Source organism: Streptomyces xylophagus (genome assembly GCF_000716435.1).
Taxonomy (GTDB): domain Bacteria; phylum Actinomycetota; class Actinomycetes; order Streptomycetales; family Streptomycetaceae; genus Streptomyces; species Streptomyces xylophagus.
In genome coordinates this window covers 57,537-113,185 of sequence record NZ_JNWO01000022.1, presented here as the reverse complement: position 1 = coordinate 113,185, position 55,649 = coordinate 57,537, and the positions used below count along the sequence as shown (strand labels likewise).

Sequence of the window (55,649 nt, the reverse complement as noted above, 5' to 3'; positions counted from 1 at the left end):
TTGCCTGCGAGAAACCTGTGAGCGTTGCCGGTGGGGGTGTCGGTTATCTTCACCGGCATGGACTCAGTGGAACCAAAGGTCTTCGAGCTCGACCGCGTCCATATGCAGGTCGATCACGGGATCTTCGAGCTGTTCCGGCGAAATCGCATCATCGGCTCGTACCGGACCCCGTTGAGATGGCTGAAGGTGCGGGCCGAGGCGCGCAGGGGTGGCGTGACCCGGCTGCACTTCGGCAACGTCGAGCAGCTCGACGAACCGATCTACGCGAGCACGACCAGCTCCAAGCGCCTGCTCGTCACCGTCGAGATCGCGACCGCCGACGAGCCGTTCTACCGCGCGTACTTCACAGAGCTGGCCCACCTGTCCGACCGCCCGATCGCCTCGTGACGACCGTCCGTCCAGAACCGCTACGACGACATCCCCGCCAGCGCTGCCCGCACCAGGGCGATCCCGTTGAGCGACACGGGAGTTGGCACCGGTGGACGAGATTACTGTGGTGCCGATTTTGCAGCCAAGTTTACGAAACTCGTCCATTCGTCCAGCGGAAACGCCAGCGTGGGACCGGACTTGGCTTTCGAGTCACGGATGTGGACCGTGGGTTGGGTTGGTTCCAGGGCGACTTCGAGGCAATCACCGCCCTGGCTGCCGCTGTAACTGGACTTGAACCAAGTGAGACCGGCGATCATAGCTCCCCTGCCATCTGCTCGATCAATTTCACTGAGTCGCCCGGGGTGAGCGCCTGCGTCCGGATCATGCCATAGCGCTGCTGGAAGTTGCCGACCTCTTCCCGGTCGTCGATCACGAAGCCGAAGGACTGCCCTTCGACGTAGGCGACCCACTGCCGTTCCTTCGTCTCCAGCAGGGTGAAGGGTCCGTCGAACCCGGCATGACCCTCGTACCGCGTCGGCATGACCTGGATCGATACGTTCCTCATCGCGGAGAGTTCCAGCAATCGCTCCAACTGCCCCTTGGCCACGACCGGCCCGCCCACGGGGCGGCGCAGCACCCACTCCTCGATGACGAGCGCGAGTGACACGGCCGGTACGCGGGTCAGCAGCTTCTGTCGCGCCAAGCGTGCCTGCACCCGGCTCTCGACCTCTTCGTCATCCAGCATCGGGCAGTACTCACCGAGCACCGCACGCGCGTACCCTTCGGTCTGCACCAGCCCTTTGATCACATGTGCGTCGTACGACCAGACACTGACGGCCTCTGCCTCTAGGTCCAGGTACTCCCCGAACCACGACGGATGCGGACTCCGCTCCAAGTGCTCCGCCGCCGCCTCGATCGCCACCCTCTGTTGAAGGAACTCCGCCGACTTCGCCACGAACCGGGCACTCGGCATCCGTTCACCCCGCTCCACCATGGCCACCTGCGACGCCGAATACCCGACATACACGCCCAGTTGCTCGCGCGTACTGCCCTGCGCGGCCCGCAGCGCCCGCACCACCGCCCCGAACATCTTCATGCTCGACGAACCTTCGACACCGTCCTGCACAGCCAACCCCCTTGCCCGCACACTCCCTTGTGTGCCACCGAAAGTCCTGTTCAGGCTAGCCACATCTCACGCACCGTGAGGGCATGCACACGCAATCACCCCCCGAAGTGGTGCTCCAACTCCTCGCGGAACCAGAGGGGTTCGCAGCGGTACGCCAAGCCGTCCGCGCGCAACTCAACGACTGGGGGTACCCCGAACTCGCCGACGCCGCAACGCTCTGCGTGACCGAGATGCTGGCCAACGTCCATCGCCATGTGGACAACCCGGAGTGTGAGCTGCGGCTGAGCACGCTCACGGCAGGCGGCGTTCGGGTGGCCGTAAGCGACCGTTCGCCCGAACTGCCCGTCTGGTACACCGAACCCGACTGGGATACGGAGAGCGGACGGGGCATCTTCCTGATCGCGTCCGTGGCGGACCTGTGGGGTGTCACGCCCAGACAGGGCCGGGGCGGCAAGCGGGTGTGGGCGGAGTTCACAGCAGTGAAGTCTTGACCCGCCTGGTGAGCCCCGGCTTACGGTGGCCGCCGCCGAACAGGAGCCCGCGCCCATGACCAGCCCGTACGTGAAGGGGATCACCCGCGAGGAACACCTCGCGCATCTCCGGCTGCACCCCGACGCGAGCCATCTCCAGATCCCCGAGTGGGCTGACGTGAAGCCCGACTGGACGGCGGAGAGCGTCGGTTGGTTCGAGGGGGAGGTGATGGTCGCCGTCGCGCTGGTGCTGTACCGGGCGTTCCCCGGCACCGGGCGCTGTCTCGCCTACCTCCCCGACGGACCCGCGATCGACTGGCACAGCCAGCGCCCGGAACTGTTCCTCGACCCGCTCATCGCGCACCTGGAGAAAGAGGGCGCGTTCTCGGTCCGCATCGGCCCACCGCTCGTCGTCCGGCACTGGGACGCGGCCACCGTCGCGGCGGGCGTCGCCGACCCCGCCGTACGGCACCTGCGGGAGCTGCCCACGGACGGGATCGACGGGTACGCGCTGGACGCCGCCGACCGGCTGAAGCGGCTGGGGTGGCGGCGGTGCAAGGAGAACGACGGGAGCGGGTTCGGGCTCGGCCAGCCTCGGTACGGGTGCCACATCCCCTTGGCGGGCCGGTCGGTGAACGAACTGCGCGCCGGCCTCGCACCCCACTGGTTGCAGTCGCTGCAGACGGCCGAGGCGGGCGGTGTCGGGGTCTTCTGGGGTTCGGCCGACGACCTGCCCTCCTTCCACCGCCTGTACCGGGCCACGGCGGAACGCGACGGCTTCAAGGCCCGCCCCCTCGACTACTTCCGCCGCATGTGGCAGGCCCTCAACGCCGAGGAGTCCGACCGGCTGCGGATCTACCTCGCCGAGTACGACGACGAGGTACTGTCCTCTGCCCTCATGATCAGCGTCGGCCCCCGAGTCTGGCACTCGTACCCCGCGTCCGGCCGCCGAGGACGCGAACTCCGCCCCAGCAGCCTCCTGTTGTGGCGCATGCTCTGCGAGGCCCTGGACTCGGGCGCCGAGACATACGACCTCCGCTCCATCACCCCGTCCCTCATAGCCGAGGACCACCTGGTCGCCCGCCTCCTCTTCAAGACCGGCGCGGGCGGCAGAGCAGTGGAGTACCTGGGCGAATGGGAACGCCCGGTGGGAAGCCAGGGGAAGATGCTGCAACGGGCGTTGGGGGTGTATCTGGGGCGCAGATAGGCACGGCGAAGCCGGCCTATCAGGGGCGCGGGGAACTGCGCGCCCAGCCCCCACCGCCCCGCAGCCGACATCCGACCGAGCGGGGTCCGGGGGCGCAGCCCCCGGGGATGGGACGGGTAGGGGCGGCGGGGGCGATCAACGCCCCTGCAACCGCGCCGCCACCCCCCGAACCTCCGGCAACCGCGCCAACAACGCCGCCCCAGGGCAACTCGTCATATACCCGTCCTTGTGCCCCGCGAGAACGGGCAGGATCGCCGTCGTACCGGAGGCATACCGGCTGAGGCTGTTGCTGGACACAAGGTGGGCCTTGCCACGCGGATCCACATCCGCGAGCCCCAACTTCCACGCCGCCAGCGCCGCAATCGCATCCGTCATCGCCCGCGGCACCGCCATCCCCGCCGTGAACGTCCCGATCGCCGCGATCCCCGCCGTCCGGTGATTGAAGCCCTGCGTATGCGCCCCGGTGACGGCCCGGTCGACACCCCCCGCCCGACCCTCGTAGATCGTCCCGCAGTGGTCGACGAGGAAGTTGTAGCCGATGTCGTCCCAGTCCCGGACACCGGTCTGGCCGGCGTAGAGGTAGCGGATGATGCGGGGCGCGTCCGCGCATGCGTAGCCGTTCGGCGAGTCGGTGTGGTGGACGAAGACGGCGACGACCTTGTCGTCGTAGCGCGGCGGCGGCTGCGCGTGCCGGGAGAGGGCGTCGAGCCAGGCCGAGCGCGGCACGATGCGCGGCTTGGGCGCTGTGTGCGGGGCGGCCGCCGGGCGGGCCGCGACCGGTCGCCGTACGGCCGCCGTCGCCTTGCGTCCGATGCCGTTCGCGCACAGCGCCAGCACCAGGACGGCGGCGAGGCCGGGCAGACAGGCCAGCATCAGGAGCGCGGGACGGGGTATTCGTACCCGGCGCCGGCGCCGTGCACCCGGCGTTCTTCTCAGAACACGCATGATCACACTCTCGGCCGGATTCCGTCCGCCCGCGATGTGTGCTGTGCCACCCGGTGGAACCATCGTCCTGGTCCGGCACGTTTCTGGGGGTACACGCACGCGTGGTCGGTTCCCGGGGACCACGCGCGCGTGACTGATCAGTGGGCCCGTTCCTCGCGTACTAAGGGTTCCGAGAGAAAGGCGGCTCCGTGGACCTGCTCGACCTGCTGTTGTTGCTGGTGATCCTCGCCTACGCGGCGTCCGGGTACCGGCGCGGCCTAGTCGCCGGATGTGTGTCGCTCGCCGGGTTCGTGGGCGGTGCGGTCGTCGGCGTATGGGTGCTGCCGTGGGTGATGGACCTGGTGACACCGGGGACGACGGCGGCCACGGTGACCGCCGTGCTCACCGTGCTGGCCCCGGCGGTGGTGGGGCACGAACTGGCGGGGCGGCTGGCGCTCAAGCTGCGCAAGGAGCTGGACCAGGGTCCGCTGCGGGTGGCCGACGGGATCGGCGGGGCCGCGGCGAACTCGGTGGCGGTGATGATCGTGGCCTGGGTGGCCGCGAGCGTGCTGGGCGCGTCCTCGTCCGCGACGGTCACGACGGCGATCCAGGACTCGACGCTGCTGGGCAGCGTGCAGAAGCTCATGCCGGACACGACACCGACGTGGTTCTCGCGGGCGACCTCCGCGCTCACCGAGGCGGGCTTCCCGCAGGTCTTCAACCCGTTCGAGAACGCGTCGACGGCCGAGGTCGCCAAGCCCACCGGCGACAGCGTCACGGCCGCCGCGACGAACGCCTCCAAGCGGAGCACGGTCAAGATCGAGGGCTCCTCGGGCACCCAGGGCCGCGAGGGCAGCGGCTTCGTGTTCTCCCCGCAGCACGTGATGACCAACGCGCACGTGGTGGCCGGCATCGACAACCCGACCGTCCGTATCGGCGGGGTCGGGCGGTCGTACGAGGCACGGGTGGTCCTCTTCGACCCGAGCAAGGACGTGGCCGTGCTGTACGTGCCGGGGCTGTCCGCGCCGGTGCTGCGCTTCGACGACAGCGCGGCGCGCGGCGACTCGGCCGTGGTGGCCGGCTATCCGCAGGACGGCGACCTGAACCTCCAGGCCGCGACCGTCGCCAACCGGGTCAACGCGACCGGGCAGAACATCTACAACAACGGGACCGTCACCCGCGAGATCTACTCGATCCGCTCCACGGTCCGCCCCGGCAACTCCGGCGGCCCCCTCCTGACGACCGACGGCAAGGTCTACGGCGTCGTCTTCGCCCGCTCCACCCAGGACGACGAGACGGGGTACGTGCTGACGGCCGACGAGGTCTCCGGCGACGCACAGCGCGCGGCGACCGCGACGGCCGAGGTGGACACGGGCGACCTGGTCACCTCATAGACCCATAGGCTCATACAGGGCGGCCCATGAACACGTCGTCCACGTACTTCCCGTCGAGCAGGAACTCCTCGGGCAGTACGCCTTCGACGACGAACCCCTCGGCCTCGTAGAGCTTCCGCGCCGGGGTGTTGTGCCCGAGCACGCGCAAGGTGAGCCGCCGGGCGCCGCGCCGCCGGGTCTCGTCGACGGCGGCCCGGATCAGCGCCCTCCCGACCCCATGTCCGCGCGCCTCCTCGGCGACGGCGAGCCCCTGGATCTGCCGGACGTGCGCGTTGCAGGCGAGCGGGGTGGCAAAGGCCAGCCGGATGTAGCCGACGATCCGGCGGTCGAGTTCGGCGACCAGATGATCGCCGGGCGCGTGCCGCTCGTCGAAGAAGGGAGCGTACGGCGGCTGCGGCCGGGGCATGACGGCATGCAGGTGGGACCAGGTGGCGCGGTCCAACCGGCCGAGTTCCTCGTCGTCGTCGGGCAGGGCGATGCGTATGTACGGCTCGGACATGTGAGCCACAGTACGGCGGGGGCGGCGCCGTCCTCATGGGGGTTTTATGGATCAACGAGGCAGGATGGACGCCATGGAACGCTCGCGAATCGCGGTGACCGGCGCCTCCGGTCTGATCGGCAGCGCACTGGTGCGGTCCCTGACCGCGGACGGGCACGAGGTGGTGCGCCTGGTGCGGCGGGCCGCCAAGGGCGCGGACGAGGTGTGCTGGGACCCCGAGGGGCAGTACGTGGACGCGGCGGCGCTCGACGGGTGCGACGCGGTGGTCAATCTGGCCGGTGCGGGCGTCGGCGACCACCGCTGGACGGACGCCTACAAGAAGACGGTCCGGGACAGCCGGGTGCTGGGCACGGCGGCGCTCGCGGAGGCCGTGGCCGCGCTGGACCGGCCACCGCGGGTGTGGGTGAACGGCAGCGCGATCGGCTTCTACGGCGAGACGGGCGACCGTGCCGTGGACGAGGACGCGCCTCCCGGGGACGGCTTTCTGCCCTCGCTGTGCGTGGAGTGGGAGGAGGCGACGACGCCCGTTCAGGAGGCGGGCGTCCGGACGGTGTTCGCGCGGACCGGTCTTGTCGTGGCGCGCGAGGGCGGGGCGTGGGCCAAGCTGTTCCCCCTCTACAAGGCGGGCCTGGGTGGGCGGTTCGGCGACGGGCGGCAGTACTGGTCGTTCGTCGCGCTGCACGACGAGGTGGCGGCGATCCGGCACCTCATCGACACCGAGGGCCTGGCGGGACCCTTCAACCTCACCGCGCCGAACCCGCTGACGAACCGTGAGATCTCGGCGGCGATGGGCCGGGTGATGCGCCGCCCGTCCCTCTTCACCGTGCCGGCGCCCGCGCTGAAGCTGGTCCTCGGCGAGATGTCCGGGGATGTGCTGGGGAGTCAACGGGTGCTGCCGAAGCGGCTGTTGGAGTCGGGGTTCACGTTCGCGTTCCCGGAGATCGAGGGGGCGATCCGGGCGGCGCTGTGACCGTCCGGGACCTGAACCACGGCGGATGATGACGCACGGCGACCGTATGCGACCGTTGTGCGACCGTGCCCTGCGTATGCGCGACTGCCCTTGACCGATCACGGCCCTAACCTCGACCCGAACTCGGGTATCCCTGGAGGCTGTTGGGGGCATGACGTCTCCACCGGCCGCGCAACCTCGAGGAGGGGCACGTGCTTGAGCCCGCGTACCAGGCGGACGTAGTCGTCGTGGGAGCCGGGGTCGCCGGACTCGCCGCGGCGCATCGGCTGATCAGCGCAGGAGTAACGACCGCAGTCCTGGAGGCCGCCCCTTACGTGGGGGGCCGTATGTCGACCGAGAAGGTCGACGGGTTCCGGCTCGACCGGATCGGACAGTTCCTGTCCACCTCGTACCCCGAACTCCGCCTGACCCCGGGCCTCGACGCCCTGGTCCTGCGCCCCTTCGCACCGGGAGTCCTCCTCCACAGCGACGGCCGCCACCACCACGCGGGCACCCCGGCGCCCGGAGGGAGCGCACGGGGCGCACTCCACGCGGTACGCGCCCTGGCGAGCGCCCCTCGGGTGGGGGCGGTACGGAGGGGTTCCCTCTGGGGCGGGCCAAGGGCTCGGGGGCGGGCGGGCTCCGCTTGGGGCGGCCCGATCGTGAGGGGGTTCGGGGGCGTCGCCTGGGCTGCGGCGGCACCCGGGGGCGGGGCGGGCACTTCCGGGAGCGCGGCGACATTCAGGGACCGGGCGGGAGCCTCCGGGAACGGGGCGATGCCCCAGAACCGGACAGGAACCCCTGCGGACGCGCCCGGCGCCGGCGACCGGACAGAAGCCTCCGGGGACGAGTCCGCGCCCAAGGGCCGCACCGGAACTTCCACGGGTGCCCCTACGCCCAAGGACCGGACCGCTTCCCGGGGGACGCTCAGGGACCGGGCAGGAACTTCCCGGGGCCGGCCGGCTCCCGGCGATCGAACGGACTCCTCCTGGGGCGGCCCCACGCTCAAGGACCGGGCCGTGGTCGGCCGGGCGGCCTCAGCCATCCCCAGGTCCCGGTCCGGTGCCCCTCTCGGCGGCCCCGTCGACCAGGCTCGGCTCGGAACCGCGCTCACGCGGCTCGCGGGGACGCCTGTCGAACGCCTCCTGTCGCGGCCCGAGTTGCCCGCAGGGCAGGCGCTCGCGGCACGTGGGGTCCCCGCACGCACCGTCGACGGTTTCCTTCGCCCCCTGCTCGCCGCGCTGCTCTGTGACCCGGAGTTGACGACCTCCAGCCGGTGCGCGGACCTGGCGCTGCGGGCCTTCGCGGGCGGTCGGCTCTGCCTGCCGGAGGGCGGCGCGGAGATGCTGCCCGAGGTGCTCGCGGCAGCGCTGCCGCCGGGGACCGTGCACACGGGCGTGCGCGTGACGGCCGTATCGACGACGTCGGTGACCACCGCCGAGCACGGCGAGATCCGCTGCCGGGCCGTGCTCGTGGCGACGGACGCGCGCGCGGCGGCCGAACTCCTGCCCGGCCTGCGCGTACCCGACTTCCACCCGGTGACGGTGGTGCACCACACGACCGACGACCCGCCCGCGACCGGCGCCGCCCTGCTCCTCGACTCCGACCGCGGCGGCCCGGTCGCGCACACGGCGGTCGTCAGCGAGGTCGACCCAGGCCGGGCACCCGCCGGCCGCGCCCTCGTCTCCTCGACGGTCCTCGGCCCTCCCCCACCGGACGTCGACACCGCCGTACGCATGCATCTGTCCCGCCTCTACGGCACCTCGACCACCCGCTGGGAGACCCTCGCCGTCCACCACACCCCCACGGCCGTCCCGGTCATGCGCCCACCGCACGATCTACGCCGTCCCGTACGGCTGTTGGCCGGCCTGTACGTGTGCGGCGACCACCGGGACACCAGCACGGTCCAGGGGGCGCTGCATTCGGGCCACCGGGCGTCGTCCGCAATCCTGGCGGACCTGGGAGCGGCGGGCTCAATGCACAGGGCGGACCCACTGCCAACAACACAGGCCGCCTGAAAGGCTTTTAGGGGCGCGGGGAACTGCGCGACCAGCCACAACGGACCCGCGCAGTCCCCCGAACCGCACCCCTCGTCTCACCCAAACGCCGCGACCTTGTCGCGATACCCCCGCACCGGCGCAGCGTCCTTGTACGGCTCAAGCCGCCGCTCGAAATCCCGCACATACTCAACAGCCCGCACCGACCGCATCTCCGCCGCCTGCCCCGCCGCCTCCGCCCCCAACGCACAGGCCTGATCAAGCTCACCCAGCCCAAGCCGTGCGGAGGCGAGAACAACACGACAGAACAGCCGACTGCGCGCAAACGCAGGCGCCCGCAACTGCAACGACCGCTCCGCGTGCTGCGCAGCCGCCCGGAACTGCTGGAGATCCCGGTGCGCGTGCCCGAACTCGTCGGCGAGCTGCGCCTCGTCGAAGAACCGCGCCCAGTACGGCACTTCGTCCCCGCCGCGTGCCGCTTCGAGGGCGCGCTCGGCCCGCACGAGCGCCGAGGTGCACGCCCGCACCTCCCCGAGCACCCCGTGCGCCCGCGCCTCCACGGCGTGCAACAGCGCCTGCACGACGGGCGGCGCGCTGGTCCCGACCCCCTGCTGCGCCACCCGCGCCAGCTGCACGGCCTCCCGCCCGTGCCCGAGATAGACGGCCTGCCGGCTCATGGTGATGAGCACGTACGAGCCGTAGGCCCGGTCCCCCGCCGCCTGCGCGAGCCGCAGCGCCTGCACGAAGTACCGCTGCGCGAGCCCGTGCGCGGCGATGTCGTACGACGTCCAGCCCGCGAGCCGGGTGAGGTCGGCCGCCGCCGCGAACAGGCGCCGGCCGGTCTGTTCGCCGTAGGTGCCGCGCAGCATCGGTTCGGTCTCGTGCTCCAGGTAGCGCACGAGGGCCTGCCGGGCGTGGCCGCCGCCGTAGGCGTTGTCGAGGGTGCGGAAGAGTTCGCCGACCGAGCGGAGCGCGGAGATGTCGCCGCCGGTGACCTTCTGGCCGGGGCCGCGCTCGGCCGCCCCGCGCTGGCGGGGTACGGCGGGGCGGCCCTGCGGGGGCACCCGGTTCGCGGGTTCGGAGCGGCCGACCCGGTCGTCTGCGCGGCCGATCAGCCAGTCCCGGCTCGGCACCACGAGACCGGCCGGGGTGAAGGCGATCTTGCGCAGTTCGGCGTGGCTGCCGGAGTCCTTGCGCCACAGCCCGCTGACGATGTCGACGGCCTCCTCGGGCGTCGCGGCGAACTCGAGCCCCGCGTACACCGGCGCACAGGCGTCGAGCCCGAGGTCCTGCGCGGTGAGCCGGCGCCCGAGCCGCCGGGTGAAGACCTCGGCGATGAGGGCGGGGGTGGTGCCTCTGGGCTGCTGGCCGCGCAGCCACCGGGTGACGGATGTCTTGTCGTATCTGAGATCGAGTCCGTGCTCCAGACCGAGCTGGTCCACGCGACGGGCGAGACCTGCGTTGGAGAACCCCGCTTCTGCGATGAGCGCGGCGAGCTGACGGTTGGGAGTGCGCTGCGCGGGTCGTTCCGTCATCTGCGGTGCGGTCTCCTGCCTTTCGGGCCCCACAGCGGCCGATTCGGTCGCTGCTGCCCGGATTGCCTGTGAGCAGCCCTTTTGGCCTCGTGAACGGCGCGAATGTAGCGGAGCGTAAGCATCCCGTCGCACATTCCGACGTGCATTCATCCGATCGTGTGAGGATTGGTCGTAGGGCTGACGGTCCCGACCGCCCGGTGGGCTGTCAGCGGTCGGTCGTACAGTGGCGTAGGCATGTTTCGTGCCTTACGACTCGTAGGTTGCTGCCAGGGAGGCGCTTGCCGTGGGTGAGTTGCGGTTCGTCCGGATGGGGTTCGGCGCGGACGCGGTGGAGTACCAGGAGGCGTGGGACGAGCAGCGCCGGGTGCACACGGCCCGCTTCGCGGACGAGGTCCCCGACACCGTGCTGCTCCTGGAGCACCCGCCGGTCTACACGGCGGGCCGCCGCACGCAGGACAACGAGCGCCCGCTCGACGGCACCCCGGTCATCGACGTCGACCGCGGCGGCAAGATCACCTGGCACGGCCCGGGCCAGCTGGTCGGCTACCCGATCCAGAAGCTGCCCCGCCCGGTGGACGTCGTCGCGCACGTACGACGCCTGGAGGACGCGCTGATCCGCGTGTGCGCGGAGTTCGGCGTGGAGACCAGCCGCGTCGAGGGCCGCAGCGGCGTGTGGGTGCTCGGCGATCCCGTGGAGCAACGGCCGTCGATCGGCGGGCTGTCCCTCGATTTCGACCCCCGTCTGCACGACGAGGAGTTCGACCCCCGGATGAACGGCCCGGAGTACGCGCCCTCGAACGCCGGCCAGCGCCGCGAGGACCGCAAGATCGCCGCGATCGGCATCCGCGTGGCCAAGGGCGTCACGATGCACGGCTTCGCGCTGAACGTGAACCCGGACAACAGGTGGTTCGACCGCATCATCCCGTGCGGCATCCGCGACGCAGGCGTCGCCTCGCTCGCGGCCGAGTTGGGCCGTGACGTGACGATCGACGAGGTTCTGCCGGTGGTCGAGCGGCACCTGAAGGACGTACTGGAGCACGCGGATCTGAAGCCGCGGATCGTGGAGAAGGCGACCGCCTGACCCGGGAATGTGACTTTCCGCCCTGAGGTTGGCCTCAAGGCGGGGGCCTGAAATCACGGGCGTACCCTGGTGTACGCCGAAGAATCGAAGCTACAGGGAGCCGATGTGTCCGCAGTCACCCCAGACGGACGCAAGATGCTGCGCCTGGAGGTCCGGAACGCCCAGACCCCCATCGAGCGCAAGCCCGAGTGGATCAAGACCCGGGCGAAAATGGGCCCCGAGTACACGAAGATGCAAGCCCTCGTGAAGAGCGAGGGCCTGCACACGGTCTGCCAGGAAGCCGGCTGCCCCAACATCTACGAGTGCTGGGAGGACCGCGAGGCGACCTTCCTCATCGGCGGCGACCAGTGCACGCGGCGCTGCGACTTCTGCCAGATCGACACCGGCAAGCCCGAGGCCCTGGACCGCGACGAGCCGCGCCGGGTCGGCGAGTCCGTCGTCACGATGGACCTGAACTACGCCACGATCACCGGCGTCGCCCGCGACGACCTGGAGGACGGCGGCGCCTGGCTGTACGCGGAGACGGTCCGCCAGATCCACGAGCAGACGTCGTCCCGCGAGGCCGGCCGCACCAAGGTGGAGCTCCTGGCCCCCGACTTCAACGCGGTCCCGGAGCAGCTCGCCGAGGTCTTCTCGTCCCGCCCCGAGGTCTTCGCGCACAACGTCGAGACGGTCCCGCGCATCTTCAAGCGGATCCGCCCGGGCTTCCGTTACGACCGTTCCCTGAAGGTCATCACGGCCGCCCGCGACTACGGTCTGGTCACGAAGTCGAACCTGATCCTCGGCATGGGCGAGACCCGCGAGGAGGTCAGCGAGGCGCTGCGCCAACTGCACGAGGCGGGCTGCGAGTTGGTGACCATCACGCAGTACCTGCGGCCGTCGGTGCGGCACCACCCCGTGGAGCGCTGGGTGAAGCCGCACGAGTTCGTGGAGCTGAAGGAGGAGGCCGACCAGATCGGCTTCTCCGGGGTCATGTCCGGTCCGCTGGTGCGCTCTTCGTACCGCGCCGGGCGCCTCTACCAGATGGCAATTGAGAAGCGTGGCGCGTACGTCGCGTCCCAGGCGGTCTGAAGCAAGGCCGTGTGAATTCGCGCACAAGTGGCTACCAGCCAGTAACACCCGTGGTCGACGCGGTCCTGACCGTCCTCGCAGTTGAGGGCGCCCATCAGGGCCGCGTCAGCGTTTCGGCCCATCGCATCAAGGCTTCATTGGCGTTTGACCGGTCGGTCACGCCCTGGTAACACCAAACAGTGACACTGGACTTACAGCACGTAGCCCCATACCCAGAGCCGTTCCGAGGGGGGACCTCCACGATGCAGGCCGCACCCGTCCGCGCCACCGCCATCCCGTCCGTCACCGACGCCCTGCGCGCCGTCGAGTCACTGCTGATGAGCAGCGGCCAGCGGACCGCCCGCCGCAACGCGTGGACCTCCGTCCTGGAGGACCGCCGCCGCGCCAAGGACCGGGTCGAGGCACAGCTCGTCCTGGAGCAGTCGCTCACCGCGCACTCCTGACTCCCCACGCTCCGAATCCCCACCCTGTGGGCACCGCCGTCGTCGGCGCTCCCGCGGGCACGTAGACTTCCTCGCATGGCGAGGAAGGACACGACAGCGGAAAACGCTGCGAACCCCGGGCGACTCAAGCAGATCGCTCTGACGTACAAGATGACGCGCAAGGCCGACAAGACGATCGGTCTTGTACTCGCGGCTGTCGGAATTGCCACCTTCGGTGTCTTCCTCGCGATCGGCTTCTTGCTCGGTCACCCCATCTATCTGGGCATTCTCGGCCTGCTGCTCGCCTTCCTCGCGGCGGCGATCGTCTTCGGACGACGCGCCGAGCGCGCCGCCTTCGGGCAGATGGAGGGCCAGCCGGGCGCGGCCGCGGCGGTACTGGACAACATCGGCCGGGGCTGGACGACGACTCCGGCCGTGGCGATGAACCGCAGCCAGGACGTGGTGCACCGCGCGGTCGGCAAGGCCGGCATCGTGCTGGTCGCCGAGGGCAACCCGAACCGGGTGAAGTCCCTGCTGGCCGCCGAGAAGAAGAAGATGAACCGCATCGTCGCGGACGTCCCGGTGCACGACGTGATGGTCGGCACGGGCGAGGGCCAGATCCCGCTGAAGAAGGTCCGCACGACGATGCTGAAGCTCCCGCGCGTACTGACGGGCCCGCAGGTCACGGCGACCAACGACCGCCTCCGCGCGATGGGCGACCTCATGAGCAACATGCCGCTCCCCAAGGGCCCGATGCCGAAGGGCATGAAGCTCCCGAAGGGCGGCGGCGGCAAGGCCCGCTGACACCCCCGCATTTCGACTCCTACGACGTTGGGGGCGCCCGGATCACTCCGGGCGCCCCCAACGTCGTAGGACTGCCGACTCTACTTACCTGCCATCTTCTCCAGCTTGGCGATCTGCGCCGTGACGACCTCGTCCGGGACGGTGACGGTCTTCGGGTCCGTCATGTCGACCGCGAAGAACACCGCGAGCGTCGATCCGGACCGTACGACGGTGCACGCGGTCGGGGTGTCCGCGCCGAGCATCCCGCCATTCAGCCGGAAGGCCACCGCCCTGCCCGGGCGTCAGGGACGTCCGGGGGGCCTCGGCGTCCGGGGCTGCCAACGCCTGGATGGTGCAACCCGCCAAGCGACCGCCGCACACCCCGCATGTTTCCGGGTCACGCGCCCCTTCCCTTACGTCGTTCTCGCTCATGCTCATGCAGGGGGCCGGGCGCCCTCCGACGGACGTCCGGCCCACTCGATCTCACCTGCTTGTCGGCAGGCCGTCCTCTAACCGAGCCGCCCCGCGGGCACGGCAGCGTCCCCGTGCCACTTCTTGTGCACCCACAGCCGCTCCCCGGCCAACTCGGTCTGCGCCCAGGTGCCGGACAGGCTGCCGACCGCCGTGCCCTGCGGCAGCCGTGCGACGACCTTGGTCGGCTTCACTCCGCCGAACCGCCCGTACTCCAGCACCACGACACCCCGGTCGGTCGCAATCAGCACCCGTCGCGTCGTCAACGCAGCGGCAATCACGGCCCCGACCAGTGCGCCGAGTACACCCCCGAGCGCCCCGACCCCACTCGATGCCCCCGTGGCAATGGCCACGGCCCGGACCCCGATCAGCCCCACCAGAGGAAACCCGACCTGCGCCCAGGGATTGATCCCACCCTGCGCCAGCAGAACCCGCTCGACACGCTCGGCTGGTTCCAAGAAATCCTGGGACCGTTCAACAACCCTGGACAATATCTTCGGCGCCATAAAATGCCATCCAATCGATCAAAAAAGGTCAAACCAATCAAAGACGTCTCATGGAGGTGAGCGGCCGCGAAGTACTCCGGGCGAATTTGACGCCCCCGCCACGAAAGCCGAGGCCCGGTCTCGCTCCGCACGCTCATCCGACTCCAGCAGACCCTGGGCTAAACCAAGCCCAGAAGAAACTTCATGGCATTTTCTCGACCTGCTGGATCACGGGTCCACACAGCCCACCGGGACAGGTCGTCCCGAGCAAATACTTTCGCCCAGGTCTCCCAAATGTGCACCCTAAATCCATCACCGAAAAACCAGGCTTCGCCACAGCCATCAACCTCTTCGGCAAGACGCAATCCCAGACACCGCTGACGCAGCTCTCCAAGAGATTCGAACCCACCACGGCCGGCGACGTCCCAACTCATGCACTCGGCATGGAGCGCATCGGATTCAATCATCCCCTCAACGCTCCCGAAGACCTTGACGTATTCTCCGCCTTCCGCCTCGGGGAACATGAAATATACGACGCCGTCGAGATTCACCCACACACCTCTCGGCCGCCACGCAGATCTCCGCCACCGCGTGGGCCGTACGTGACCTGGTGAGCATCGGCGACCACAACGCCGACGGCGAACCCGACCTGCTCTGGCGCTCTGGTTCCTCCGGCAACCTCTACGTCTGCTACGGCATCGCGGACAGCGGCGGCGGCTCCACCATCGCGTCGCTCTCGACCGCGGCCGGTTCCCTGACCGGCGTCGATACGACGTACGCCATCGGCTGGACCGAGACCGCGAAGCCGACGCTCCACTTCTACGGCACCCCGGATGTCACGGGTGACGGCATCCCTGACATCTGGGCCCTCAACAGTGACGGCAGCGTCGACGTGTACACGGGTGGGAGCGCCTCGATCGGTACCACCGCGAAGGTCATCAGTGCGAACGCCACCTGGTTCACGAAGCTGGCCCTCGGCTGATCACCGGGCGTGGCCCCGTCAGGCCAACGTCCTGAACCCCCGGTCGTAATACACCATCGGGGAACCCTCCCCCAGTCGCACACCCGTCACCCGGCCGATCAGGACCGTATGGTCCCCGGCCGGGTGTCGTGCGTGGGGGGTGCAGTCCAGTTCGGACAGGGCCCGGTCGACCGTCGGCAGGCCGGCCGGGCTGACGCGCAGGCCGTCGGCGGCGAACTTGTCGGTGCCCTTGGTGGCGAAGCGCACGGCGAGCGGGCGGTGGGCCGGGGCCAGCACGCTCACGGCGAAGCGGTCGCAGGATTCGAACGTCGGTGCCGAGTCGGCGGAGTTCGCCAGGCACACCAGGATCATCGGCGGCTCCAGCGAGACCGAGCAGAACGAGCTGGCCGTGAATCCGCGGGGCGTGCCGTCCGCACAGCATGTGGTCACCACCACGACGCCCGAGGGGAAGCGGGCCATCGCCGCCCGGAACTCCTCGGGCGGCACCGCGGCTTCGGCTTCCAGTACTTCCTGACGCTCCGTCATGACGGTGCACCACCTGTTGGGCCCTGTGGGCCTTCGTGGAGGCCGCCGCGAGTTCAGTGGCCTCGGGACGGCCTCGGACACGGCTCACCGACGGTGATCGAGATCGTCACCCGGCTCCAGATCGACTATGCGGTCACCGTCCCGGACCGGCAACCGGGGCCGGGGCACTGGCGCAGGGGCAGGGGCAGGGGCAGGGGCAGAGACCTGGACCGCCACGGGCACCGGCACCGGCACCGGCACCCAGACCAGGACCGGCGCGGCCACCGGCACCGCACCGGCACGGCTACCGGCTCACCGAGACCGGCTCAGCTCAGCGCACCGCCCCCGCCCGCTCGTCGCCGGCCAGTGCCCAGGCGCCGTAGGCCGCGCCCGTCGTCTCGAAGGACAGCGCCACGTGCGAGGCGGCGCTGTTCACGTCGCGCCAGAAACGCTGCACCGGGTCGGACGAGGCCTGCCCGGAGGTGCCGCCGGCGCGGAAGACCCGGTCGACCGCCGAGACCAGCAGTTCCACCGCCAGCGCGAGGTCCCGGGCGCCCCGGACCGCCGCTTCCCCCTCCGGAGGGCACTCGGTGCCGTCGGCGACCGCCGCCGTCCGCAGGATCAGGAGTTCGGCGGCGTCCACCTCGGCGGCCGAGCGGGCCAGCGCGACCTGGGTCGAGGGCTTCTCGCCCACGGCCTGCCCACGGCGGTCGACGCGCGAACCGGTCCGCGCGATCCAGGCCCGCAGCGCGCCCCGCGCGGCGCCGACCAGCGGGGCGGCGAACGGCAGGGCGTTCACGGCGTACATCGGAACGATGTGACAGCGCGCGTCCGACGCGGGCGCCCGGCCCTCGTGCACGGCGGACCTCGCCAGGGTCCGGTGCTCGGGCACGAAGACGTCGGAGAGGACCAGGGTGTCGCTGCCCGTCCCGCGCATCCCTACGGTGAACCAGCTGTCCTCGATCGAGAAGTCGGCCCGCGGCACCGCGAAGAACCGCACCTCGGGCCGCGCCTCGGGATCCACCGGGCCCTCGGCGGGGACCGCCGCGCAGGCCAGCGCCCAGTCGGCGAAGTGCACCCCGCTGATGTACTTCCACTCACCGCTCAACCGCCAGCCGTCGGCCACGGGCTCCGCCTTGCCGGACGGCATGAGCGCGCCGGCCAGCAGCACGTCCGGACCGTCCGCCCAGATCTCCGCCTGGCCCTCGGCGGGGAGGAACGCCGCGTACCTCCCGGCGTACGCGGCCAGCGAAGCCGCCCATGCCGCCGACGTGCACCCCTCCCCCACCAGGCCGACCGCCGAGGTCAGTTCGGCGAAACCGCCCGCCTCGCCGCCGTGGGCCACCGGTACGAAGTGCCGCGCGAACCCCGCGTCCCGTACCCCCTCCACCACCTGTGGTGAGAGCCGCCGCGCGGTCTCCGCCTCCTCCGCGTACCGGGCCGCGATCTCGGCGACCATCGGCGCCCGGGTCACGATCGTCGACTTGTCGCCTGCTGCCATCCTGTCCACCACTGCCCACCACTTCCGTCGGGAACGGCGACAGTGTCCTGGGCCAGGACCTTCGCGGAGGGGACCCCGGGCCGTGACCGGCCGACGGTCACCCGCCCGGCACGCCAAAGGGGGCGGCCCGGGTCCTTCCGGGGCGCCCCCTCGGTCGTACGACTACTGCTAGATCCGCACTTCCACCGTGCGCGCCAACCGGTCGTGCAGCCCCCGCCCGTCCCGGTCCCAGATCAGGGCCGGGATCGCGATGCAGAGGAGGGCCGTGCGGAGCAGGGCGCGGAGGGGGCTCGGGCGGCCGGTGTCGAGGGCGGCCACGCGGAGGCCGAAGAGGCGCTTGCCCGGGGTGAAGCCGATCGTGCCGACCGTGAGGGCGCTCAGGACGAAGAAGACGAGGAGGGCCCAGTTGCCGGTGGCCCCCGGCTTGTAGCCGTGGGTGAGCAGGCCGTATGCGATCAACAGGCACAGAGCCCAGTCGACGGCGAGGGCGCCGAGGCGGCGGCCCGGGCGGGCGATGGAGCCGGGGCCGTCCTCGGGCAGGCCCAGCTGCTCGCCGCGGTAGCCGAAGTCGACACCTGCTCGTTCCGCGGCCTCGCGGGGCCCGGAGAGCCATGAGCCGATTGCATCCCTGTTGTCCACCCGTCCACGGTACTGCCCGCGTTCTGCCATACGGACAGGAGGGGCCAGGCGGCTCAAGACCGGTTAACTTGGGCGAAACAAATGGGTCACGCTTGAGAAATCCCCCGTCCCTAAGGTCGGCTCCAGCGTGTGCCACCGCACTGGCCGCACGAACGAACTACCACCCCGGCACGGACGGTCGGGAGTAGGAGGAGCTGGATGTTCCAGAACGCCGACGAGGCCAAGAAGTTCATCGCGGACGAGGACGTCAAGTTCGTCGACGTCCGATTCTGCGATCTGCCGGGTGTGATGCAGCACTTCACGCTGCCGGCGACGGCCTTCGACCCGGATGAGGAACTCGCCTTCGACGGCTCCTCGATCCGCGGCTTCCAGGCCATCCACGAGTCCGACATGGCGCTCCGCGCCGACCTGTCGACCGCGCGCGTGGACCCCTTCCGCCGCGACAAGACGGTCAACATCAACTTCTTCATCCACGACCCGATCACGGGCGAGCAGTACTCCCGTGACCCGCGCAACGTGGCGAAGAAGGCCGAGGCGTACCTCGCCTCCACCGGCATCGCCGACACCGCGTACTTCGGTCCCGAGGCCGAGTTCTACGTCTTCGACAGCGTGCGCTTCGAGACCAAGGCGAACGAGGCCTTCTACCACATCGACTCCGAGGCGGGCGCCTGGAACACCGGTGCGGTCGAGGACAACCGCGGTTACAAGGTCCGCTACAAGGGCGGCTACTTCCCGACCCCGCCGGTCGACCACTTCGCCGACCTGCGTGCGGAGATCTCCCTGGAGCTGGCCGCGTCCGGCCTCCAGGTCGAGCGCCAGCACCACGAGGTGGGCACCGCCGGCCAGGCCGAGATCAACTACAAGTTCAACACGCTGCTCGCCGCGGCCGACGACCTCCAGCTCTTCAAGTACATCGTGAAGAACGTGGCCTGGCGCAACGGCAAGACCGCGACCTTCATGCCGAAGCCGATCTTCGGTGACAACGGCTCGGGCATGCACGTCCACTCGTCGCTGTGGGCGGGCGGCTCCCCGCTCTTCTACGACGAGGCCGGCTACGCGGGTCTGTCGGACCTCGCCCGCTACTACATCGGCGGCATCCTCAAGCACGCCCCGTCGCTGCTCGCGTTCACCAACCCGACGGTGAACTCGTACCACCGCCTGGTGCCGGGCTTCGAGGCGCCGGTCAACCTGGTGTACTCGCAGCGCAACCGCTCCGCCGCGATGCGCATCCCGATCACTGGCTCCAACCCGAAGGCCAAGCGCGTCGAGTTCCGCGCGCCCGACTCCTCCGGCAACCCGTACCTCGCCTTCTCCGCCCTGCTGCTCGCGGGCCTGGACGGTATCAAGAACAAGATCGAGCCGGCCGAGCCGATCGACAAGGACCTCTACGAGCTGGCCCCCGAGGAGCACGCGGGCGTCGCCCAGGTCCCGACCTCCCTCCCGGCCGTCCTCGACCGCCTCGAGGCCGACCACGAGTTCCTGCTCGCGGGCGACGTCTTCACGCCAGACCTGATCGAGACGTGGATCGACTTCAAGCGCACGAACGAGATCGCGCCGCTGCAGCTGCGTCCGCACCCGCACGAGTTCGAGCTGTACTTCGACGTGTGATCCAACCGATCGAACCGATCGTCGGGTGCCCCCGTCTCTCTTCGGAGAGGCGGGGGCACCGTCGTACACACATTGATTTCCGGGAGGGGCAACGGGGATGGGACAGCAACAGGACGACGAAGACCGCGAGTTCGACCTCAAGTGGGCCGACGGGGCCGAGCACAAGGAGCCCTCCGCGCGGGCCCGGATGCTTGCGGCCCGGTGGAAGGAGAACCCTCCGGGGCCGGTGCCGTTCCGGGGTGAGCCCGAGGGGGTGGGGCCTCGGCGGTCCTCGTGGATATCGACGGTGGTCGTGCTGGGGAGCGTCGCCGCGGTCATCGTGTTGTTGGGGTACGTCAACTTCCGGGCGCCGTACTAGAGATGCGTGAGGACATCAGGCGTGGAGTGGCCGCCGCGGTGCGGCTCGCGCAGGGGGAACCGGTACGGGACGTGCTCGACGTCCGCGATCCGCGCGCGTGGCTCGGGCTGGACACGGGTGCGCGCGAGGACGAGTTCTTCTGCCCGCCGGACGTCGTGCCGTGGGACCGGATGGCCGGTGCCCGCGAGCTCACCGCCGTCCTGCGCGGCCCCGGCCCGCTGACCGAGTCCCAGCTCGCCCTGGCCCTGTGCCACCGGGACGGCCGGATCCGGCAGGCGGCGCTGGACCGGGCCGCCGGGCACCCCGTGCTGCTGCCCCTGGTCGTGCTGCGCTGCGCCGAGTGGGCTCCGCCGGTGCGCGACCGGGCCCGGCAGCGGCTGGCCGAGGGCCTCGACGCCGTGACCGCCGCCTCGCTCGCGCCGATGATCCTGCTCGTCGGCCGCCGCGACCGGGCCGATTTCGCCGTACGCCTGCTCGATGAGACCCTGCGCCGCGCCCCCCGCGACCGGCTCGTCGCGCTCTGCTTCAGTGCCGACCCCGCCGTACGCCGCTACGCCTACCGCCTCGCCGTCGAGGACGGCCTCCTCTCCCCCGCCGAACTCGCCCGCGCCGCTGCCCAGGACACCGACGCCGTCGTCCAGACCGTGTGCGCGGACGCCGCACTGGCCGCCGTAGCGAAGGGCGGGGCGTACGACGAGGTCTTCGGACCGCTGCTCGGGGCGCGCAGTCCCCGCGTTCGTTCCGCCGGGGTCACCGTGCTGCGGCCTGCCGGGCGGGCCGAGCTCGCAGTGGGGTTCCTGGCCGACCGGGCCCCGGTCGTGCGGGCCTGTGCCCGGTATGTCGTACGGCAGGACGGGGTCGATCCGCTGCCGTTGTACCGGGCGTGGTGCGCGGCGCCGGAGCCGGTGCCCGGGGCCGTGATCGGGCTGGCGGAGTGCGGTGGGCGGGCGGACGCCGAGCTGTTGTGGACGCTCGTCGGCCATCCGACGGGGGCGGTGCGAGCGCGGGCCGTGGCCGGGCTGCGGGTGCTGGACGTGGCGGACGTACGACGGTTGCGGCCGTTGCTGGACGATCCGGCGGCCGGGGTCGTGCGTGAGGTGACCGCCGCGCTGCTGCCGTCCGCGGAGCTGGTGCCCGAGGAGTGGCTGACGGAAAGGTTGGGGGCACGGTGGCCCCGGGCGGTGCGGGTCGCCGCGTTCCGGCTGCTCGACGCGCGGGGCGGGGGCGTCCGGCGAGAGGTGGCCGAGGCGCTGTTGGACGATCCGGACGTGAAGCTGCGCGGGTGGGCCGAGCACGCCGTAAAGCGGGGGTGAGGACGACACCCGGATTCACAGGGACCTTTTGCTCCGCCTAGGGCCGATCGGGACCGCTTCATGGGAAGGCGCGGGTGCACACTGGGCGGTGGGACGAGTGCCTGACTGCGGGGTGATGGCAGATGCAGAGCCGCTTCCGGAGCGACCGGCGGCTGACCGTGCGTATGGGTCTGACGCTGTTCCTGCTCGGGCTGTTGTACGTGGCGTTCGTGGCCGCGCTGATCGTGTTGCTGAAGTCCTGGGTGCTGGTCGTGGTGCTCGCCGGTGGGCTGCTCGTCGCGCAGTACTGGTTCTCCGACCGGATCGCGCTGTACGCGATGAAGGGGCGGATCGTGGAGCGGGAGGAGTATCCCGAACTCCACGGTGTGATCGACCGGCTGTGTGCCGTGGCCGATATGCCGAAACCTGTCGTCGCCGTGTCGGACATTGATATGCCCAACGCCTTCGCCACCGGGCGCAATGCCGACAACGCCGTTATCTGCGTGACCACCGGGTTGCTACGGCGGCTGGAGCCGGCCGAGCTGGAGGGTGTGCTCGCGCACGAGCTGTCGCACGTGGCGCACAAGGACGTGGCCGTGATCACGGTGGCTTCGTTCCTCGGGGTGCTCGCCGGGCTCATGGTCCGGTTCGCCTTCTACTCGCAGATCTTCCGGGGGCGGAAGGACCAGAACACGCTGGCCGTCTTCGCCGGGATCATGGGCGTCTCGGCGGCCGTCTACGCGATCAGCTTCCTGCTGATCCGGGCGCTGTCCCGGTACCGGGAGCTGGCGGCGGACCGGGCGGCGGCACTGCTCACCGGGAAGCCCTCGGCGCTGGCGTCCGCGCTCACCAAGGTCGACGGCGACATCGCCCGGATTCCGACGAAGGACCTGCGGACCGCGCAGGCCTTCAACGCCTTCTACTTCAGCCCGGCGACCGGCACCGAGCCCGGTATCTCCAAGTACTTCTCGACGCACCCGAGCCTGGAGCAGCGGCTCGACCAACTGGGGCGGATCTCCGCCGAGTTGGGTGAGGCTGCGGTGCCCGGCATCGACAAGGCGGACTGAGGATGGGGTTGTTGGACATCCTGCTCGGCCGTACGAAACCGGTCGCCCCCGATCTCGACCAGCTGTTCGCGCTGCCCTCGGCGGCGGTGACGCTGGAGGCGGCGGCCGGGTTCAGGGCGACCGGGCGCGGTGCGGTGTGCTTCGCGACGGTGGAGGGCGGGGCGTTCGAGCAGACGCACCGGGAGGTCCAGGCACTCCTTGACGCGGACGCCGAACGCACCGGTCCGCCGGTGGAGTTGACGCAGGACAAGTACGGCTACTCGTGGCTGGTCTCGCGCCGGACACCCGATCAGCTGTCGGCGCTCGTCAACGATCTGCACGCGGTGAACAGCGCGATGGAGGTCAACGGGTTCGGGCCCCAACTGCTGTGTTCGCTGGCGGGGTTCGAGGATGACGGGGGGCGGCGGCTCGCGCTCGTCTATCTCTACAAGCGCGGGACGTTCTTCCCGTTCGCGCCGCTGGCCGGTGACGGGCAGCGGCGCGACAGCTCGCTGGAACTCCAGGTCAAGTCGATGCTCGGCAACGACCTGCGGATCGAGCAGGATCTGAGCCGGTGGTTCCCGGTGTGGGGCGCCCCCGGGTTGTGACAACAGGGCGCCCCACAAGGTCACTTGCTCTGCTCGCGCTGCTGACGGCGGGACTCGATCGGGCGCTCGCGGCGGTAACGGCGCTCCCACTTGGCCTGCTTGTCACGGCGGTCGCGGTACGCGCGGTAGCTCGACGGGGTGGCTCCTGAGGAGGAACCTCCGGACGACGAGGACGACGTCGAGGAGGAGGACGAGGAGTTCCGCCCGTACTGGAGGTACAGGAAGAGGACGGCGACTGCGGCCAGCCACCAGACGTGGTTGCTGAAGCCGAAGAGGACCAGGACGACGGTTCCAGATAGGACGATGGTGCCCATGACGGGCCTCCGTGGGCGTGGGTGTGGTGTCTGAGCGATGTGAACGTGTCCGACAGGGCGCTGGGGTGGGCGGCCGACCGTCGGTGGGTTGGGTGCGAACGAGAGTAGCGCCGACTCCGCAGGGTGACGCCTCCCCTGCGTGAAACGGTGGTGACCTGCTCCGGAATGCGTCTCCAGCGTAGGGAGTCGGTCACTCGGTGTGCATCTTCTTTTCCCCGGGCTGGAGTTGGGGGTGTCGGACGTGGTGTCGGACGTGGTGTCAGATGCCCGGTGCCGCCGTGACCACGCCCGCCGCGACGGCCGCGTTGAGGGTCGCGTGGTCGGTGGTGGTCTGGGTGGCGTAGGCCGAGGCGAAGTCGGCCACGGCGTGTTCGAAGGTGTCGGTGCCGCCCAGGTACGCGGCGATGGCGATCCGGTCGCCGGAGCGGGCGTGGGCGCGGGCCAGCGCGGTGCCGCACAGGCGGCCGTAGGCGAGGAGTTCGGCCGGGCCCATGCCGGCGACGTCCGCGGAGCCCTTCATGTCGCGCAGCTGGCGCCAGTAGAAGGCGCGGCCCTGTGGGCCCGTCATCCAGCCGAGGAAGATGTCGCTGGCGGCCTGGAGCAGCCGTTGCCCGGCTACGACCCGGTGGCCGGGGTGGACGTACGGTCCGCTCGGCAGGTGCTCCTCCAGTACGGACTTCCGCGCCTCCTTGATCTGCAGGAACAGCGGGTCGTCCTGGTCGCGCCCGGCGAGCAGCACGATGAAGCAGCGGGTGCCGACACTGCCGACGCCGACGACCTTGCGGGCGGCGTCGACGAAGCGGTAGCGGTCCAGGAGCAGGCGGCGCTCCTCGGAGAGGGTGGAGCGGTAGTCGCTGAAGATCTTGCGCAGGGAGGCCATGTCGGCGGCGCCGGCCGGTTCCAGGAGGGGCGGGTCGTGGACGATACGGCGGCGGCCGTCGACGGTCTCGGTCAGTTTGCCGACGGCGTGCAGGCTGGTGCGGCGGCGGGCCCGTGTGAGGCTGGACTCGACCCGGCGGCGGTTGCGGGCGGAACGGACCAGGGGCAGCAGGCTGTCGGCGTCGATCCGGTCGTACCAGACGGCGAGTTCGCCCTTGCGGGCCAGAGCGCGCAGCGCCGTGCGGTACGCGGCGGTCGCCTCCAGCGCGGCGCGGTGGGCCTTCGCGGGGCTGTGGCCGTTCTCGCGGCCGGCGACGGCCACGCTCGCGGCGAGGCGTTTGACGTCCCACTCGAAGGGGCCCGGGAACGTCTCGTCGAAGTCGTTGAGGTCGAAGAGCAGGGCGCGTTCCGGGGAGGCGTACAGGCCGAAGTTGAGGAGGTGCGCGTCGCCGCACAGCTGCACGGTGAGACCGGTGTGCGGCTGGGACGCGAGGTCGGCGGCCATCACGGCGGCGGAGCCGCGGAAGAAGGCGAAGGGGGAGGCTGCCATGCGGCCGTACCGGATGGGGAGGAGTTCCGGGAGTCGGTCCCGGCCTTGTCGCTCCAGTACGGCTACGGGGTCCGGGCGGTCCACGGAGGGGATCCAGCCGGCGTGTGCGGAACGGGCGACGCGTCTACGCGCAGCGCGGCCTCGGTCTGCTCGGTCAGCGGGCGTGGTCATGTGCCGTGTCTCCGCATGCCGCCGCCTCCCGGGGTTCCGCCGCCTGTTGCTACGCAGTGAAAGCGGGGGGTGAGGTGGCCGCATGTCGGATGCGGCGTTTGAGTGAACGAGCGCGTTTACTCTCGGACGAGAAACGCACGCATCTCTCCGAGCGGAGGCCGGGATGAGTGGCAACCCGCGTTACATCGCACCGCCCGAACGGCGCGCCCGTCTCGCCCTGCGCCATCGCCTCGCCGCAAGCACCCGCGCCACGGCCCCCGAAGACGTCGCCGATTCCCTCGTCGCCCTCCACGGCAGCGACCCCGCAGCGGTGTACCTCGCCGTGGGCGCACGCCTCGCCGACTCGAGCGGCACCGTGTCGGAGACCGCCCGCGCCCTGTACGAGGACCGCACCCTGCTCCGTATGCACGGCATGCGGCACACGGTGTTCGTGTTCCCCACCGAGCTGACCGCCGTCGTGCACGCCTCGACGGGACTCGCCGTCGCCGCCCGTGAACGGGCCTCCCTGCTCAAGAACATGGCGAAGGCCGGGGCCCCGGACGCGGTCTGGCTGAAGGAGGTCGAGGACGCGGCCCTCGCCGCGCTGGCCCGGCGCGGACAGGCGACGGCGGCCGAACTCGCCCAGGACGAGCCGAGGTTGAAGGAACAGTTCGTGTACGCGGCCGGCAAGAGCTACGAGGGCGTCCACACCGTGTCGACCCAACTGCTGAGGGTGCTCGGCGTGGAGGGCAAGGTGGTGCGGGGGCGACCTTTGGGTTCGTGGACGTCGAACCAGTTCCGCTGGGCGGTGGCACCCGAACATCCCGAACTGGACGTGGCGGAGGCCCAGTCGACCCTGCTGCGGCGCTGGCTCAGCACCTGTGGTCCGGCCACGGAAGCCGACCTGAAGTGGTGGACGGGGTGGCGGGTGACGGACGTTCGCCGGGCACTGGCGACGATCGGCGCGGAGCCGGTGACCCTGGACGAGGGCACGGGTTACGTGGCCGCCGGGGACCTCGCTCCGCTGGCCGGCCCCGCCGAACCCTGGGCGGCACTGTTGCCGGCGCTCGATCCGACGGCGATGGGCTGGCAGCAACGGGACTGGTACCTGACACCGGAGCTGCGCCCCGCGCTGTTCGACTACAGCGGCAACGTGGGGCCGACGGTGTGGTGGAACGGCCGGGTGGTGGGAAGTTGGGCGCAACGGGCCGGGGCCGACGGGGAGATCGTGTGGCGGGTGCTCGACCGGGAGGGGGTCGGTCGAGAGGCGGAGGCCGCGATCGGGGAGGCGGCGGAGCGGTTGCGGGGGTGGGTGGGGACGACTCGGGTGACGCCGAGGTTCCGGACGCCGGTGGAGCGGGAGTTGTCGGCGTAGGGGGTGTTGGGGGTGCAGGGGGTGCAAGGGGCGTTGTGGGTGCAGGGCGTACCCCTCGGCGCCGGCCGGCACAATCCAGCCCGTCCGGCGTTTGAGGACGAGGCCCCTTCAGGGCCGAAGCGGGGGGCTGGGGGCGGCAGCTCCCAGAGACCCCCGCACCGGGGCCGGGCGCCCAAGAAACGCAGGGCACCCGGCGCCACAGCTCAGCGCGAGTACCGCATCAGCGCCCGCACCATGTGACACGTCGTCTCCGACGGCGGGTGAACACCGATCAGTTCCGCGGTCGATCGGATCGTCTCGTTGCGGGCCTGGTTCGGGACGTACACGCCCGAGTCGAGCAGGGCGATCGCGAGCCGCATCGCCTTGAGGCGGCGGTTGTGCGTGACGTACCAATCCCGCGGGCGTCCGGGCGGCAGCGGCCGCTTCTCCACGGGCACGTAGGGCAGGTCGAGCTGGACGGAACGCTTCGCGGTGGACTGGGTCGGCAACGGCTTCGGCTTCAGTGCGGCAGCGGGCACGGACATCCTCCTGTCGCGGTCAGGGCGCCGTCCGGACCTCCCGGCGACACCCTCGAACACTGCTCACAGTTTACCGCCCGCCACTGACATCCAGCGAGTCCACGACGTTCGTCAAATGCCCTGGTGGAGACGGATGTTGCCGCCATGTCACCGGTGATCCGGGAGGTATGCGTGAGGCTTCGGGAAATTCGAACACCGGCCATTTCACCCCTTCTGGCATTTGCCTAAACCCTTTAGGCAAATGCATAATCTGTATCGCTGATCGAAAGGAAGGTCATGGCCAGAGCAGGACTGACCCCGGAGCGGCTGACCCTCGCGGGGGCCGAGCTGGCCGACGAGGTCGGCTTCGACCAGGTGACCCTCTCGGCACTCGCCCGGCGGTTCGACGTCAAGGTCGCGAGTCTGTACTCGCACCTGAAGAACTCCCAGGAACTCCGGACCAGGATCGCCCTGTTCGCCCTGGAGGAACTCGCCGACCGGGTCGCCGACGCCCTCGCCGGACGCGCCGGCAAGGACGCCCTGGCCGCCTTCGCGGACGCCTACCGCGACTACGCCCGGGAGCACCCCGGCCGCTACGACGCCGCCCGGCTCCGGCTCGACCCCGAGACGGCCGCCGCCAGCGCGGGCGTACGGCACGCGCAGATGACGCGGGCGATCCTGCGCGGCTACGACCTGGCCGAGCCGGACCAGACACACGCGGTCCGGATGCTGGGCAGCGTCTTCCACGGCTACGTCAGCCTGGAGCTGGCCGGAGGCTTCGAGCACAGCGCACCCGACGCACGGGAGTCCTGGGCCTGGGTCGTCGACTCCCTCGACACCCTGCTCCGGAACCGGGGCACCACCCCCTGACCGCTTTCCGAACATCCCGGAAATTCCGATCACCAGGCTGAGGCAGAGCAATGAGCACCGAGCACCACACCACGACCACCACCCCCGTCACCGCCGACATGCTGCGCGGCTTCCTCGACGTGGAAGCGACCGCGCACGGTCTGCTGCCGCACCGGCTGCCCGCACGGGCGCGCCGTCAGATCCCCGACGACCAACTGGCCGTGGCCGAGGCCCAACCCTCCGGTGTACGGCTGGTCTTCCGCACCCGGGCCACCACGATCGAGCTGGACACACTGCCCACCAAGCGCGTCTACCAAGGGTTCCCGGCCCCGGCGGACGGCGTGTACGACCTCCTCGTCGACGGCCGTCTCACTGCCCAGGCCACGGTCGCCGGTGGCAACGTGCGCACGATCACCGACATGGTCACCCAGTCCGCCGAGGTGACGGAGGGGCCGCCCGGCACCGCCCGGTTCACCGAACTGCCCGCCGGTGACAAGGACATCGAGATCTGGCTCCCGCACACGGAGATCACGGAGTTGATCGCCCTGCGCACCGACGCGCCCGTCGAGAAGGCGCCGGACAGCGGGCGCAAGGTGTGGCTGCATCACGGGAGTTCCATCAGCCACGGCTCCAACGCCACGCATCCGAGCGGCACTTGGCCGGCCCTCGCAGCCGCGCTGGGTGAAGTGGAGCTCGTCAACCTGGGGTTCAGCGGCAGCGCGCTGCTCGACCCGTTCACCGCCCGTGCGATGCGCGACACCCCGGCGGACCTGATCAGCGTCAAGGTCGGCATCAACGTCGTCAACACCGACGCGATGCGCCTGCGCGCGTTCACCCCCGCGGTCCACGGCTTCCTCGACACCCTCCGCGAGGGGCATCCGACCACACCCTTGCTGGTCGTGTCCCCTCTCCTGTGCCCGGTCCAGGAGGACACCCCCGGTCCGCTCGCGCCCGACTTCGACGGCGGGACCCTGCGGTTCAGGGCGACCGGCGATCCGGCCGAACGTGCCGCCGGGCGCCTGACGCTCACCGTCATCCGCGACGCGCTCGCCGGGGTCGTGGCACAGCGGGCGGCCGACGATCCGAACCTGTACTACCTCGACGGCCTCGACCTCTACGGCGAGTCGGACCACGCCGAGTTCCCGCTGCCCGACGATCTCCACCCCGATCCGGCGGGACACCGCCGCATCGGCGAGAACTTCGGGCGGCTCGTGTTCGGCGAGGGCGGTCCGTTCGCGAACGGGACGGCCCGACCCGGAGGGTGATCGCGCCGTCGGCCAGGCGGTCATGGGTACCGTGAACCCCATGGAGATCTGGATCAACCCGGCCTGTTCCAAGTGCCGCAGCGCCGTGAGTCTGCTCGATGCCGAGGGGGCCGAGTACACCGTCCGCCGCTATCTGGAGGACGTGCCGAGCGAGGACGAGATCAGGGACGTACTGAAGCGCCTCGGGCTCGAACCGTGGGACATCACGCGCACCCAGGAAGCCGTGGCGAAGGAGCTGGGGCTCAAGGAGTGGGCGCGGGACGGGAGTTCGCGGTCGCGGTGGGTGACGGCGCTGGCCGAGCATCCGAAGCTGATCCAGCGGCCGATCATCACCGCGGACGACGGCACGGCGCTGGTCGCGCGCAGCGACGAGGCCGTACGGGACGCGTTGTCCCGCCAGTGAGCCGGCCCGCCTCCGCTCGCGGTAGGTCAAGTGACCGATGCGCGGCCGAGTCAAGCTGACAGAAGGTTGTCCGGACATCGCGTGTCGCACGAGAGCGGGGAGTCCCTCACGATGATCAGCCGTCGCAGCGTTCTCAAGTCGTCCGGCGCCGTGGCCGCCGGCGGCTTCGTGCCCGTGGTCGCCCCGGACCGGAACGGCTCCGGCGGTGAGGCCTCCCAACTCCGGCCCGGTGAGCGGTACATCGACGTCCCCGGCGGTCGGGTCTGGGCGAACGTCGTCGGGAGCGGGCGGCGTCCGGCGCTGCTCGTGCTGCACGGCGGGCCCGGTGCGGGGCACGACTATCTCGAGTCCCTCGGCGATCTGGCCGACGACCGGCCGGTCGTGTTCTACGACCAACTCGGCTGCGGGCGTTCGGAGAAGCCCGACAACCCGGCGCTCTGGGTGGTCGACCGGTTCGTCGCCGAGGTCGAGACGGTCAGGCGCGCGCTCGGTCTGCGGCGCTTCCATCTGTACGGGCACTCGTGGGGCGGCTGGCTCGCCATCGAGTACCTGTTGCGCCAGCCGCGCGAGGTGGGCGCCGTCGTGCTGGCCAGCACCTCGTCGAGCGCACCTCAATTCGTCGCGGGCACCCGGCAGTTGCGCACCCTCCTCCCCGCCGACGTGCAACAGGTGCTGGACGAGTACGAGGCGAAGGGCGACTACACCGCGCCCGAGTACCTCGACGCGGTGAACGTCTTCTACGCCAACTTCTTCTGCCGTCTGGACCCGTACCCCGAAGCCCTGTTGCGCAGTGCCGCGAACGTCGACGGCAACCAGGTGTACGCCACGATGAACGGGCCGAACGAGTTCGTGATGACCGGCAACCTCGCTTCCTGGGACCGGACTTCGCAGCTGCGCCGGATCAGGAGGCCCGTCCTGCTGACGCGTGGGCGCTACGACGAGTTCGCCGTGGACTGCACGGACACGCTGGAGGAACGGCTCCCCTTCACCGAGCGGGTCGAGTTCCCGCACAGCGCGCACATGGCGATGTGGGAGGACCGGGAGGCGTACATGCGCACCCTCGGATCGTTCCTGTCGGACTGGGACCGGGCGCACTGACCCCCAACACCCTTGTGACGCACGTCACTTATGTGACTCCTGTGTCCGCTGAGTTACATCGTTCGGTATCCCGTACATAGCGGCGTACGCTCCCCTACCCCACAGGAGACGCGCATGTCGCGCAGGAGAACCGCCAGCACGAAGAAGAAGCTGGCGCTGCTGGTCACCGCCGCGGCGGTCGCGGGAGGCGGGGCCTTCGCTCTCGCCACCACGTCGAACGCGTCGCAGTCGACCGCGCAGAACGCCAAGACCCTGTCCGCCGCGAACTCGACGGTCTGCCAGGGCCTCGCGACCGCGCTCGGCAACAACCAGAGTTTCATCGCCGGCCAGAAGGCCAGTCCCGACGCCCAGTCGGCGGCGCGGATCGCCAACCGCGAGGCGGTCATCGCGCAGATCAAGGTGCAGCAGAAGGCGTCCGGTTGTGCGGTTGGGGAGTCGGCTCAGGGCTCCCAGACCACGCAGCCGGCGCAGTCGGCACCCGCGGCCACGGCCACCGCCAAGGCGACCCCGCCCGCGGGCAACACCGGCGGCGGAGCCGCTGCCGCCGGCAGCCAGGTGTGCAACGGCTCGACCGTCACGCTCTCCGGCGAGGCCGGTGCGCCCGCCGCGTCCAGCAACCAGTTCCCGGCCGGCACGACGCTGAAGGTCACCAACCTGGACAACAACAAGTCCACGACGGTGAAGGTCACTTCGGTCTCCGGCAGCTGTGTCCTGCTGAACAACGCGGCTTTCGAACAGGTCCGTGAGCCCGGCAAGTTCCTGATCCGCCGGGCCCTGATCCAGAAGGTGGGGTGACGCTCAGGATCCGAGAAAACCGGTGAGGTGACGGCCCAGTCGCTCAGGTGCGGCCTGCGGCAGCGCGTGATGGGAGACGTCCGCCAGGATGTCGGTCTCCACGTGCGGCAGCAGTTCGCCCGCCCGGGCCGCCACCAGGTACGTGTCATGGGTCCTGCTGTTTCCGGCCAGAAGCAGCAGGACCGGCGCGTTCAGCCCGCGCAGCGCGTCCGGCGCCGGGCGGGGACCGGTCACCGGTTTCACGGACGGGAACCCCGCGCCCGCCTCCTGGAGGCGCAGCCAGTCGGGGTCCAGCGGCACTCCCCCGGTCTCCCACTCCAGGAACGCGCGGACCCGGCGCGCGGTGGGCCGTAGCAGCATCGGCAGGGCATGCAGCAGATACGCCGTCTCGAACCCGGCGAAGCACTGGGTCGGGTCGAGGAGGAACAGACGGCGTACTCGGGCGGGCGCGTGCAGTGCGTAGTGCAGCGCGATCCAGCCACCGTAGGAATGACCGCCGAGATCGACGGCCGACGTCTCCGACCTCACGCCCAGGCCGTCGAGCAGCGCGTCCAGCCAGGACATCAGGTCGGCCACGGTGCGCGGGCGCCGGCCGACGGCCGGGACGCTGCGGCCCGGGGCGCCGATCAGATCGACGGCGTGGACGCGGTGACCGGCGCGGGCGAGTTCGCCGACCTGGGCGTACCAGGATGCCGAGGTCGCACCCCCGCCGCCCGGCAGCAGCACCAGCGGACGCCCGTCGACGGGCCCGCACACATTCACACACGTCCCACCGAACGGCGTCGGGACGGTCACCTCCTCCCGCTCACCGGGCCACTTCGCCATGACCTTGTCGTACGCCGACTCGAACCCACCGATGTCGAACGCGCCGCCACGTATGCCCATGCCGCCCACCTCTCCCTCCCCGTATTATCTCGCTCAGCGAGATACTCGGCGAGCGAGATAATAGTCGGAGGCGGTCATGCGGAACCAGGGGGCAGGCACCGGGCCGGAGATGGAGATCGTCCATCTCCTACGCGCCGTGGCGGTCGAACTCGGCCTGCACAGCGCCCGGTTCGCGAACCAGAACGGTATGCACCCCACGGACGTACGCGCCCTGATCGCCCTCATGGACGCGGCGCGAGCCGGCGAGGAGATGACGGCGGGGCGGCTCGGCAGCGCCCTCGGGCTCAACTCGGCGGGGACCACCGCCCTCGTCGACCGGCTGGAGCGGGCCGGGCATGTGCGGCGGGTGCGGAGCGAGGGGGACCGGCGCAGGGTGGTGGTCGAAGTGGACCAGCGGGCGGTCGAACTCGGGCAGGCCTTCTTCGGTCCGCTCATCGGCAGCGCCGTGGACCTCCTCCAGGGCTACGACGAACGCGAACTCGCCGCGATCCGGAGCTTCCTGGAAGGGGTCCGCGAGGCCGCCGCCGAGGGCTAACCCCATCGCATACGAGCCGTCCGCCCGTGCTCGTCCCCGCGCGTCTGCGACTGCGAACAGCGTTCTCAGCGGCCTGCCGTGCACAGGCCACGTGAATCGCGCCACAGCATCACCCGGTAACACGGGGTTCACAATCGAGCAATGATCGGGAAATCGCATGTTGACAGGCTGCCGGGCATGAATCGCGGCGCTCCAGTGCCGCTGCGCCGCAGCACCCGCAAGTGCGACGAATGACCCACCCCGAAGGATGTGGCCCGTGACCTTCAAGGCTGAGTACATCTGGATCGACGGCACCCAGCCGACGGCCAAGCTCCGTTCCAAGACGAAGATTCTGGCCGACGACGCCAAGGGCGCCGAGCTCCCGATCTGGGGCTTCGACGGGTCGTCCACGAACCAGGCCGAGGGGCACTCCTCGGACCGCGTGCTCAAGCCGGTCGCCAGCTTCCCGGACCCGATCCGCGGCGGCGACGACATCCTCGTCATGTGCGAGGTCCTCGAGATCGACATGACGCCGCACGAGTCCAACACCCGTGCCGCGCTGGTCGAGGTCTCCGAGAAGTACGCCGCGCAGGAGCCGATCTTCGGCATCGAGCAGGAGTACACCTTCTTCGACGGCGCCCGTCCGCTGGGCTTCCCCGAGGGCGGCTTCCCGGCCCCCCAGGGCGGCTACTACTGCGGTGTCGGCGCCGACGAGATCTTCGGCCGCGAGATCGTCGAGGCCCACCTGGAGAACTGCCTCAAGGCCGGTCTCGCGATCTCGGGCATCAACGCCGAGGTCATGCCCGGCCAGTGGGAGTTCCAGGTCGGCCCGGTCTCCCCGCTGGAGGTCTCCGACCACCTGTGGATCGCCCGCTGGCTGCTCTACCGCACCGCCGAGGACTTCGGCATCTCCGCGACCCTCGACCCCAAGCCGGTCAAGGGCGACTGGAACGGCGCGGGCGCGCACACCAACTTCTCCACCAAGGCGATGCGCGAGGGCTACGACGCGATCATCACCGCGTGCGAGTCCCTCGGCGAGGGCTCCAAGCCCCTCGACCACGTCAAGCACTACGGCGCCGGCATCGACGACCGTCTGACGGGCCTGCACGAGACCGCCCCGTGGAACGAGTACTCCTACGGCGTCTCCAACCGCGGCGCCTCGGTCCGTATCCCGTGGCAGGTCGAGAAGGACGGCAAGGGCTACATCGAGGACCGTCGCCCGAACGCCAACGTCGACCCGTACCTCGTGACCCGCCTCATCGTCGACACGTGCTGCTCCGCGCTGGAGAAGGCCGGCCAGGTCTGATCGGTCTGATCCCCACCCGCTTCCGCGAAGAGGCGTCCACCGTCGTGGTGGGCGCCTCTTCGCGTTGTCAGTGGTGCGTGCCAGTCTTGATCCATGGACATCCACGGGGGCATCGACGCGGGTCTCGACATCAAGGTCGAGACGGAGAACGGGCGGACGTACACACGCGTTTCGGCGGTACGGCTGCGGGAGCTGGTGGCGCGGATCGGGGGCGCCGACGACCGTTTCCTGGTCGTGCAGCGGATACCCGACCTCCCGGACGTGTTCGCGCAGGTGTGGCACGAGGAGGGCGGGGACTACCGGCTGGAACACCGGCTGAGTGAGGACCGGTTCTACGGTACGAACCTCACGGACCCGGTGCGCGTGGCGGAGCTGCTGACCGGCTGGGCACGGCAGGCAGCCGGCGCCGAGTGGGCCGCGGGTGTCGTGTGGGAGCCGGTCGACCTCGGTCCCCGGGAGGACGTTCCCGAGCTGCCGGACGAGGTGCGGGAGAAGGTCGAGGAGCGGGTCCGGACCCGGCTGCGCTGCGGCTACGACAGCCGGAAGGTGCTGACCGAGATCGCCGAGGAGTGGCTGGTCGACGGCGACGAGCGGCCGGTGTCCCGTGCGCAGGCCGCGCGAGTGGTGGACCGGCTGTGGCTGGAGCAGGTCGCCGAACAGGCGGGCTGGGAAGGCGTCACCGACCCCGACCGGCTCACCCGCGCCTTCGAGGCGCTGGACGCGAGCGGCATCACCGCCCGAGAGAACTTCGCCTGCTGCCGGGGCTGCGGCCTCGCGGAGATAGGCGCGGAGCGCGAGGGGGCACGCGGTTTCGTCTTCTTCCACCAGCAGGTCACGGAACACGCCGTCGAGGGGTACGGACTCGCGCTGCACTACGGCGGGTTCGACGGCTCGGCCGGGACCACCACGGCCGTCGGGCACGAGGTCCTGGCCGCCCTCCGTGCCGCCGGGCTGTCCGCCGACTGGGACGGCAATCCGGACAAGGCGATCGACGTCAAGCCGCTGACCTGGCACAAACGACTGGTCGGATGAGGGGTGGGGCGTCGACTTCACGCCAAGGAAGCGTCCAGGCTGTGAGAGGAGGGTCCTGTTGCGGGCGTGTGTCTGGTTCAATGGGCGCATGGGCAACTACCAGAAGTGCGGAGCGACGGGTCGCCATGACCTCGAGCCCTTCTGGCCTTCCCGTCAGCACCATGACTTCGACCGGGTGTGTTGTCGCGCGATGAACGCGCCGGCCCTCTAAAGCCGTACACCTTCGGCCTCCGGCCAGCGCGACTCGACGTACGTCCCTCGACGAACCTCTCGCGCGAAAGAGCTGACCTCTCATGGCGATCATCCGTTCTCTGTCCTCCGCCACGCTCAACGCTCCGGCCCCCTCCCCCGCCCCGACCGGCACGCGGCACCATCTGCGCGCCGTCGACCGGGACGAGGTGATCGACGTGGCGGAGTTCCTGCCGCCGGGCGCCACCTGGCTGCCCGCGCCGCCGCACACGCTGCCCACGCTTCCGGGGCAGCCGCCGATGGTCGGGTACCTCGTCCTCATCCCGGCCGACAGCCCGCACCTCACCCGGACCGGCCACCCCGACGTCCTGCCCGACGGCGTACCCGGCATCACCGCCGGCGCCGAACCGCTCGTCCGGATCGACACCGTGCAGCGCACCGCGCAGCTGAACGGTGAGGAACTCGACCTCACGTACCTGGAGTTCGAGCTGCTCGCCCACCTGGTGGCCCACCCCAACCGGGTGCACACCCGCGACCAGTTGGTCACCACGGTGTGGGGCTACGGACACGTGGGCGACGGCCGTACCGTCGACGTCCACATCGCCCGGCTGCGCCGCAAGCTGGGCGTCGAGCACCGCAAGGCGATCCAGACGGTGCGGCGGGTCGGGTACAAGTACACACCGCCTACCGCGCGTTGACCATCAGCCGGTCCATCGCCGACCGCCCGTTGATCGTCTGCTGACGGCAGATTCGCGTTCCGTTCCGTGGGCCTCGCGGGCAGAGTCGTCGGTATGAGACTTCTGGTGCTGGGCGGTACGGAGTTCGCGGGACGGGCCGTCGTGGAGGCTGCCCTCGGCCGGGGCTGGGAGGTGACCGTCCTCAACCGGGGACGGCACGAGCCCCCGGCCGGGGTACGGGCGTTGCGGGGCGACCGCACCGCGCCCGGTGGGCTCGCCGCGCTGGCCGAGGGCGAGTGGGACGCCGTGATCGACACCTGGTCGGCGGCGCCGCGCGCGGTGCACGACGCTGCGCGGCTGCTTGCCGACCGGGTGGGCCGGTATGTGTACGTGTCGAGCTGCTCGGTGTACGCGTGGGCGCCGCCCGCCGGGTACGGCGAGGACGCGCCCCTCGTCGAGGGGGCCGAGCCCGACGCCGAGAAGACCGACTACGCGCGGGACAAGCGGGGCGGGGAGCTCGCGGCGCTGGGGGCGTTCGGGGCGGAGCGGTCGGTGTTCGCGCGGGCGGGGTTGATCCTCGGGCCGTACGAGAACATCGGGCGGTTGCCGTGGTGGCTGACCCGGGTCGCGCGGGGTGGGCCGGTGTTGGCTCCTGGGCCTCGGGATCTTGCCCTTCAGTATGTCGATGTGCGGGATCTTGCGGAGTGGTTGCTCGGGTCTGTGGAGCGGGAGTTGAGCGGGGCGTTCAATCTGATCTCCGCGCAGGGGCACGCGACGATGGGTTCGTTCCTGGACGCGTGTGTGCGGGTCACCGGTGGGGGCGCCGAGTTGCGGTGGACCGATCCTGAGGTGGTGCTCGGGGCGGGTATCGAGCCGTGGACTCAGTTGCCGGTGTGGATTCCGGCCGGCAGTGAGGGATACGACGCGTTGCACAGTGCGGATGTGTCTCGGGCGCTTTCGACTGGGCTGAGCTGTCGTTCTGTCGAGGAGACCGTGGCTGATACGTGGGGGTGGTTGCAGGGCATCGGGGGTTCCGCGCCCCAGCGGCCGGATCGGCCGGCGGTCGGGCTTGACCCTGTTGTGGAGGCGAAGGTGCTTGGGGTGCCGCTGGAGTGGTAGTTCGTTGGGCGCGGGTGCGTGGGGGCTGGTCGCGCCCACGCGGCGGAGCCGCATATCGACACAGCCCCGCGCCCCTGAAAACCAAAAACCACCGGTGTTGGTAGCGACACCCCTGTCACGGTGGCCCGGCCCCGTGACCTCCTCGCCCCGCTCCGTGAGACTGGGCGTATGGACACGAACAGGGCCCGTACCGTCGTCACGGCCGGGCTGCGCGGTCTCGCGCTCGCCCTCATCTCCCTCTACGGGTCGCTCGTCCTCCTCGTTCTCACGCTCGTCTCCCTTGTGCTCATCCCTGTGGGGATCGGGCTGATCACCACGCCCTGGGTGCTGGGCGGCGTGCGCGCCCACGCGGATCGGCGGCGGCTGCTCGGCGCGCAGTGGTGCGGGGTGCGTATCCCGCCGGCGTATCGGCCGGTTCCTGCCGGGGTGAAGCCCTGGACGCGGACCTTTCGTCTGCTCGGTGACCCCGCCATCTGGCGTGATCTGCGGTGGCTGCCCGTCGACATGACCGCCGGGTTTGTCACCGCCCTGGTGCCCGCGGCTCTCGTGTTCTATCCGCTGGAGGGCTTCGCGTTGGCGTTCGGGTTGTGGCGGGTGTTCACGGACGGGACGTATGTCGGGTGGTGGTACGGGTTCGTGCCGGTGAGTGGGCAGGGCAGTGCGCTGCTCGCGGGGCTGCTGGGTGTCGCGCTGCTCGCCGCCTCCTACTTCCTCACGCCTGCCCTGTTGCGCGTCCATTTCCTGCTGACCCGTTCCGTGCTCGCCCCGGGGCAGGGTGAACTCGCCGAGCGGGTACGGGTGTTGACCGAGACCCGGCGTGACGCCGTGGACTCCTCGGCCGCCGAGCTGCGGCGTATCGAGCGTGATCTGCACGACGGCGCGCAGGCCCGGCTGGTGGCCATGGGGATGGATCTCGGCACGATCGAGGCGCTGATCGAGAAGAATCCGGCGAAGGCCCGGGAGCTTCTCGCGCGGGCCCGGCAGTCCTCCGCCGAGACGCTGGGCGAGCTGCGCGACCTCGTGCGCGGTATTCATCCGCCGGTGCTGGCGGAGCGCGGACTCGGCGATGCCGTACGGGCGTTGGCGTTGCGGATGCCGGTGCCGACGGAGGTGGTCGCGGATCTCGGGGGTGGTCGGGCGGACGCTCCCGTCGAGTCGGCCGCGTACTTCGCCGTCAGCGAGGTGCTCACCAACGCGGTCAAGCATTCCGGTGCCGATCGGATCTGGGTCGATCTCCAGCACGTGAAAGAAGGAGCGGGGCTGCTGCGGATCTCCGTCACCGACAACGGTGGGGGCGGTGCCGTGGTCGGGGCGGGGTCGGGACTCTCCGGAGTCGAGCGGCGACTGGGTACATTCGACGGCGTCCTGGCCGTCAGCAGCCCCGCGGGCGGTCCCACCATGGTGACCATGGAGATTCCGTGCGCGTTGTCCTAGCCGAAGACCTGTTCCTGCTGCGGGACGGGCTGGTGCGGCTGTTGGAGGCCTACGACTTCGAGATCGCCGCGGCTGTGGAGAGCGGGCCCGAACTCACCAAGGCGCTGGCCGAGTTGGCGCCCGACGTGGCCGTCGTCGACGTACGGCTGCCGCCCACTCATACGGACGAGGGGCTGCAGTGTGCGTTGCGGGCCCGGCGGGAGCGGCCCGGGCTGCCGGTGCTGGTGCTGTCGCAGCACGTGGAGCAGTTGTACGCGCGGGAGTTGCTCGCCGACGGGACCGGTGGGGTGGGCTATCTGCTGAAGGACCGGGTGTTCGACGCGGAGCAGTTCGTGGACGCCGTACGGCGGGTGGCGGGTGGCGGGACGGCGATGGATCCGCAGGTCATTCAGCAGTTGCTGGCTCGGCGGGCGGCCGACGACCGGCCGCTGGGGCGGTTGACGCCCCGGGAGGTCGAGGTGCTGGAACTGATGGCGCAGGGTCGGTCGAACGCGGCGATCGCGGGGCAACTCGTCGTCACGGAACGGGCGATCGGGAAGCACACGTCCAATATTTTCGCCAAACTGGGACTGGAAGTCTCCGACGATGACAATCGCCGCGTGCTGGCGGTATTGGCCTATTTGGACCAGGGTCGCTGAGCACTAGCTGTGAGTCGATCACAACTGCCGGTGTTTAAGGGCCAGTTGGGAGGGGACTTATGCAAGAACCTCTCATCAATTTCTGAGACGGCTGAACACTCCTGGGACCCCCTGCGTATCAAAGGGCGCCGCTTCACTCCTGTCGGGCGCCTCGCTGCCCCGCAAGGAAGTCAGAGGAGTTCCATGGGACGCAATGATCGTAAACGCCGTACGCCGCTGGCCACCAAGGCCATTGCCGCATCGGCTGCCCTAGCGCTCGGTGGGGGCGGGCTGCTCTGGGCACAGATGAACGCATCGGCGCATGAGTCCAACTCATCGGGCCAGAACCAGACGAAGGCCGCCGCGGCGACAGTCGCGACGATCGCCTGCCCGGACGTCGGCCAGCAGCTGACGAACGTGCCGCAGAAGGCTCGTCAGGGAGTCGCCACTGAGTTGGCGAACCTCGACAAGCAGATCACCGAGGCCTACGCCCGGCTCGCCTCGACGCGCCAAGCGCAGGCGAACGACGCGAGCTTCGTGCAGAACGCGATCGTCGGCCCCCTCAAGGAGAAGCGGGCCGCGACGATCGACCGTATTCGCATCGACATCCAGCGAGTGGGCGGCAGTGTCAACGCGGCTGCACTGAAGCAACTCGCCGCCTGTACGACGCAGACCGCCACCAACACCACCACGGCAGGTCGTGGTGGCGGCAAGAACAACGGCGGGGGCCAGAACAACAACGGCGGCCAGAACACCGGTGGTCAGAACACCGCTGCTCCGAGCGCGAGCGCTTCGGCCTCCGCGCCCGCCGCCAACAACGGTGGTCAGGCCGGCAACGGCCCGACGGCCGCGGACTTCGTGGACATCACGAAGGTCGCGAACAACGTCCTGGCGAAGCCGCAGAACCAGGCTCAGGCCTCGACGGGTTCGTTCACCACCAAGTGCGGTGTGAACGCCAACAAGAACCACAACACCGACAACGTCATCGTGGCGCCCGGCGTGACCAACGGCGCGCACCACGAGCACGACTACGTCGGCAACCAGAAGGTCAACGCGTTCTCCACGAACGACTCGCTGCTGGCCGCCCCCTCCAGCTGCCAGAACCAGAGTGACCTCTCGGCGTACTACTGGCCGGTCGTGCGTGTGCAGGACGGCTCGCAGGAGTTCGACGCGAACGCGCTCGGCGGTGGCAAGGAAGGCAACGTCGGCAAGATCCTGACGCCGGCCCAGGCGCAGATCAAGTACGTCGGTTCGCCGGCCAGCAAGGTCGTCGCGATGCCGCAGTTCCTGCGCATCATCACCGGTGACGCGAAGACCCTCACCAACGGTCTGGCGAACGCCAACGCGCACTGGAGCTGCACCGGCTTCGAGAACAAGGTCCAGCTGACCGAGCAGTACCCGATCTGCCCGCAGGGCAGTCAGGTGGTCCGCACCTTCGCCTTCCAGAGCTGCTGGGACGGCGTGAACATCGACAGCGCCAACCACCGTACGCACGTGGCCTTCGCGGACCCGGCGAGCGGTGTCTGCGGGAACGGCTTCAAGGCCATCCCGCAGCTGACGATGCGCCTGGTCTACAACATCGCGCCCCCCACCATCCAGGCGGACGGCACGGTGAAGAACGCCTACGCGGTGGACGGTTTCCCGGAGCAGCTGCACAAGGCTTCGACCGACCACGACGACTTCATCAGCGTCACCAAGAACAACCTGGCGGCGAAGATCGCCAACTGCGTCAACACCGGCAAGAAGTGCCAGTGAGCGCAGTTAGCCGGTAGGACCCGGTAGTACGAAAGCGGGCGGTGGGATTCTCCCACCGCCCGCTTTCGTGTGCCCCCAAGAGGGCTTCCCCCGAAGGGAGTTCAGCTGGTGTGCTTCGAGTGGTCGGTGCCGATCTCCTCGTCGCCGCCGAGCGTCAGCTGAAGCTTCTTGACGATCTTGTCGGTGCCGACGGCGACCCACTTGCGGCCGACGAGGTAGAAACCGCCGTAGTCCTTGGCGTCGTTGATCCACTCGCGCTGGCCGCGGTCGGTGGCGAAGGTCGCGAGGACGAACTTGCCGTAGCTCATCTTGCAGATGGCCTGGCGGAGTTCGTCGGCGTCGGTCTGGATGTCGGGCGTGCACTTCACCTTCGCCGCCAGGCTCTCCAGGCTGCCGGTGGCCGCCGTCGGAATGGTCGCGGCCTTGGTGTCGGCGCCGCAGCCCACCAGCGCCAGCGCCGCCGTGGCGCCGGCCACCGCGAGCATCGGTCGGGTCAGCCTCATCTGTCGTTCCTCCGGTCGTCCGGTCAGCAGCATGCCGCAGTCGGCCCCGGCGAGGGGCCTTCTCCTTCGATACGGCCATAACGGGCCCCGCGCTCAAATCCATGGTCATCGGCTGTACACGTGTGCGAAGGTGGCGCCCGTGGACCAAGACTGGGAAGACCGTACGACCGCCGCCTGGGCGACCTTCGACGAGTATCCGGAGGAGAGGGCGGCCGAGTTCCGGGCCGTGATCGACACGCTCGTCGCCGAGCTGCCGGACGACAGTCCGCTGGCCCCCTTCGAGCGGGCCTGCGCCTGGGACTCGACCGGGCACTCGGACAAGGCCGTTCCGCTGTACCGGGAGGCGTTGGCGCTCGGGCTGAGCGAGCAGAGCGGTTACAAGGGCCGGCGGGCCAAGATCCAACTCTCCAGTTCGCTGCGGAACATCGGGCAGGCGGAGGAGGGCGTCAAACTGCTCACGCCCGAACTCGACGCACCTTCGGACGAGTTGGACGACGCGGTACGCGGGTGCCTCGCCCTGTGTCTGTCCAGTCTGGGCCGCGACCGCGAGGGGCTTTCCCTCGTGCTGGGCGCCCTGGCACCTCATCTCCCGCGCTACCAGCGGTCGATGGCGAACTACGCGCGGGCCCTGGTCGAGCCGGAGGGCTGAGTCGCCCGGGTGGCGGTGACCAACTCACCATTCGCTCGTTTTGCTGAACGTGCAGTCACAGGATGTCGCCAAGCGCCCCGCAGCTTCACCCACCGACCCGGTCGTCGATGTCGAACAGGCCGAGGCCGCGCTCGTCGAGCACTATCCACGGCTCGTCCGGCTCGCCTATCTGGTGCTCCCCCCGAGCCTCGGCCGCAACCGGCGCGTCCTGACCGCCCACGCCCTCACCCAGCGCGCCCTGCCCAGGGGCCGCGCGTCGGCGTCGGTGATCCCGGCCCAGTCGACCGGCCGCGACGGCGACCCCGGCTACGCCTTCGTCCGCCTCCAGGTCGTGCGTACGGCACTGGAGGCGGGGCTGCCCCTGACGTTCCGGGCATGGCCCAAGCGCTCCCAACTCCCGCCGCTGCTCCCCCAGGTGCGTGGGCTACGGCTCTTCCCGCGCTCGGGCGGCGCCGACGAACTCGCCCTGGACCAGCGGCTGTCGGCCCTGTCAGGACCGGCCCGTGCGGTGTACGTGCTGCGCGGCCTGGAGAAGCTGTCCGACGGCGACGTACGCAGGGTGCTGGCGGCGGCCGGCGTCGACGAGGTGGACGCGGCGCTGCGCGAGGCCGACGAGGCGCCCGTGCGGTACGAGTTGCTCGACTCCCCCGAGTTCGACCCCTGTTCGCTGCACGCCCGGCCCACCGACCTGATGCGCCGCCGTCAGCACGGCAAGGCCGCGCTCGCCGCCGCGGCGGCCGTCGCCGTGTGCGGTGCGCTGCTCGCGTTGCCCGGCGGCGGCTGGGGCCCGGACGGCGCCGCCGCACCCGCGTACGCGGAGAACCCGGCCGCCGAAGCCGCCCTGAATCCCGGCAAGTTGACCAGGATCGCGCCCACCGCGTGGGAGGTGTCCGCACGCAAGGACTTCTCCGTCTGGCCCGCCCGCGGCGACCTCACCAAGGACACCGCCCTGCTGCGCCGCGCCCTCGCCGTCTGGGCCCGCCCCGGCGAGTCCGTCCAGGTCTCGGCAACCCCCGGCACCCCCTCCGGCGGCCCGGCGGGACCGCCCCAACTCCTGTACGCGGGCACGGTCGACAACGCGCGCGTGGTGATCCTCTACGACGGTCTGCGCATCGCCCGTTACGCCGAACCGAAGGACGGCACGAAGGGCGCGGCGCTGGACTTCGCGCGCGTCGACGGCGCGACCGGGTCCGAGGCGAACGCGGTGGTCCTGGACCGGGCCGACGGCAACGTCCGCTATCTGACGGCCCCTTGGGTGACGAAGGCGGCCGAGCGGGACCTGCAGAAGCCGAACGCCGGCGCGCTGCCCATGACCCTCACGGACGGGATCACCTCGCCGCTGGCCAGCCCCGCGCAGCAGACCGGCGCGTGCACGTCGTGGAACGTGCTCCAGCTGACCGACGACACCGGCGTCCGTCTGATGAGCGACCTCGGCGAGCTGGTCCCGGCGCATCTCACCGCCGGCCGGCCCGGGTCGGCCCACGAGGTGTCCGGAGCGGCGACGCAGCACGCCTGGGCGCCCTTCGCCTGCTCCCTCGGGGCGCTGCGCTCCCTCGGCGTACGGTCCGTGAACGCCTGGCAGTACGCCGAGCAGCCGCTGCCCGACGCGAGCGGCGCGGCGGCCTGGGTGTGCACGCGGGCCGAGACCTGGCGGGGCGGCGGCGAGCGGGTGCTGGCGCAGTTCCACACGCCGGGCGGGACGTACGGCGCGGTCGTCGCGAAGGCGCAGGACGTGGCGGCGTGCGGGGCGCGGGACCCGCAGGTGCTGGCCGGAGTGCTGTGGAAGTCGGCGGCGGGCAACTGGTATCTGCTGGCCGCGGGGAGTAAGGGCACGGAGTCGATCAGTGCGGCGGGTGGGGTCGATGGCTCGGCTCGGGGTGCACTGCTCGCCGTGAAGACCAAGCAGGGTGTTCAGGCCGAGTTGAAGGGGACGTTGGACGACGGCAGGACGATCTCCGGGCTCCGTTAAACACCCGACCGACCGCGCTAGCTGACACCTGCGTCAACAAGTCCCCGCACAAGGGTTCCCCGGGGACTTACCCGTCAGTACATTGACGCCATGTCTAACACCCCGCTCAAGGCCCGGAAGGTGTCCTTCTCCTGGGAGGGCACCCCGCTGCACTGGGTGCCCGGCGATCCGTTCACCACGCACACGATCAACGTGTTGCATCTGCTGCTGCCCGCCGGTGAGCGGTGGTTCGTGCACGTCTACAAGCAGGTGCTGCCCCTCATCCGGGACGAACGACTGCGCGCGGACGTGATCGGGTTCATCGGCCAGGAGGCGATGCACTCCCAGGCCCACGACGAGGTGCTGCCGCATCTGAAGGAGCTGGGCCTCGACCCGACGCCGTACACCGCGCAGGTCGACTGGTTCTTCGAGAAGCTGCTCGGCGACCGCACGCTGCCGCCCGGAAAGGCGCGCAAGTGGTGGCTGCTGGAGCGGGTCGCCATCATCGCGGCGATCGAGCACTACACCGCCTTCCTCGGCAACTGGGTGCTGAACGCCGAGGAGTTGGACCGGCGCGGCGCCGATCCGACCATGCTGGACCTGCTGCGCTGGCACGGCGCCGAGGAGGTCGAGCACCGGTCCGTCGCCTTCGACCTGTTCACGCACGTCGACGGCAGCTACCGGCGGCGCGCCCGGACCTGGGCCACCGCGTTCGCCGCGCTGATGTTCCTGTGGCAGCGCGGGGCCCGCTTCTTCATGGCGAACGACCCGACCCTCGTCGACGCCCACGCGAGCTTCAAGGACTTCTACGTCGCCGGAAGGCGCGGCACCCTGCCCGCCACCGGGGACATGCTCAGGTCCATACCGCGCTATCTGAGCCGCGCCTACCACCCCTCGCAGGAGGGCAGCACCGAGCAGGCCGTCGCCTATCTGGCGTCCTCGCCCGCGGCGGTCGCCGCCGAGAAGAGGGCGGAGTAGTGCCGAAGCCGCTCACGGTCGCGGTGCTGGCCGGTGCCGCACTGCTGACCCGGCGCGCGCTGCGGCGCCGGGTGCGGGTCTCACCGCTGTGGCCGCTGCCCGCCCTGGACCCGCCGATCTCCGGCCGGCCGCGCTCACGGGCACTGCGACTGCGGGTCGCCGCGCGGGAGACGGTCGCCGACGGGGTCGTACAACTGCGGCTGGAAGGTCGGGACTTGCCGCGCTGGGAGCCCGGGGCGCACATCGATCTGGTGCTGCCTTCGGGGCTGGTGCGGCAGTACTCGCTGTGCGGGGACCCGGCGGACACCTCGTCGTACACGGTCGCGACGCGGCTGGTCGAGGACGGGCGGGGCGGGTCGCGCGAGGTGCACGAACAGGTGGAGGTTGGCGCGGAGTTGGAGGTACGGGGGCCGCGGAACCGGTTCCCGCTCGTCAAAGCACCCGCGTATGTCTTCGTCGCCGGGGGCATCGGGATCACCCCGGTCCTGCCGATGCTGCGGGCACTGCCGGAGGGCGCCGACTGGCGGCTGCTGTACGCCGGTCGGACACGGGAGTCGATGCCGTTCCTGGCGGAGGTCGAGGAGCTCGGCAGTGGGGGCCGGGTGACCGTCGTGAGCGGACTGCCGGATCTGGACGGGGAGTTGGCGGACGTACCCGAGGGGGCCGTCGTGTACTGCTGCGGGCCCGAGGGGCTCATGGCGGCCGTCGCGGAACGTATCCCGGAGGTGCGCCTCGAACGTTTCGCGCCCCGAGCCTCGGCGGACGGTCAGGCCTTCGAGGTCGAACTCCGGCGCAGCGGGCGGACGTTGACCGTGCCCGCCGACTCCACCGTCCTCGCCGCCGTCCGCGCGGAGCTGCCGAACACCCTCTACTCCTGCGAGCAGGGCTTCTGCGGGACCTGTCAACAGCGGGTGCTGGAAGGGGAAGTGGAGCACCGGGACGAGTTGCTGACCGATGCGGAGCGGGCCGACTCGATGTTGATCTGCGTGTCACGGGCCCGAAGTGAGCGTCTGGTGTTGGATCTGTGATGGGGTGATGTGAGCAACCCTGGTCGGTCCGGTCCGTTCGGGGCCGGAACAGATCGGTAAGGTGTTCGCATGAGTACCGGGGTTCGCCGCAGGATGGGAGTCGAGGAACGGCGGCAGCAGTTGATCGGCGTCGCTCTCGACCTGTTCAGCCACCGCTCGCCCGACGAGGTCTCCATCGACGAGATAGCCGCGGCCGCCGGGATTTCCCGGCCGCTCGTCTATCACTACTTCCCCGGCAAACTCAGCCTGTACGAGGCCGCGTTGCAGCGTGCCTCGGACGATCTCGCCGGGCGGTTCGTGGTCGCCGAGGAGGGCTCGCTGGGGGGACGGCTGCTGCGGGCCATGGGCCGGTTCTTCGACTTCGTGGACGACCACGGGCCCGGTTTCGCGGCGCTGATGCGCGGCGGTCCGGCGTTCGGTTCGTCCACCACCAACGCCCTCGTCGACGGGGTGCGGCAGGCCGCGTACCTCCAGATCCTGTCCCACATGAAGGTTCAAGACCCGCCCGTCCGGCTGGAGTTGATGATCCGCTCGTGGATCTCGCTGGTCGAGTCGACGGCGCTGATCTGGCTGGACGGCCGGCGCATCCCGCGCGCCGATCTGGAACGCCAACTCGTGCACGACTTCGGGGCGTTGGCGGCGGTCAGCGCGGCCTACGACGAGGAACTGGCCGCGCTGCTGCGCGAGTCGCTCCGGAACGAGCCGGGCGACGGGCCGTTCACCGACCTCGTCGTCCGGCTGGTCGCTCTGGCGTCGTAGGCCTCAGCGCTCGAACTTGCGGTAGGACGCGTCGAGTTCGCGTACCTCGGCGGAGGCGTGCAGGACGGAACCGTCCTCGTCGATGTACTCGCGGAGGAGTTCCAGGACCTTCTCGGTGAGCCTGGCCTTGGTCTCCTCGGTGCGCCCGGCGAGCAGGCCGAGGGTGACGTGGACGACGGTGTGTCCCAGCTCGTCGAGACCCTCGTAGCCGAAGGCCGTGTACTCGCTCGGGCGGAACTGGGTCTTGCACGCCTCCGGCTTCGCGGCCGCGATCTCGACCACCGCCTGGTGCAGCGCGCGGGCGAAACCGTCCTGGTCGAACGAGATCGTGTGGGAGTGGTCGACGGTGATCTGCGGCATGGGTCACTCCTGTTTCTGAACCGACAACGGGCTCACCCTAGCCGTACCGCCAGCAACGCGATGTCGTCGTCCGGGTCCGTGCCGAAGCAGTCGAGGAGGGTGTCGCAGAGTGCTTCCAGGCCGGGCAGGGCGCCGGAGGCGGCCGCGCGGAGCTGTTCCATCGAGACGGAGAGGTCCGTGCCGCGGGTCTCGATGAGGCCGTCGGTGACCATGAGGAGCCGGTCGGTGGGTTCGAGGAAGAGTTCGGTGGGCGGCGGATGGGGCAGGCCCACCCCGAGCAGCGGGCCGGCCGCCTTGGCGTAGTCGGCGCTGCCGCTGTCCCGGATGATCAGCGGCGGGATGTGGCCCGAGTTGGAGATGAGCGTGCGCCCGGTGTCCGGGGCGACCATGGCCAGGCAGACGGTGGCCGTGGTCTCCGGGTGGTAGTGCTGGAGCATCCGGTCCAGCCGCTCGGCGAGCACGCTCGGGTCGCTCTCGTCGACGCAGTAGGCGCGCAGCGCGTGCCGTATCTCCACCATGACGGTGGCCGCTTCCAGCGAGTGCCCGACGACGTCGCCGACCGCGAAGAGCACTCCCCCGGCTACCCGCAGGACGGCGTAGAAGTCGCCGCCGATCTCGGTGTCCTGCGACGCGGGCACGTACCGCACGGCGGCGTTCACGCCCGGGAGTTCGGGCAGCCGGTTCGGCTTGGGCAGGAAGCTGCGCTGGAGGGTGAGGGCGACCCGGCGTTCGACCTGGTACATGAGGAGCGGCTCGGCGGCGAGCGCGGTGGCCTGGGCGAGTTGCGCCAGCAGTGCCTCGGCCTCGGGGCCCACCCGGCGCAGCCCGCGGGTGGGGGCGGCGAGACAGACCGGCGCCCGGCCCTCCTGGGTGAGGACCAGCGCCAGCCGGGCGTCGTGCTCCACGCCGGGCCGGAAGAACCCGGTGGGCCACAGCGGCGCGGGCACCGTGGTGATCTGCACCCCGGACTGCCCCTGCGAGAGCCGCCGCAGCAGCCGGGCCACGGTCCGGTCGGCCCCCGCGTCCGGCAGCGCGACCGAGGTGCGGTCCCGGGGAAGGCCGCGGTACAGCTCGTCGTCCCGGTCGAGGACGAACACGGCGGCGGGGGTGCCGGTGAGCCGTGCGGTGCCGTCGGCGGCGACGTCGACGAGTTCCTGGAGGGAGCGCGCGGCCTGGATGGTGACGATCATCTCCGACAGCAGGGTCAGCCGCTGGACGAGCGCCTGGTCGTCGGCCCGCAGCCGGGCGGTGCGGACCGCGGCCCGGACCGCCGCCTCGATCTCCTCGGGCTCCGCGGGCACGGTCAGATAGGCCTCGTCGCCCGCGTCGAGTGCCGGGCAGCGGTCGCTCGGGGGTGCGGCGAGGGCCGAGACGTGCACGACCGGCAGGCCCGCCATGCGCGGCCGCTCCTTGAGCAGCCGGCACAGTTCGAACCCGCTCATGTCCGGCAGGTGCACGTCGATCAGGGCCACGTCGGGCAGATTGCCCTTGCGCAGCCGCGCGTCGAGTTCGTCCAGCGCCTCGGCGCCGCTGCCGACCGCGAGGACCCGATGTCCGGCACGGCTCAGCACACTCTCGACCGCGAACCGGCTCGCGGGCTCGTCGTCCACGAGCAGCACGGTCGCGTGCGTCAGTTTGCCGTTGACGTCCATTTGTCAGACCTGGCCCTTTGACACACCGGAGGGGCAGGCCGGTGTCCGCAGCCTGCCCCCCTACGGTAATGCGCTTTCAGGGTGTCCGGGTGAATACCGCCACAGTGCGTCCTGGAACGGCGAAGGTGCCCGAATCCTTCGCGTACGAGGCCGCCTTCACGGTCGCGTCGGCGCCCGCCGCCTGCACCGGGTGCAGCCGGTAACCGGTACCGGCCAGCGCGTCCACCGTCTGTTCCCGCGTGCTCGGCGTCGCGTTGAACACGACCACGAGATCACCGAGTTCCATGGTGATCACCCCGGGCGTCTCGTCCGCCCCGGACAGCGGGAACGACAGCTTCGACTGCACCTGCCCGGCGGTGTCGAGCGAGAAGACGGGTTCCGTCGTACGGATCTTCAGCAGATCCTGGTACGCGGCCGAGGTCCCCTCGATCTGCCCGCAGCCGACCTTGACCGACGTCAACAGGCCTTTCGCGTACGGCCACTTGGACGCATTGTCGGCCGCCATCGGCAGCCCCCGCCCGAATCCGTTGCCGTCCGCGCAGTTCCAGTGGATCGCGTTGAACCAGTCACCGCTGTCGAACGAGTTGCGGTCCAGGGACTTGGAGCGCAACAGGTCGGTCCCGGCCTGCGACAGGGACGGCCCCTGCGAGAGGGCCGCCGTGGCCATCGCGAGGACCTGCATCCGGGCCCGATCGGCCGCGCTCGTGCCGGCCGGCAACTTGTAGGCCAGCGCGTCGAACAGCGACTCGTTGTCGTGCGCGTCGACATAGGCGAGGGCGTCGCCGGGCGCGTCCGCGTATCCGGCGGCCGTGCCGTTGTAGTCGACCTCGGCGCCGGTGACCTCCTTGCCGTCGGTGTCGGTGAAGCGGTACTTGGCGAGGTTGCCGCTCAGGCCGACCTTGATGAGGTCCTGGTAGTGCAGGAGGCGGGCCTTCTGCTCGGCCGAAGTACCGTTCGCCGTAGAGGAGTTGGGGTCGGTGTACAGCCCGGACGCGAAGCCCTGGACACCGGGGTCCGCGTCGAAGGGGCTGCCGCCGCGCACCGCGTCACGGGCCCGGTCGGAGAAGGTCGCGATGCCCGTGCCGGCCATGTTCTTCTGCGTGGCCTGCACGAAACGGGCGTCGTCGGCGACCTCCCCGAAGTTCCAGCCCTCGCCGTACATGATGATCTTCTTGCCGTCGACACCGTCCTTGGCCAAGGTCAGCGCGTCCAACGCCTTGCGCACGGCGAGGATGTTGGCCTTCGGCTGGTGCCCCATGAGGTCGAAGCGGAAGCCGTCGACCTTGTACTCCTTGGCCCAGGTGACCACGGAGTCGACGACGAGCTTGCCCATCATGGCGTTCTCGGTCGCCGTGTTGGCACAGCAGGTGGAGGTGGCCACGCTGCCGTCGGCGAGGAGCCGCTGGTAGTAGCCGGGCACGATCTTGTCGAGGACCGAGTAGTCCGCCTGACCGCTGGCCGCCGTGTGGTTGTAGACGACGTCCATGACGACCCTCAGGCCGTCCTCGTTCAGCGACTTGACCATCTTCCGGAACTCGACGGTACGACCGGTGCCGTCCGGGTCGGTCGCGTACGAGCCCTCGGGAACCGTGAAGTGGTACGGGTCGTAGCCCCAGTTGTAGGCGTCCTTCGCGGCGACGGCCGCCACGCACTCCTGCTGCTTCTCCGAGTCGGCGGCGTAGGAGGCTAGGTCGCAGTCGGTGGTCGACTGCTCGGACTTCTTCTCCGGGATGGTGGCGATGTCGAAGGCGGGCAGCAGATGCACGTACGACGTCCCGGACTTGGCAAGCTCACGCAGATGCTTGGAGCCGTCGCTCCCCTTGTCGGTGAAGGCGAGATAGGTCCCCTGGTCCTTCGCGGGGACCGTCTTGTCGGCGACGGAGAAGTCCCGGATGTGCAGCTCCTGGATCTCGGCGTCCTTCAGCGGTACCGCCTTGGGCTTCTTCAGGCTCGACCAGCCGCTCGGGGCAAGGGACTTGTCGTCGAGGTCGACGACGAGGCTGCGCTCGGAGTCGGCGGTGAGGGCGACCGAGTAGGGGTCGGTGACCTCGTTGGTGACGAGCTTCTGGACCGTCGGCGCCCACACCTTCACGACGTACCGGTACGGCTTGTTCTTCCAGGAGGCGGGACCGGTGACGGACCAGACGCCGGTGGTGGCGTCGCGGGTCATCTTCTTGAGCGAGCCGTCGAGGTCGAGCTGGACCGACTGAGCTGTCGGCGCCCAAACGGCCAGCGTGGGACGGCCGTTGTGGAAGGTCGGGCCCAGGTCGGCCTTGGTCGCTCCGGCGTACACGTCATCGAGCACGCCGGCGATCTGGACGCCGGTCGCGGCCAACACGGCGCCGTTGACGGCCCGTTGGGAGGCGACGAGCTGCCCGTTCAGGGCCTCTCGTATCCGGCCCCGGTCACGCGGATCGACCGACCAGGCCGTGTAGTCCTTCAGATAGGGGAACTTGGCCTTCTGGGCGTCGGTGAGCGTGGTCTTGGACAGCCGCAGCCACCGCTCGTCGTCGCTCGTCAGCGTGCCGTCCTTCACGGCGATCGAACCGTCGTGGGAGTACACGAGTTGGGTTGACGCAGCCGCGTCGGAGCCGTTCCAGGCGACCGTGTTCCGGTCGATCCAGACCGCCTTGGAGGTGGTCAGGTCGAGGGCCGCCGCACTGCCGGCGGGCTGCGGCAGGAGGTACTTCTCCTGGCCGTTCAACAACCACACCTCGTAGCCATTGGACTTGAGATCCAGCGACTGGTCGGCGGAGAGGTCCTTCTCGTCGCCCTTGTGGATGATGTAACTGAGGCTGGTGGCACCGGAGTTGAGCGGCACCTCGTAAACAGCGCCATAGGCGTCAGTCTTCACCGGCTGCAACGGGCTCGACCAGTCCGTGGGGCTCGCGGCACCCGTCCAGACGTGCAGACCCCAGCCGGTGTAGTCGCCGTCCGCGCGGTGGTAGTGGACGACCGCCTTGGTGGTGTCCTGCGCCGGGTAGGACGGGCGTTCCGTCTGTACGGTGTCCTTGCCCTGCTCGATCCACACCTCGCCGGTCTTGGTGACGTCGATCGAGCGGTCGGCGGAGACGTCCTTGTTGCCGTCCTTGTCGATCACCAGGAAGCCGACGTTCGAGGCGCCCGGCTTCAACTTGACGTAGGCGAAGGCGCCGTAGGCGTCCCGGCCGACGAACGGGTGACTGGCCGGCCAGGTCGTGGCCTCGCCGTCGGCGAGGTCGCCCCACGCGTACAGGCCCCAGTTGTCGTAGTCGCCGTCGGTGCGCTTGTAGTGGACGATCGCATAGTCGCGCGAGGAGGCGGTGGGCACCTCTTCGGCGGGCGGGGTACCGGAGGTGGAGGCGGCCGTCGCGCTCGCCGTGTGCCCGGCCGAGTCGACCACAACTGCCTTGTAGCGCAGGGCTGTTCCGGCCGGCACGTCCTTGCCGACGGTCTGGGTGACCTTGTACGGGGCGTGGTCGGCGGAGCCCAGCGTCTGCCACTTGCCGTTGCCGGTCTGGGCGGCGAAGACGACCCGGTTGAGCTGACCGCCGGTGACATCGGCGCTCAGCTCGACGGTGCCGGTGGCGCCGGCGTCCGGGGCCTTGAGGGTGATCGTGGGGTCGGTGGCGGGCTTGGCGAGGGCACCGGTCGCCTTGAGGACGACGGCGCAACCGGCGGGGACCGTGACGGTGACCTTGTTGTCGGCGCCGCTCGTCACGGTGGCCGAAGTCCCGTAGATCCCCCGGTACTTCATGTCCGCCGAACCGGTCGCGAAGGTCACGGTCTTGGCGGAGTCGGCGTTGTTGAGGGCGACGACGTACTCGTTCTTTTCCGATCCCGTGCTCGTCCGAGTGAAGGCGTAGACACCGGCGCCGTCGGCCGCGTAGCGCTCGGTCTGGACGCCGTCCGTGAGGGCCGGGTTGTCCTTGCGCAGCTTGGAGAGGGCCGCGATCTCCTTGTACAGCGGGGCAGTTGGGTCGTAGGCGTCGCTGGCGGCCGTGCGGTCGGTGCCGATCTCGTCGTCGTCGAGGTAGTCGGCGACCTTCGAGGCGAACATCGTCTGGCGGGCGTCCTTGTCGCCGCCGGAGCCGGTGAAGCCCTGTTCGTCGCCGTAGTAGACGACGGGGTTGCCGCGGCTGAGGAACATCAGCTCGTTCGCCAGCTTGTCCTTGGCGAGGAGTTCGGCGTCGGTGGCCTTCGGGTTGTCCTGGTTCAGGAAGTAGCCTATGCGGCCCATGTCGTGGTTGCCGAGGAAGGTGACCTGCTCGTAGGCGTTCGCCTTGTCGGTCGTGTACTTGTAGTCGTCGCCGAAGACACTCGCGAGCTTCTGTGCGCTGCCGCCCTGGGAGGCGTAGGTGCGGGCCGCGTCCTGGAAGGGGAAGTCGAGCGTGGCGTCCAGGCGGCCCTGGGTGACGTACGGCGAAGTGATGGACGTGTCGGCGGAGTAGACCTCGCCGAACATGAAGAAGTTCTTCCGGCCGTGCTGGGCCGCGTAGTTGTCGAGGGCGGTGGCCCACTGGGTCCAGAAGTCCATGTCGACGTGTTTGACGGTGTCGATGCGGAAGCCGTCGACGTCGAAGTCGCGCACCCACTTCTCGTAGATCTTCTCCATGCCGCTGACGACCTCGGGACGTTCGGTCCACAGGTCGTCGAGGCCGGAGAAGTCGCCGTAGGTGGCGTTCTCGCCGGCGTAGGTCGAGTCGCCGCGATTGTGGTAGATCGTCGGGTCGTTGAGCCAGGCCGGGACCTTCACGTTCGCCTTGTCGGCGGGGACGGTCGGGGTCTTCGGGAAGGACGCGGTGGTGACGGCGGGGAAGGTCTTCTTGCCGTCCGCGTAGTCGGCGTCGTCGAAGGGCTGCCCGTCCTTGGTCAGGTACGGGAAGGCGCCTTTAGAGAGGTAGTCGTAGGACTTGCCCTCGTAGTCGACGACGTCGGCGGTGTGGTTGGTGATGACGTCGAAGAAGACCTTCATGCCCTTGGCGTGGGCCTTGGAGATGAGGGTCGCCAGGTCCTTGTTGGTGCCGAAGTGCGGGTCGACCTGGGTGAAGTCCGTTATCCAGTAGCCGTGGTAGCCGGCTGAAGCATCGCTCCCCGTCCCCTGCACAGCCTGGTTCTTGAAGATCGGGGCCATCCAGATCGCGGTAGTGCCGAGGCCCTTGATGTAGTCGAGCTTCTTTGTCAGGCCCTTGAGGTCGCCGCCCTGGTAGAAGCCCTTGTCGCTGGGGTCGTAGCCGGTGCTGAGGCGTGAACCGGTCAGCCCGCCCTGGTCGTTGGAGGTGTCGCCGTTCGCGAACCGGTCCGGCATCACGAAGTAGAACTGCTCGCGGGTGTCGTCGTGCCGGGCGGGTGTCGACGCCAGTTTCGCGTCGGACGGGGGTGCGGGCGGGGCCGCGGCGTGGGCGGCGAGGGGTTGCACGAAAGCCGCGAGGAGCGCGGCGGCGACCACACCCGCGAACCTTCCTCGTAGCGCGGTGCGGCGCGTCCGGGACGCCGGCCATCTCGGTATCACAGGCGTGAACTCCTTGCGATTACGGCTCAGTTCGGGTCCGACCCCGGCGTGACCGTATCGCCGACGCAAGGGTTGCAGCAAGAGACCTGAAAGTCACAGAAAGAACTTTCAACCGCAACCTTGACGTGCCCTTCTCAACTGGCCCACGCTCACCAGTTGTTGAAACCCGAATCCCCCCTTCCGGAGCCGCAGATGAGCAGAAGCAGATACCGACCGCCGGGTGCCGTCAGGCGCGCGGCAAGTGCCGTGGCCGCCGGCGCCCTCGCCCTGGCGGGAGTCATCGCGCTCCCCGCCGCCACCGCCCACGCGGACACCTCCGCCAAGGGCGACGTCATCGCCAACCTCTGGGAGTGGAACTGGGCGTCCATCGCCTCGGAGTGCACGAACGTGCTGGGCCCGGCCGGTTACGGCGCGGTCCAGGTGGCACCGCCGGCCGAGTCGTTGAAGCAGACCAACTACTACTGGTGGGACGTCTACCAGCCGTACTCGTACAACCTGAACAGCCGTTTCGGTACGGCGACCCAGTTCGCGAGCATGGTGTCCGCGTGCCACACGGCGGGCGTGAAGATCTACACGGACGCGGTGATCAACCACACGGCCGCGCAGACCGGCACCGGCTACAACGGCACGACGATCACCAGCAAGTACGACACCCCCGACTGGGACCCCGCCGACTACCACACCTCCGCGGACTGCCCCACGTCCGACCTGACCATCCAGGACTACTCGAACCTCACCCAGGTCCAGAACTGCGAACTCCTGGGCCTGCCCGACCTGAAGACCGGTTCGGACACGGTCCGCGCGGGCATCGCGAACTTCCTGAACAAGCAACTCGCCCTCGGTGTCGACGGGTTCCGGGTCGACGCGGCCAAGCACATCCCCGAGACCGACCTCGCGGCGATCGAGGGCAAGCTGACCAACACGACGTCGGGCAGCGCGCCGTACGTCTTCCAGGAGATCTACCCGGGCTCGACCCCGCAGCCCAGCGACTACTACGCCTCCGGTGACGTCCTCGACTTCACCTACGCGAGCAAGATGAAGTCGGCCTTCCAGGGGAACGTGAGCGACCTGTCGTCCCTGGAGAGCAGCGGCGTCCTCCCGGCCGCCAACTCGGTGTCCTTCGTGACCAACCACGACACCGAACGCAACGGCCTCCACATGAGCTACAAGGACGGCGACACCTACAAGCTCGCCAACCTCTTCCAGCTCGCCTACAAGTGGTCCACCCCGACGGTCTACGCCAGCTGGGAGTGGACC

General features: G+C 70.0%; 55 protein-coding genes and 1 pseudogene (1 of these 56 only partly in view). 37 read left to right on the top strand and 19 right to left on the bottom strand.

What is annotated here, in order from left to right; genetic code table 11:
- The first annotated feature begins 57 nt into the window (after positions 1-57).
- Complete coding sequence (locus OO70_RS38425; protein WP_158711572.1) at positions 58-387, top strand: hypothetical protein; 330 nt, start codon at positions 58-60, stop codon at positions 385-387.
- A 101-nt stretch (positions 388-488) separates the two neighbouring features.
- Here OO70_RS38425 and OO70_RS53010 read toward each other — a convergent pair whose 3' ends face one another.
- A complete protein-coding gene (locus OO70_RS53010; RefSeq protein ID WP_078651719.1) occupies positions 489-686 on the bottom strand; it encodes a DUF397 domain-containing protein in 198 nt (65 codons plus the stop codon).
- Positions 683-1,465 carry a helix-turn-helix domain-containing protein gene (locus tag OO70_RS38420; RefSeq protein WP_043682428.1) on the bottom strand — a complete coding sequence of 261 codons (783 nt, stop codon included), beginning with the start codon at positions 1,463-1,465 and terminating at the stop codon, positions 683-685. The genes OO70_RS53010 and OO70_RS38420 overlap by 4 nt, the downstream gene beginning before the upstream one ends.
- A gap of 113 nt (positions 1,466-1,578) precedes the next feature.
- Here OO70_RS38420 and OO70_RS38415 point away from each other — a divergent pair, with 113 nt between their 5' ends.
- Positions 1,579-1,986 carry an ATP-binding protein gene (locus tag OO70_RS38415; protein ID WP_043682271.1) on the top strand — a complete coding sequence of 136 codons (408 nt, stop codon included), beginning with the start codon at positions 1,579-1,581 and terminating at the stop codon, positions 1,984-1,986.
- Positions 1,987-2,041: 55 nt separating this feature from the next.
- Positions 2,042-3,172 (top strand): lipid II:glycine glycyltransferase FemX, encoded by a 1,131-nt coding sequence (locus OO70_RS38410; protein ID WP_043682268.1) that lies wholly within the window; start codon positions 2,042-2,044, stop codon positions 3,170-3,172.
- Positions 3,173-3,307: 135 nt separating this feature from the next.
- Here the strand turns inward: OO70_RS38410 and OO70_RS38405 are convergent, their stop codons facing one another.
- Entirely contained in the window at positions 3,308-4,045 is a 738-nt protein-coding gene (locus OO70_RS38405; protein WP_043682265.1) for a peptidoglycan recognition protein family protein, read from the bottom strand.
- 260 nt (positions 4,046-4,305) lie between these two features.
- Here OO70_RS38405 and OO70_RS38400 point away from each other — a divergent pair, with 260 nt between their 5' ends.
- Positions 4,306-5,490: a MarP family serine protease gene (locus OO70_RS38400; protein WP_043682262.1), complete on the top strand. Its 1,185-nt coding sequence runs from the start codon at positions 4,306-4,308 to the stop codon at positions 5,488-5,490.
- A gap of 10 nt (positions 5,491-5,500) precedes the next feature.
- On the opposite strand, the gene OO70_RS38395 is transcribed toward OO70_RS38400, so the two are convergent.
- Positions 5,501-5,989: a GNAT family N-acetyltransferase gene (locus OO70_RS38395; protein WP_043682259.1), complete on the bottom strand. Its 489-nt coding sequence runs from the start codon at positions 5,987-5,989 to the stop codon at positions 5,501-5,503.
- A 73-nt stretch (positions 5,990-6,062) separates the two neighbouring features.
- Here OO70_RS38395 and OO70_RS38390 point away from each other — a divergent pair, with 73 nt between their 5' ends.
- From OO70_RS38390 to OO70_RS38385, 3 genes and pseudogenes are all read left to right on the top strand, one after another.
- Positions 6,063-6,959, top strand: coding sequence for a TIGR01777 family oxidoreductase (locus OO70_RS38390; RefSeq protein WP_043682425.1), 897 nt, complete (start codon positions 6,063-6,065; stop codon positions 6,957-6,959).
- A gap of 191 nt (positions 6,960-7,150) precedes the next feature.
- Positions 7,151-7,306: pseudogene (locus tag OO70_RS57135) on the top strand (FAD-dependent oxidoreductase); the annotation flags it as partial.
- A 291-nt stretch (positions 7,307-7,597) separates the two neighbouring features.
- Positions 7,598-8,956 carry an FAD-dependent oxidoreductase gene (locus OO70_RS38385; protein ID WP_407702867.1) on the top strand — a complete coding sequence of 453 codons (1,359 nt, stop codon included), beginning with the start codon at positions 7,598-7,600 and terminating at the stop codon, positions 8,954-8,956.
- A 77-nt stretch (positions 8,957-9,033) separates the two neighbouring features.
- On the opposite strand, the gene OO70_RS38380 is transcribed toward OO70_RS38385, so the two are convergent.
- Complete coding sequence (locus tag OO70_RS38380; RefSeq protein ID WP_043682257.1) at positions 9,034-10,470, bottom strand: hypothetical protein; 1,437 nt, start codon at positions 10,468-10,470, stop codon at positions 9,034-9,036.
- Between the two features lie 283 nt (positions 10,471-10,753).
- Between OO70_RS38380 and lipB the strand changes: the two genes are divergently transcribed.
- From lipB to OO70_RS38360, 4 genes are all read left to right on the top strand, one after another.
- Complete coding sequence (gene lipB / locus OO70_RS38375; protein WP_043682254.1) at positions 10,754-11,551, top strand: lipoyl(octanoyl) transferase LipB; 798 nt, start codon at positions 10,754-10,756, stop codon at positions 11,549-11,551.
- Positions 11,552-11,656: 105 nt separating this feature from the next.
- Complete coding sequence (gene lipA, locus OO70_RS38370) at positions 11,657-12,622, top strand: lipoyl synthase (protein ID WP_043682250.1); 966 nt, start codon at positions 11,657-11,659, stop codon at positions 12,620-12,622.
- Positions 12,623-12,864: 242 nt separating this feature from the next.
- Positions 12,865-13,065 carry an SCO2195 family GlnR-regulated protein gene (locus OO70_RS38365; RefSeq protein ID WP_043682247.1) on the top strand — a complete coding sequence of 67 codons (201 nt, stop codon included), beginning with the start codon at positions 12,865-12,867 and terminating at the stop codon, positions 13,063-13,065.
- A gap of 75 nt (positions 13,066-13,140) precedes the next feature.
- Positions 13,141-13,848: a DUF4191 domain-containing protein gene (locus OO70_RS38360; RefSeq protein ID WP_043682242.1), complete on the top strand. Its 708-nt coding sequence runs from the start codon at positions 13,141-13,143 to the stop codon at positions 13,846-13,848.
- Positions 13,849-13,928: 80 nt separating this feature from the next.
- Here OO70_RS38360 and OO70_RS54850 read toward each other — a convergent pair whose 3' ends face one another.
- The 3 genes from OO70_RS54850 to OO70_RS54840 form a co-directional block, all read right to left on the bottom strand.
- Positions 13,929-14,114 carry a hypothetical protein gene (locus OO70_RS54850; RefSeq protein ID WP_234337035.1) on the bottom strand — a complete coding sequence of 62 codons (186 nt, stop codon included), beginning with the start codon at positions 14,112-14,114 and terminating at the stop codon, positions 13,929-13,931.
- 222 nt (positions 14,115-14,336) lie between these two features.
- Complete coding sequence (locus OO70_RS54845; RefSeq protein ID WP_158711570.1) at positions 14,337-14,549, bottom strand: hypothetical protein; 213 nt, start codon at positions 14,547-14,549, stop codon at positions 14,337-14,339.
- A gap of 413 nt (positions 14,550-14,962) precedes the next feature.
- On the bottom strand, positions 14,963-15,334 hold the full coding sequence (locus tag OO70_RS54840) for a hypothetical protein (RefSeq protein WP_158711569.1): 372 nt from the start codon (positions 15,332-15,334) through the stop codon (positions 14,963-14,965).
- Positions 15,335-15,393: 59 nt separating this feature from the next.
- On the opposite strand from OO70_RS54840, the gene OO70_RS38350 reads away from it, so the two are divergent.
- Entirely contained in the window at positions 15,394-15,765 is a 372-nt protein-coding gene (locus tag OO70_RS38350) for a hypothetical protein (RefSeq protein ID WP_043682238.1), read from the top strand.
- 18 nt (positions 15,766-15,783) lie between these two features.
- Here the strand turns inward: OO70_RS38350 and OO70_RS38345 are convergent, their stop codons facing one another.
- The 3 genes from OO70_RS38345 to OO70_RS38335 all read right to left on the bottom strand — a co-directional run bounded on the left by OO70_RS38345 (position 15,784) and on the right by OO70_RS38335 (position 18,409).
- Positions 15,784-16,290: a flavin reductase family protein gene (locus tag OO70_RS38345; RefSeq protein WP_051742019.1), complete on the bottom strand. Its 507-nt coding sequence runs from the start codon at positions 16,288-16,290 to the stop codon at positions 15,784-15,786.
- Positions 16,291-16,600: 310 nt separating this feature from the next.
- A complete protein-coding gene (locus tag OO70_RS38340; RefSeq protein ID WP_043682416.1) occupies positions 16,601-17,770 on the bottom strand; it encodes an acyl-CoA dehydrogenase family protein in 1,170 nt (389 codons plus the stop codon).
- Positions 17,771-17,938: 168 nt separating this feature from the next.
- A complete protein-coding gene (locus OO70_RS38335) occupies positions 17,939-18,409 on the bottom strand; it encodes an RDD family protein (RefSeq protein WP_043682413.1) in 471 nt (156 codons plus the stop codon).
- Between the two features lie 198 nt (positions 18,410-18,607).
- Here OO70_RS38335 and glnA point away from each other — a divergent pair, with 198 nt between their 5' ends.
- The 5 genes from glnA (at position 18,608) to pspAB (ending at position 23,321) form a co-directional block, all read left to right on the top strand.
- Positions 18,608-20,017, top strand: a complete 1,410-nt coding sequence (glnA, locus tag OO70_RS38330) for a type I glutamate--ammonia ligase (RefSeq protein ID WP_043682236.1) — start codon at positions 18,608-18,610, stop codon at positions 20,015-20,017.
- Positions 20,018-20,114: 97 nt separating this feature from the next.
- Positions 20,115-20,375: an SCO2583/SCO2584 N-terminal domain-containing protein gene (locus OO70_RS38325; protein ID WP_043682234.1), complete on the top strand. Its 261-nt coding sequence runs from the start codon at positions 20,115-20,117 to the stop codon at positions 20,373-20,375.
- 2 nt (positions 20,376-20,377) lie between these two features.
- Positions 20,378-21,688 (top strand): hypothetical protein, encoded by a 1,311-nt coding sequence (locus OO70_RS38320; RefSeq protein WP_051742017.1) that lies wholly within the window; start codon positions 20,378-20,380, stop codon positions 21,686-21,688.
- A 122-nt stretch (positions 21,689-21,810) separates the two neighbouring features.
- Complete coding sequence (gene htpX / locus OO70_RS38315; protein ID WP_043682232.1) at positions 21,811-22,734, top strand: zinc metalloprotease HtpX; 924 nt, start codon at positions 21,811-21,813, stop codon at positions 22,732-22,734.
- Between the two features lie 2 nt (positions 22,735-22,736).
- Complete coding sequence (gene pspAB, locus OO70_RS38310) at positions 22,737-23,321, top strand: PspA-associated protein PspAB (protein WP_043682229.1); 585 nt, start codon at positions 22,737-22,739, stop codon at positions 23,319-23,321.
- A 20-nt stretch (positions 23,322-23,341) separates the two neighbouring features.
- Here the strand turns inward: pspAB and OO70_RS38305 are convergent, their stop codons facing one another.
- Entirely contained in the window at positions 23,342-23,635 is a 294-nt protein-coding gene (locus OO70_RS38305; RefSeq protein WP_043682226.1) for a hypothetical protein, read from the bottom strand.
- 259 nt (positions 23,636-23,894) lie between these two features.
- Positions 23,895-25,235 (bottom strand): DUF2252 domain-containing protein, encoded by a 1,341-nt coding sequence (locus OO70_RS38300; RefSeq protein WP_043682223.1) that lies wholly within the window; start codon positions 25,233-25,235, stop codon positions 23,895-23,897.
- Between the two features lie 163 nt (positions 25,236-25,398).
- On the opposite strand from OO70_RS38300, the gene OO70_RS38295 reads away from it, so the two are divergent.
- On the top strand, positions 25,399-26,589 hold the full coding sequence (locus OO70_RS38295) for a winged helix DNA-binding domain-containing protein (RefSeq protein WP_043682220.1): 1,191 nt from the start codon (positions 25,399-25,401) through the stop codon (positions 26,587-26,589).
- A gap of 203 nt (positions 26,590-26,792) precedes the next feature.
- Here the strand turns inward: OO70_RS38295 and OO70_RS38290 are convergent, their stop codons facing one another.
- A complete protein-coding gene (locus tag OO70_RS38290) occupies positions 26,793-27,107 on the bottom strand; it encodes a hypothetical protein (RefSeq protein ID WP_043682408.1) in 315 nt (104 codons plus the stop codon).
- Between the two features lie 276 nt (positions 27,108-27,383).
- On the opposite strand from OO70_RS38290, the gene OO70_RS38285 reads away from it, so the two are divergent.
- The 5 genes from OO70_RS38285 (at position 27,384) to OO70_RS38265 (ending at position 31,496) form a co-directional block, all read left to right on the top strand.
- The gene (locus tag OO70_RS38285; protein ID WP_043682217.1) at positions 27,384-27,956 is read left to right on the top strand and encodes a TetR/AcrR family transcriptional regulator; all 573 of its coding nucleotides are present in this window, start codon (positions 27,384-27,386) and stop codon (positions 27,954-27,956) included.
- A 50-nt stretch (positions 27,957-28,006) separates the two neighbouring features.
- Positions 28,007-29,200 carry a GDSL-type esterase/lipase family protein gene (locus tag OO70_RS38280; RefSeq protein WP_043682215.1) on the top strand — a complete coding sequence of 398 codons (1,194 nt, stop codon included), beginning with the start codon at positions 28,007-28,009 and terminating at the stop codon, positions 29,198-29,200.
- Positions 29,201-29,240: 40 nt separating this feature from the next.
- Complete coding sequence (locus OO70_RS38275; protein WP_043682405.1) at positions 29,241-29,603, top strand: arsenate reductase family protein; 363 nt, start codon at positions 29,241-29,243, stop codon at positions 29,601-29,603.
- Positions 29,604-29,714: 111 nt separating this feature from the next.
- Entirely contained in the window at positions 29,715-30,701 is a 987-nt protein-coding gene (locus OO70_RS38270) for a proline iminopeptidase-family hydrolase (RefSeq protein WP_158711573.1), read from the top strand.
- Between the two features lie 114 nt (positions 30,702-30,815).
- Positions 30,816-31,496, top strand: a complete 681-nt coding sequence (locus OO70_RS38265) for an RlpA-like double-psi beta-barrel domain-containing protein (RefSeq protein ID WP_043682214.1) — start codon at positions 30,816-30,818, stop codon at positions 31,494-31,496.
- Positions 31,497-31,499: 3 nt separating this feature from the next.
- Here the strand turns inward: OO70_RS38265 and OO70_RS38260 are convergent, their stop codons facing one another.
- Positions 31,500-32,381: an alpha/beta fold hydrolase gene (locus OO70_RS38260; protein ID WP_043682212.1), complete on the bottom strand. Its 882-nt coding sequence runs from the start codon at positions 32,379-32,381 to the stop codon at positions 31,500-31,502.
- Between the two features lie 76 nt (positions 32,382-32,457).
- On the opposite strand from OO70_RS38260, the gene OO70_RS38255 reads away from it, so the two are divergent.
- The 8 genes from OO70_RS38255 to OO70_RS38220 all read left to right on the top strand — a co-directional run bounded on the left by OO70_RS38255 (position 32,458) and on the right by OO70_RS38220 (position 41,024).
- Entirely contained in the window at positions 32,458-32,916 is a 459-nt protein-coding gene (locus tag OO70_RS38255) for a MarR family winged helix-turn-helix transcriptional regulator (RefSeq protein ID WP_043682209.1), read from the top strand.
- A gap of 256 nt (positions 32,917-33,172) precedes the next feature.
- The gene (gene glnII, locus OO70_RS38250; RefSeq protein WP_043682401.1) at positions 33,173-34,201 is read left to right on the top strand and encodes a glutamine synthetase; all 1,029 of its coding nucleotides are present in this window, start codon (positions 33,173-33,175) and stop codon (positions 34,199-34,201) included.
- A 93-nt stretch (positions 34,202-34,294) separates the two neighbouring features.
- Complete coding sequence (locus OO70_RS38245; RefSeq protein WP_043682206.1) at positions 34,295-35,233, top strand: DUF6891 domain-containing protein; 939 nt, start codon at positions 34,295-34,297, stop codon at positions 35,231-35,233.
- Between the two features lie 293 nt (positions 35,234-35,526).
- The gene (locus tag OO70_RS38240; RefSeq protein ID WP_043682203.1) at positions 35,527-36,120 is read left to right on the top strand and encodes a winged helix-turn-helix domain-containing protein; all 594 of its coding nucleotides are present in this window, start codon (positions 35,527-35,529) and stop codon (positions 36,118-36,120) included.
- A gap of 93 nt (positions 36,121-36,213) precedes the next feature.
- Entirely contained in the window at positions 36,214-37,218 is a 1,005-nt protein-coding gene (locus OO70_RS38235; RefSeq protein WP_078651723.1) for an NAD-dependent epimerase/dehydratase family protein, read from the top strand.
- A 168-nt stretch (positions 37,219-37,386) separates the two neighbouring features.
- Entirely contained in the window at positions 37,387-38,652 is a 1,266-nt protein-coding gene (locus OO70_RS38230; RefSeq protein ID WP_043682197.1) for a sensor histidine kinase, read from the top strand.
- Positions 38,637-39,290, top strand: a complete 654-nt coding sequence (locus OO70_RS38225) for a LuxR C-terminal-related transcriptional regulator (RefSeq protein ID WP_043682194.1) — start codon at positions 38,637-38,639, stop codon at positions 39,288-39,290. Before OO70_RS38230 ends, OO70_RS38225 begins: the two co-directional genes overlap by 16 nt.
- A 183-nt stretch (positions 39,291-39,473) precedes the next feature.
- Positions 39,474-41,024: a DUF1996 domain-containing protein gene (locus tag OO70_RS38220; protein WP_043682192.1), complete on the top strand. Its 1,551-nt coding sequence runs from the start codon at positions 39,474-39,476 to the stop codon at positions 41,022-41,024.
- Positions 41,025-41,125: 101 nt separating this feature from the next.
- Here OO70_RS38220 and OO70_RS38215 read toward each other — a convergent pair whose 3' ends face one another.
- Entirely contained in the window at positions 41,126-41,527 is a 402-nt protein-coding gene (locus OO70_RS38215; RefSeq protein WP_043682399.1) for a hypothetical protein, read from the bottom strand.
- Positions 41,528-41,666: 139 nt separating this feature from the next.
- On the opposite strand from OO70_RS38215, the gene OO70_RS38210 reads away from it, so the two are divergent.
- The 5 genes from OO70_RS38210 to OO70_RS38190 all read left to right on the top strand — a co-directional run bounded on the left by OO70_RS38210 (position 41,667) and on the right by OO70_RS38190 (position 46,889).
- Positions 41,667-42,176 carry a tetratricopeptide repeat protein gene (locus tag OO70_RS38210; RefSeq protein ID WP_199827494.1) on the top strand — a complete coding sequence of 170 codons (510 nt, stop codon included), beginning with the start codon at positions 41,667-41,669 and terminating at the stop codon, positions 42,174-42,176.
- A gap of 49 nt (positions 42,177-42,225) precedes the next feature.
- On the top strand, positions 42,226-44,145 hold the full coding sequence (locus OO70_RS38205; protein WP_043682396.1) for a hypothetical protein: 1,920 nt from the start codon (positions 42,226-42,228) through the stop codon (positions 44,143-44,145).
- A gap of 90 nt (positions 44,146-44,235) precedes the next feature.
- A complete protein-coding gene (locus OO70_RS38200; protein WP_043682185.1) occupies positions 44,236-45,102 on the top strand; it encodes a metal-dependent hydrolase in 867 nt (288 codons plus the stop codon).
- Positions 45,102-46,130 (top strand): PDR/VanB family oxidoreductase, encoded by a 1,029-nt coding sequence (locus tag OO70_RS38195; RefSeq protein ID WP_043682183.1) that lies wholly within the window; start codon positions 45,102-45,104, stop codon positions 46,128-46,130. Before OO70_RS38200 ends, OO70_RS38195 begins: the two co-directional genes overlap by 1 nt.
- Positions 46,131-46,199: 69 nt before the next feature.
- Positions 46,200-46,889: a TetR/AcrR family transcriptional regulator gene (locus OO70_RS38190; protein ID WP_106971831.1), complete on the top strand. Its 690-nt coding sequence runs from the start codon at positions 46,200-46,202 to the stop codon at positions 46,887-46,889.
- Positions 46,890-46,892: 3 nt separating this feature from the next.
- Here the strand turns inward: OO70_RS38190 and OO70_RS38185 are convergent, their stop codons facing one another.
- The 3 genes from OO70_RS38185 to pulA form a co-directional block, all read right to left on the bottom strand.
- On the bottom strand, positions 46,893-47,249 hold the full coding sequence (locus OO70_RS38185; protein WP_043682178.1) for a 5-carboxymethyl-2-hydroxymuconate Delta-isomerase: 357 nt from the start codon (positions 47,247-47,249) through the stop codon (positions 46,893-46,895).
- Between the two features lie 32 nt (positions 47,250-47,281).
- The gene (locus tag OO70_RS38180; protein ID WP_043682176.1) at positions 47,282-48,901 is read right to left on the bottom strand and encodes a fused response regulator/phosphatase; all 1,620 of its coding nucleotides are present in this window, start codon (positions 48,899-48,901) and stop codon (positions 47,282-47,284) included.
- A gap of 76 nt (positions 48,902-48,977) precedes the next feature.
- Entirely contained in the window at positions 48,978-54,392 is a 5,415-nt protein-coding gene (gene pulA / locus OO70_RS38175; protein WP_043682173.1) for a pullulanase-type alpha-1,6-glucosidase, read from the bottom strand.
- A gap of 192 nt (positions 54,393-54,584) precedes the next feature.
- Between pulA and OO70_RS38170 the strand changes: the two genes are divergently transcribed.
- Positions 54,585-55,649 carry the 5' portion of a carbohydrate-binding module family 20 domain-containing protein gene (locus tag OO70_RS38170; RefSeq protein WP_043682170.1) on the top strand. Its footprint extends 1,014 nt past the window's final position, so 1,065 of the gene's 2,079 nt are visible here — the first part of the coding sequence; it begins with the start codon at positions 54,585-54,587; its stop codon lies beyond the right edge, outside the window.

What these genes read in the sequence shown, in the direction of transcription:
- OO70_RS38245 (WP_043682206.1), top strand. Translation starts at nt 34,295, where the DNA reads ATGGACATCCACGGGGGCATCGACGCGGGTCTCGACATCAAGGTCGAG.
- OO70_RS38275 (WP_043682405.1), top strand. Translation starts at nt 29,241, where the DNA reads ATGGAGATCTGGATCAACCCGGCCTGTTCCAAGTGCCGCAGCGCCGTG.
- OO70_RS38390 (WP_043682425.1), top strand. Translation starts at nt 6,063, where the DNA reads ATGGAACGCTCGCGAATCGCGGTGACCGGCGCCTCCGGTCTGATCGGC.
- OO70_RS38340 (WP_043682416.1), bottom strand. Translation starts at nt 17,770, where the DNA reads ATGGCAGCAGGCGACAAGTCGACGATCGTGACCCGGGCGCCGATGGTC.
- OO70_RS38200 (WP_043682185.1), top strand. Translation starts at nt 44,236, where the DNA reads ATGTCTAACACCCCGCTCAAGGCCCGGAAGGTGTCCTTCTCCTGGGAG.
- OO70_RS38270 (WP_158711573.1), top strand. Translation starts at nt 29,715, where the DNA reads ATGATCAGCCGTCGCAGCGTTCTCAAGTCGTCCGGCGCCGTGGCCGCC.
- OO70_RS38260 (WP_043682212.1), bottom strand. Translation starts at nt 32,381, where the DNA reads ATGGGCATACGTGGCGGCGCGTTCGACATCGGTGGGTTCGAGTCGGCG.
- OO70_RS38295 (WP_043682220.1), top strand. Translation starts at nt 25,399, where the DNA reads ATGAGTGGCAACCCGCGTTACATCGCACCGCCCGAACGGCGCGCCCGT.
- OO70_RS38180 (WP_043682176.1), bottom strand. Translation starts at nt 48,901, where the DNA reads ATGGACGTCAACGGCAAACTGACGCACGCGACCGTGCTGCTCGTGGAC.
- OO70_RS38395 (WP_043682259.1), bottom strand. Translation starts at nt 5,989, where the DNA reads ATGTCCGAGCCGTACATACGCATCGCCCTGCCCGACGACGACGAGGAA.
- OO70_RS38405 (WP_043682265.1), bottom strand. Translation starts at nt 4,045, where the DNA reads ATGCTGGCCTGTCTGCCCGGCCTCGCCGCCGTCCTGGTGCTGGCGCTG.
- OO70_RS38265 (WP_043682214.1), top strand. Translation starts at nt 30,816, where the DNA reads ATGTCGCGCAGGAGAACCGCCAGCACGAAGAAGAAGCTGGCGCTGCTG.
- OO70_RS38380 (WP_043682257.1), bottom strand. Translation starts at nt 10,470, where the DNA reads ATGACGGAACGACCCGCGCAGCGCACTCCCAACCGTCAGCTCGCCGCG.
- OO70_RS38415 (WP_043682271.1), top strand. Translation starts at nt 1,579, where the DNA reads ATGCACACGCAATCACCCCCCGAAGTGGTGCTCCAACTCCTCGCGGAA.
- htpX (WP_043682232.1), top strand. Translation starts at nt 21,811, where the DNA reads ATGCAGAGCCGCTTCCGGAGCGACCGGCGGCTGACCGTGCGTATGGGT.
- OO70_RS38305 (WP_043682226.1), bottom strand. Translation starts at nt 23,635, where the DNA reads ATGGGCACCATCGTCCTATCTGGAACCGTCGTCCTGGTCCTCTTCGGC.
- OO70_RS38425 (WP_158711572.1), top strand. Translation starts at nt 58, where the DNA reads ATGGACTCAGTGGAACCAAAGGTCTTCGAGCTCGACCGCGTCCATATG.
- OO70_RS38360 (WP_043682242.1), top strand. Translation starts at nt 13,141, where the DNA reads ATGGCGAGGAAGGACACGACAGCGGAAAACGCTGCGAACCCCGGGCGA.
- OO70_RS38230 (WP_043682197.1), top strand. Translation starts at nt 37,387, where the DNA reads ATGGACACGAACAGGGCCCGTACCGTCGTCACGGCCGGGCTGCGCGGT.
- pspAB (WP_043682229.1), top strand. Translation starts at nt 22,737, where the DNA reads ATGGGGTTGTTGGACATCCTGCTCGGCCGTACGAAACCGGTCGCCCCC.
- OO70_RS38320 (WP_051742017.1), top strand. Translation starts at nt 20,378, where the DNA reads ATGCGTGAGGACATCAGGCGTGGAGTGGCCGCCGCGGTGCGGCTCGCG.
- OO70_RS38280 (WP_043682215.1), top strand. Translation starts at nt 28,007, where the DNA reads ATGAGCACCGAGCACCACACCACGACCACCACCCCCGTCACCGCCGAC.
- glnA (WP_043682236.1), top strand. Translation starts at nt 18,608, where the DNA reads ATGTTCCAGAACGCCGACGAGGCCAAGAAGTTCATCGCGGACGAGGAC.
- OO70_RS53010 (WP_078651719.1), bottom strand. Translation starts at nt 686, where the DNA reads ATGATCGCCGGTCTCACTTGGTTCAAGTCCAGTTACAGCGGCAGCCAG.
- OO70_RS38420 (WP_043682428.1), bottom strand. Translation starts at nt 1,465, where the DNA reads ATGAAGATGTTCGGGGCGGTGGTGCGGGCGCTGCGGGCCGCGCAGGGC.
- OO70_RS38345 (WP_051742019.1), bottom strand. Translation starts at nt 16,290, where the DNA reads ATGACGGAGCGTCAGGAAGTACTGGAAGCCGAAGCCGCGGTGCCGCCC.
- OO70_RS38255 (WP_043682209.1), top strand. Translation starts at nt 32,458, where the DNA reads ATGCGGAACCAGGGGGCAGGCACCGGGCCGGAGATGGAGATCGTCCAT.
- OO70_RS38190 (WP_106971831.1), top strand. Translation starts at nt 46,200, where the DNA reads ATGAGTACCGGGGTTCGCCGCAGGATGGGAGTCGAGGAACGGCGGCAG.
- OO70_RS38220 (WP_043682192.1), top strand. Translation starts at nt 39,474, where the DNA reads ATGGGACGCAATGATCGTAAACGCCGTACGCCGCTGGCCACCAAGGCC.
- OO70_RS38235 (WP_078651723.1), top strand. Translation starts at nt 36,214, where the DNA reads ATGAGACTTCTGGTGCTGGGCGGTACGGAGTTCGCGGGACGGGCCGTC.
- OO70_RS38300 (WP_043682223.1), bottom strand. Translation starts at nt 25,235, where the DNA reads ATGACCACGCCCGCTGACCGAGCAGACCGAGGCCGCGCTGCGCGTAGA.
- OO70_RS38365 (WP_043682247.1), top strand. Translation starts at nt 12,865, where the DNA reads ATGCAGGCCGCACCCGTCCGCGCCACCGCCATCCCGTCCGTCACCGAC.
- OO70_RS38325 (WP_043682234.1), top strand. Translation starts at nt 20,115, where the DNA reads ATGGGACAGCAACAGGACGACGAAGACCGCGAGTTCGACCTCAAGTGG.
- OO70_RS38215 (WP_043682399.1), bottom strand. Translation starts at nt 41,527, where the DNA reads ATGAGGCTGACCCGACCGATGCTCGCGGTGGCCGGCGCCACGGCGGCG.
- OO70_RS38410 (WP_043682268.1), top strand. Translation starts at nt 2,042, where the DNA reads ATGACCAGCCCGTACGTGAAGGGGATCACCCGCGAGGAACACCTCGCG.
- OO70_RS38240 (WP_043682203.1), top strand. Translation starts at nt 35,527, where the DNA reads ATGGCGATCATCCGTTCTCTGTCCTCCGCCACGCTCAACGCTCCGGCC.
- OO70_RS38185 (WP_043682178.1), bottom strand. Translation starts at nt 47,249, where the DNA reads ATGCCGCAGATCACCGTCGACCACTCCCACACGATCTCGTTCGACCAG.
- OO70_RS38285 (WP_043682217.1), top strand. Translation starts at nt 27,384, where the DNA reads ATGGCCAGAGCAGGACTGACCCCGGAGCGGCTGACCCTCGCGGGGGCC.